Annotated in this window: 50 protein-coding genes and 1 pseudogene (2 of these 51 running past the window's edge); 20 read left to right on the forward strand and 31 right to left on the reverse strand. The window is 67.9% G+C overall.

Annotated elements, in window-relative coordinates; translation table 11 throughout:
* Positions 1-176 carry the 3' end of an ABC transporter permease gene (locus ACZYZ5_RS05640; protein WP_463899895.1) on the forward strand. 1,087 nt of this gene lie to the left of the window's left edge, so the window shows 176 of its 1,263 coding nt (coding positions 1,088-1,263); its start codon lies beyond the left edge, outside the window; the stop codon is at positions 174-176.
* 12 nt (positions 177-188) lie between these two features.
* Here ACZYZ5_RS05640 and ACZYZ5_RS05645 read toward each other — a convergent pair whose 3' ends face one another.
* From ACZYZ5_RS05645 to ACZYZ5_RS05655, 3 genes are read right to left on the reverse strand one after another with little or no spacing between them, the layout of a single operon-like run.
* Positions 189-1,211 (reverse strand): alpha/beta fold hydrolase, encoded by a 1,023-nt coding sequence (locus ACZYZ5_RS05645; RefSeq protein ID WP_463899896.1) that lies wholly within the window; start codon positions 1,209-1,211, stop codon positions 189-191.
* A gap of 20 nt (positions 1,212-1,231) precedes the next feature.
* Positions 1,232-2,038 (reverse strand): hypothetical protein, encoded by an 807-nt coding sequence (locus tag ACZYZ5_RS05650; RefSeq protein WP_463899897.1) that lies wholly within the window; start codon positions 2,036-2,038, stop codon positions 1,232-1,234.
* A 1-nt stretch (position 2,039) separates the two neighbouring features.
* Entirely contained in the window at positions 2,040-2,783 is a 744-nt protein-coding gene (locus tag ACZYZ5_RS05655) for a hypothetical protein (RefSeq protein ID WP_463899899.1), read from the reverse strand.
* Positions 2,784-2,971: 188 nt separating this feature from the next.
* On the opposite strand from ACZYZ5_RS05655, the gene ACZYZ5_RS05660 reads away from it, so the two are divergent.
* Complete coding sequence (locus ACZYZ5_RS05660) at positions 2,972-4,243, forward strand: mechanosensitive ion channel family protein (RefSeq protein WP_463899900.1); 1,272 nt, start codon at positions 2,972-2,974, stop codon at positions 4,241-4,243.
* Between the two features lie 126 nt (positions 4,244-4,369).
* Positions 4,370-6,154: a glycoside hydrolase family 13 protein gene (locus ACZYZ5_RS05665; RefSeq protein ID WP_463899901.1), complete on the forward strand. Its 1,785-nt coding sequence runs from the start codon at positions 4,370-4,372 to the stop codon at positions 6,152-6,154.
* A 267-nt stretch (positions 6,155-6,421) separates the two neighbouring features.
* On the opposite strand, the gene ACZYZ5_RS05670 is transcribed toward ACZYZ5_RS05665, so the two are convergent.
* Positions 6,422-7,216: an alpha/beta fold hydrolase gene (locus tag ACZYZ5_RS05670; protein ID WP_463899903.1), complete on the reverse strand. Its 795-nt coding sequence runs from the start codon at positions 7,214-7,216 to the stop codon at positions 6,422-6,424.
* Between the two features lie 191 nt (positions 7,217-7,407).
* Complete coding sequence (locus ACZYZ5_RS05675) at positions 7,408-8,376, reverse strand: pullulanase X25 domain-containing protein (RefSeq protein ID WP_463899905.1); 969 nt, start codon at positions 8,374-8,376, stop codon at positions 7,408-7,410.
* 264 nt (positions 8,377-8,640) lie between these two features.
* On the opposite strand from ACZYZ5_RS05675, the gene ACZYZ5_RS05680 reads away from it, so the two are divergent.
* Positions 8,641-9,474 (forward strand): CPBP family intramembrane glutamic endopeptidase, encoded by an 834-nt coding sequence (locus ACZYZ5_RS05680; protein WP_463899906.1) that lies wholly within the window; start codon positions 8,641-8,643, stop codon positions 9,472-9,474.
* Between the two features lie 8 nt (positions 9,475-9,482).
* The gene (locus ACZYZ5_RS05685) at positions 9,483-10,097 is read left to right on the forward strand and encodes a hypothetical protein (protein ID WP_463899908.1); all 615 of its coding nucleotides are present in this window, start codon (positions 9,483-9,485) and stop codon (positions 10,095-10,097) included.
* 20 nt (positions 10,098-10,117) lie between these two features.
* On the opposite strand, the gene ACZYZ5_RS05690 is transcribed toward ACZYZ5_RS05685, so the two are convergent.
* Entirely contained in the window at positions 10,118-11,851 is a 1,734-nt protein-coding gene (locus ACZYZ5_RS05690; protein ID WP_463899911.1) for a SulP family inorganic anion transporter, read from the reverse strand.
* A gap of 178 nt (positions 11,852-12,029) precedes the next feature.
* On the reverse strand, positions 12,030-13,121 hold the full coding sequence (locus tag ACZYZ5_RS05695; protein ID WP_463899913.1) for an adenosine deaminase: 1,092 nt from the start codon (positions 13,119-13,121) through the stop codon (positions 12,030-12,032).
* Positions 13,122-13,169: 48 nt separating this feature from the next.
* On the opposite strand from ACZYZ5_RS05695, the gene ACZYZ5_RS05700 reads away from it, so the two are divergent.
* The gene (locus tag ACZYZ5_RS05700; RefSeq protein ID WP_463899914.1) at positions 13,170-15,797 is read left to right on the forward strand and encodes an excinuclease ABC subunit UvrA; all 2,628 of its coding nucleotides are present in this window, start codon (positions 13,170-13,172) and stop codon (positions 15,795-15,797) included.
* A gap of 263 nt (positions 15,798-16,060) precedes the next feature.
* Positions 16,061-16,801: a transglycosylase family protein gene (locus ACZYZ5_RS05705; protein WP_463899917.1), complete on the forward strand. Its 741-nt coding sequence runs from the start codon at positions 16,061-16,063 to the stop codon at positions 16,799-16,801.
* A gap of 166 nt (positions 16,802-16,967) precedes the next feature.
* Here ACZYZ5_RS05705 and ACZYZ5_RS05710 read toward each other — a convergent pair whose 3' ends face one another.
* Positions 16,968-17,495: a hypothetical protein gene (locus ACZYZ5_RS05710; protein WP_463899918.1), complete on the reverse strand. Its 528-nt coding sequence runs from the start codon at positions 17,493-17,495 to the stop codon at positions 16,968-16,970.
* Between the two features lie 215 nt (positions 17,496-17,710).
* Between ACZYZ5_RS05710 and ACZYZ5_RS05715 the strand changes: the two genes are divergently transcribed.
* From ACZYZ5_RS05715 to ACZYZ5_RS05750, 8 genes and pseudogenes are all read left to right on the forward strand, one after another.
* A complete protein-coding gene (locus ACZYZ5_RS05715; protein ID WP_463899920.1) occupies positions 17,711-18,613 on the forward strand; it encodes an MSMEG_6728 family protein in 903 nt (300 codons plus the stop codon).
* 47 nt (positions 18,614-18,660) lie between these two features.
* Positions 18,661-19,575, forward strand: a complete 915-nt coding sequence (locus ACZYZ5_RS05720; protein ID WP_463899921.1) for an SDR family oxidoreductase — start codon at positions 18,661-18,663, stop codon at positions 19,573-19,575.
* A 42-nt stretch (positions 19,576-19,617) separates the two neighbouring features.
* Positions 19,618-20,007: a DUF1622 domain-containing protein gene (locus ACZYZ5_RS05725; RefSeq protein ID WP_463899924.1), complete on the forward strand. Its 390-nt coding sequence runs from the start codon at positions 19,618-19,620 to the stop codon at positions 20,005-20,007.
* 137 nt (positions 20,008-20,144) lie between these two features.
* Entirely contained in the window at positions 20,145-20,948 is an 804-nt protein-coding gene (locus ACZYZ5_RS05730; RefSeq protein WP_463899926.1) for a YqjF family protein, read from the forward strand.
* An 87-nt stretch (positions 20,949-21,035) separates the two neighbouring features.
* Positions 21,036-22,211: pseudogene (locus ACZYZ5_RS05735) on the forward strand (DUF222 domain-containing protein); the annotation flags it as partial.
* On the forward strand, positions 22,108-22,755 hold the full coding sequence (locus ACZYZ5_RS05740) for an HNH endonuclease (RefSeq protein WP_463900177.1): 648 nt from the start codon (positions 22,108-22,110) through the stop codon (positions 22,753-22,755). The pseudogene ACZYZ5_RS05735 and the gene ACZYZ5_RS05740, both read left to right, overlap by 104 nt.
* Before the next feature lie 118 nt (positions 22,756-22,873).
* Positions 22,874-24,094 (forward strand): alpha/beta hydrolase, encoded by a 1,221-nt coding sequence (locus ACZYZ5_RS05745; protein ID WP_463899927.1) that lies wholly within the window; start codon positions 22,874-22,876, stop codon positions 24,092-24,094.
* An 88-nt stretch (positions 24,095-24,182) separates the two neighbouring features.
* The gene (locus tag ACZYZ5_RS05750; RefSeq protein WP_463899928.1) at positions 24,183-24,581 is read left to right on the forward strand and encodes a VOC family protein; all 399 of its coding nucleotides are present in this window, start codon (positions 24,183-24,185) and stop codon (positions 24,579-24,581) included.
* 79 nt (positions 24,582-24,660) lie between these two features.
* Here ACZYZ5_RS05750 and ACZYZ5_RS05755 read toward each other — a convergent pair whose 3' ends face one another.
* From ACZYZ5_RS05755 to ACZYZ5_RS05775, 5 genes are all read right to left on the reverse strand, one after another.
* Complete coding sequence (locus ACZYZ5_RS05755; protein WP_463900179.1) at positions 24,661-26,454, reverse strand: gamma-glutamyltransferase family protein; 1,794 nt, start codon at positions 26,452-26,454, stop codon at positions 24,661-24,663.
* Between the two features lie 100 nt (positions 26,455-26,554).
* On the reverse strand, positions 26,555-26,686 hold the full coding sequence (locus ACZYZ5_RS05760) for an MFS transporter small subunit (protein WP_463899930.1): 132 nt from the start codon (positions 26,684-26,686) through the stop codon (positions 26,555-26,557).
* Between the two features lies 1 nt (position 26,687).
* Entirely contained in the window at positions 26,688-28,082 is a 1,395-nt protein-coding gene (locus tag ACZYZ5_RS05765) for an OFA family MFS transporter (protein ID WP_463900181.1), read from the reverse strand.
* A gap of 156 nt (positions 28,083-28,238) precedes the next feature.
* The gene (locus tag ACZYZ5_RS05770) at positions 28,239-30,752 is read right to left on the reverse strand and encodes a Tex-like N-terminal domain-containing protein (protein ID WP_463900183.1); all 2,514 of its coding nucleotides are present in this window, start codon (positions 30,750-30,752) and stop codon (positions 28,239-28,241) included.
* A gap of 152 nt (positions 30,753-30,904) precedes the next feature.
* A complete protein-coding gene (locus ACZYZ5_RS05775) occupies positions 30,905-31,510 on the reverse strand; it encodes an SOUL family heme-binding protein (protein ID WP_463899932.1) in 606 nt (201 codons plus the stop codon).
* Positions 31,511-31,700: 190 nt separating this feature from the next.
* Here ACZYZ5_RS05775 and ACZYZ5_RS05780 point away from each other — a divergent pair, with 190 nt between their 5' ends.
* Positions 31,701-35,300 (forward strand): TM0106 family RecB-like putative nuclease, encoded by a 3,600-nt coding sequence (locus tag ACZYZ5_RS05780; protein ID WP_463899933.1) that lies wholly within the window; start codon positions 31,701-31,703, stop codon positions 35,298-35,300.
* A 292-nt stretch (positions 35,301-35,592) separates the two neighbouring features.
* Here the strand turns inward: ACZYZ5_RS05780 and ACZYZ5_RS05785 are convergent, their stop codons facing one another.
* The 14 genes from ACZYZ5_RS05785 to ACZYZ5_RS05850 form a co-directional block, all read right to left on the reverse strand.
* On the reverse strand, positions 35,593-36,372 hold the full coding sequence (locus tag ACZYZ5_RS05785; RefSeq protein WP_463899934.1) for a triose-phosphate isomerase family protein: 780 nt from the start codon (positions 36,370-36,372) through the stop codon (positions 35,593-35,595).
* A gap of 47 nt (positions 36,373-36,419) precedes the next feature.
* On the reverse strand, positions 36,420-37,769 hold the full coding sequence (locus ACZYZ5_RS05790; protein WP_463899936.1) for an MFS transporter: 1,350 nt from the start codon (positions 37,767-37,769) through the stop codon (positions 36,420-36,422).
* 35 nt (positions 37,770-37,804) lie between these two features.
* Positions 37,805-37,930, reverse strand: a complete 126-nt coding sequence (locus ACZYZ5_RS05795; RefSeq protein WP_463899938.1) for a hypothetical protein — start codon at positions 37,928-37,930, stop codon at positions 37,805-37,807.
* A gap of 12 nt (positions 37,931-37,942) precedes the next feature.
* A complete protein-coding gene (locus ACZYZ5_RS05800) occupies positions 37,943-38,710 on the reverse strand; it encodes an SDR family NAD(P)-dependent oxidoreductase (protein WP_463899939.1) in 768 nt (255 codons plus the stop codon).
* A gap of 34 nt (positions 38,711-38,744) precedes the next feature.
* Positions 38,745-39,731: a 3-hydroxyacyl-CoA dehydrogenase family protein gene (locus tag ACZYZ5_RS05805; RefSeq protein WP_463899940.1), complete on the reverse strand. Its 987-nt coding sequence runs from the start codon at positions 39,729-39,731 to the stop codon at positions 38,745-38,747.
* A gap of 2 nt (positions 39,732-39,733) precedes the next feature.
* A complete protein-coding gene (locus ACZYZ5_RS05810) occupies positions 39,734-40,219 on the reverse strand; it encodes a ribose-5-phosphate isomerase (RefSeq protein ID WP_463899942.1) in 486 nt (161 codons plus the stop codon).
* A complete protein-coding gene (gene dhaL / locus ACZYZ5_RS05815) occupies positions 40,216-41,988 on the reverse strand; it encodes a dihydroxyacetone kinase subunit DhaL (RefSeq protein WP_463899943.1) in 1,773 nt (590 codons plus the stop codon). Before dhaL ends, ACZYZ5_RS05810 begins: the two co-directional genes overlap by 4 nt.
* A gap of 95 nt (positions 41,989-42,083) precedes the next feature.
* A complete protein-coding gene (locus ACZYZ5_RS05820; protein ID WP_463899945.1) occupies positions 42,084-43,088 on the reverse strand; it encodes a sugar phosphate isomerase/epimerase family protein in 1,005 nt (334 codons plus the stop codon).
* Between the two features lie 77 nt (positions 43,089-43,165).
* Entirely contained in the window at positions 43,166-44,263 is a 1,098-nt protein-coding gene (locus tag ACZYZ5_RS05825) for a 2-hydroxyacid dehydrogenase (protein ID WP_463899947.1), read from the reverse strand.
* Positions 44,264-44,271: 8 nt separating this feature from the next.
* Complete coding sequence (locus ACZYZ5_RS05830; protein ID WP_463899949.1) at positions 44,272-45,600, reverse strand: MFS transporter; 1,329 nt, start codon at positions 45,598-45,600, stop codon at positions 44,272-44,274.
* A 139-nt stretch (positions 45,601-45,739) separates the two neighbouring features.
* Entirely contained in the window at positions 45,740-46,450 is a 711-nt protein-coding gene (locus tag ACZYZ5_RS05835) for a GntR family transcriptional regulator (RefSeq protein ID WP_463899951.1), read from the reverse strand.
* 255 nt (positions 46,451-46,705) lie between these two features.
* Positions 46,706-47,779 carry an alkene reductase gene (locus tag ACZYZ5_RS05840; protein ID WP_463899953.1) on the reverse strand — a complete coding sequence of 358 codons (1,074 nt, stop codon included), beginning with the start codon at positions 47,777-47,779 and terminating at the stop codon, positions 46,706-46,708.
* A gap of 82 nt (positions 47,780-47,861) precedes the next feature.
* Positions 47,862-48,917, reverse strand: a complete 1,056-nt coding sequence (locus ACZYZ5_RS05845; protein WP_463899955.1) for a 2,3-butanediol dehydrogenase — start codon at positions 48,915-48,917, stop codon at positions 47,862-47,864.
* 133 nt (positions 48,918-49,050) lie between these two features.
* A complete protein-coding gene (locus ACZYZ5_RS05850) occupies positions 49,051-50,841 on the reverse strand; it encodes an NAD(P)-binding domain-containing protein (protein ID WP_463899957.1) in 1,791 nt (596 codons plus the stop codon).
* Between the two features lie 203 nt (positions 50,842-51,044).
* Between ACZYZ5_RS05850 and ACZYZ5_RS05855 the strand changes: the two genes are divergently transcribed.
* Entirely contained in the window at positions 51,045-52,382 is a 1,338-nt protein-coding gene (locus ACZYZ5_RS05855) for a GAF domain-containing protein (RefSeq protein ID WP_463899959.1), read from the forward strand.
* A gap of 50 nt (positions 52,383-52,432) precedes the next feature.
* Here the strand turns inward: ACZYZ5_RS05855 and ACZYZ5_RS05860 are convergent, their stop codons facing one another.
* A complete protein-coding gene (locus tag ACZYZ5_RS05860; RefSeq protein WP_463899962.1) occupies positions 52,433-53,179 on the reverse strand; it encodes a PKD domain-containing protein in 747 nt (248 codons plus the stop codon).
* Between the two features lie 195 nt (positions 53,180-53,374).
* Positions 53,375-54,037 (reverse strand): DUF6318 family protein, encoded by a 663-nt coding sequence (locus ACZYZ5_RS05865; protein WP_463899964.1) that lies wholly within the window; start codon positions 54,035-54,037, stop codon positions 53,375-53,377.
* A gap of 220 nt (positions 54,038-54,257) precedes the next feature.
* Here ACZYZ5_RS05865 and ACZYZ5_RS05870 point away from each other — a divergent pair, with 220 nt between their 5' ends.
* The 3 genes from ACZYZ5_RS05870 (at position 54,258) to ACZYZ5_RS05880 (ending at position 55,691) form a co-directional block, all read left to right on the forward strand.
* Positions 54,258-54,692, forward strand: a complete 435-nt coding sequence (locus tag ACZYZ5_RS05870) for a pyridoxamine 5'-phosphate oxidase family protein (protein ID WP_463899966.1) — start codon at positions 54,258-54,260, stop codon at positions 54,690-54,692.
* Between the two features lie 40 nt (positions 54,693-54,732).
* The gene (locus ACZYZ5_RS05875; protein ID WP_463899969.1) at positions 54,733-55,164 is read left to right on the forward strand and encodes a very short patch repair endonuclease; all 432 of its coding nucleotides are present in this window, start codon (positions 54,733-54,735) and stop codon (positions 55,162-55,164) included.
* A 212-nt stretch (positions 55,165-55,376) separates the two neighbouring features.
* Positions 55,377-55,691 (forward strand): hypothetical protein, encoded by a 315-nt coding sequence (locus ACZYZ5_RS05880; RefSeq protein ID WP_463899971.1) that lies wholly within the window; start codon positions 55,377-55,379, stop codon positions 55,689-55,691.
* Positions 55,692-55,708: 17 nt separating this feature from the next.
* Here ACZYZ5_RS05880 and ACZYZ5_RS05885 read toward each other — a convergent pair whose 3' ends face one another.
* Positions 55,709-56,980 carry a 5-methylcytosine restriction system specificity protein McrC gene (locus ACZYZ5_RS05885; RefSeq protein WP_463900184.1) on the reverse strand — a complete coding sequence of 424 codons (1,272 nt, stop codon included), beginning with the start codon at positions 56,978-56,980 and terminating at the stop codon, positions 55,709-55,711.
* On the reverse strand, positions 56,967-57,281 hold the 3' end of the coding sequence (locus ACZYZ5_RS05890; protein ID WP_463899974.1) for an McrB family protein. It continues 1,917 nt past the right edge of the window; only the last 315 of its 2,232 coding nucleotides appear in the window; its start codon lies off the right edge, out of view; the stop codon is at positions 56,967-56,969. The genes ACZYZ5_RS05885 and ACZYZ5_RS05890 overlap by 14 nt, the downstream gene beginning before the upstream one ends.

Below are 57,281 nucleotides of genomic sequence, written 5' to 3' on the forward strand. Positions count from 1 at the left end.
CCGGCCTTGTGATCGCCATCCTGTTCGCCGGCGCGGCGGTGATGCTCCGCCTCGCCGTGCGGCTCTTCCAGTACGGCTCGATCTCGTACACCTCGAAGGTGAACGTCCGGACCGCGCTGCGTGCCGGGTCGCGGCGCCCCGCCGCTGACAGGCCCCCGACGACGACGGCCCGCTGAGGCGGGCTCCGGCTACTGGGTGGCGAGGAAGGTCCTGATCTCCTCCGCCATCGCCTTGGACTGGGTCCAATGCAGGTAGTGGCCCCCGGCCAGCGGGACAATTTTGTGGCGTTGGACATTCTCCAGCGATTCAGCCTTGCCTGCTGCCTCCGGGGATCCGTCCTCAGCGACGAAAGCCAGCACGGGCAGACCGTCGGGATAGCTGAGTCCGCGCAGGTCCGCGGCGTTGTTCCCGATCCGGGCCGTCTCATCGGCAACAGCCGGGTTGCCAAAATTCCAGATCGTCATCAGGCGTATGCGTTCACGTTCCTCCGGTGTGTAGGCGTCGCCGTCCGGTTCACCAAGCACCGGGGCCACCACGAGGGCGGCGCGGACGACTCCGGTGACGGCGAGCAGGCGCAACACATTGACGCCTCCTGACTGCACCTCCACCGGCCCGCTCGTGGCCTTCGGCACCGTGACGTCGATCCCGATCACGGCCGAGACTTCCGCAGGGTAGCGGTTGGCGTAGTCCAGCATGTAGAAGCCTGCGATTGAGTGCCCGGCCAGGACGTAGGGCTGAGGGATGTTGAGCTTTCCCAGCACTTCGTGGAGTTCGGTGCTGATGTTCTTGTTGCTCCGTTCGCTGGCGCTCATGTCGCTGTAGCCGTAGCCGAATCCCTCCACGACGGTGACGTCGTAATCACTCAGCTCCCGGATCAGCGGCGCGAAGTCGAGCGCCGGTGCGGGCGTCCCCAGGCCGCTGAGGAGCACGATCGACTGGCCGGCCTGGCCGCTCCGATACACATTGACGGCTCCGCCGGCGATCTCAATCCGTTCGCCATAGGGGGTGATGCTGGCCCGTTCCTGCCGCTCCAGCAGCAGGTTGGCGCCGGTCGAGACCAGACCCAGCCCGACGGCGATCAGGGCCGCTATGGCGAGGATGCGCAGCCCTTTTCGGCGCCTCGTCCGGCGCCGGCCGGGAAGGGAATCGGCATCCTTGGCGGCAGCGGGCGTGGGCGGAGAAGCGTCCTTGCGACGAGGATTGATCCTCATGGCGCGCCTTTCAATGGCAGTTAACCCGCCGGCATTTCCCCGGGCCGCAGCGACGTAATCATTGTCCGGACGTCCCGGTACTCCGGGGTGGTTGAGTACAGCCTGGCCTTCTCCAGGTACGGCAGCGCCGGGTCCCCGGGCGTCACGTTGTGCTCCGGGTTGTACGTCCCGCCGAAGAAGGCGCCGCTCGGCGGCCACAGGAACAAGTGGAACATCGGGCACGCCATGACCCCGGGCTCTTCGGGGATCATGGTGATGCCGTAGGCAGCGATGGTGGACCGGGTGGCCACCGGATCAGTGTCCTCGCCCCGGGACTCGAACACGTACCGGGGCACACCGCCGTCCGCGCCGCCGCCCTCGGCGAGGGCGACCATCGGCTCGGAATCGTAGACCTCGTACGGGGTCTTGCCGACGCATTCCGCCCCGGTAACGATGTTGGTGCGCAGGCCGGCCATCGGCTTCCCCCCGGCGTTCAGCACGTCCACGAAGTCACCGGCGAGCGCCCCGCCCGGGTCCTTCACCGTCCAGCCCGCGGGGTAGTCGAACGACAGCCCCCCGTCCGACGTGGTGAAGGTCTGCCAGCCCGACGTCGGCCCCTCCGACGCCGGCGGCCCCGACGCCGGGGCGGACGGCGCCTCGGCGGACGGAGCCGGGCTGCTGCCCTGGGACTGGCTCGCCGACACGGCGGGACCCTCGGCCTCGACCGGAAACAGGCCGCAGGACGTCAGCAGCAGGACCAGTGCCAGGCTGGTGCACAGCGTGGCGGCAGCGGTGGTGCCTGCGGTGCTGCCGGGGACAAGGATGGGTGAAACCGCCGGCGTCTTCACGTCATTGCTTTCCGGCCGGCCGCAGCGACGTGATTGCCTGCTTGACGTACTTGTACTCGCCGGTGTCCATGTACACCTCGGGGGTATCCACGTGCGTGGGACTTCCCGGGGTGGTGTCGAACGGGTCGTAGACTCCGCCAAACATGGCGCCGCCGGGCGGCCAGGTGAAGAAGTGGAAGATCGGGCAGGCCGTGTCCCCGGTGGGCTCCGGCCCGGACGTGATGCCGTAGGCCAGGGTCAGGGATTCCGCCGGATCACTCGACGCGGGGTTGGTCCGCCCCTCGTAGATAAACCGCGGCGCCACCCCGTCCTGGGCCAGCGCCGGGACCGGCTCGGAGTCGTACATCATGAAGGGGAACTTCTCCGTGCACTCAGAGCCCGTGACCATGTTGGTCCGCAGGGTCGCCATCGTCTTGCCGTAGTCACTCACGAGCTCCAAAAAGACGCCACTCTCGGCGGGCTGGCCGGCCGGATCCTTGATGGTCCACGACTCCGGGTAGTCGAACGCGAGCGAGCCGTCCGACGTCGTGAATGTCTTCCAGCCCGCCGGCACCGTGACGGCGGGCGAGCTGGCCGTACCCGGCGTGGCACTGGCCGTGGCCGGCGTGGCACTTGCCGTGGCCGGGCTCGTCTCTGCCTGCGGGGAATCGGTGGCCGGGGCTGCGGCGGGTGACGCGCATCCTGCCAGGACGGCAGCGGCGCAGAAAGCGGACAAAGCTGTGGCGAGCGACGCGACGCGGCGCATGGCACCCTCCCCCTGGGAAAACAAAGTGGTTGGACAATTCTCTGGTCTTTCCGCGAGGAAGCAAGGGCCTTAGGACCCTTGGCGCCAGACCTTCACAGGAAATCGGTCCCTGGAGCCCGGCCGTGATGCTTCCCACGTTGCCCCCTGCAGATTTCAAATGCCCGCGGCAGCTTGCTAGAGCTTAAGTAATGCAAGACGTCCTCGATCCCGCCATGCCGTTTCTGGCCCCCATCCTCGCAGTGGCCGTCGCCGTGGCCGGCGGTCTCCTCGCTTCCTGGCTGGTCCGCCGGATTGTGCTCCGGCTCAACCGCAACCAGCCCGCGCTCCGCGAGACCTCCCGGGTGGCGCGCCTGCCGTTGCGGCTCGCGCTCTGCCTGATCGGCGTCCGGATCGCCGTGAACGTCACCACAGCGGACGCCGAATGGCGCCGCAACCTGGACCACGCGCTGCAGATCGCGCTCATCGGGTCGCTCGCGTGGCTGGCCATCGCGGTGTTCCTCATCATCGAGACCATGGTGCTCACCCGCTACCGGGTGGACGTCGCGGACAACCGCCGCGCCCGGCGGCTCCGCACCCAGGTCATCCTCGCCCGCCGGATCGGCGTCGCCCTGATCGTCATCGTGGCGCTGGGCATCGCGATGCTGACGTTCCCGGCCATCCAGGCCCTCGGCGCCGGGCTGCTGGCCTCCGCCGGCGTGATCTCGATCGTCGCCGGACTCGCGGCGCAGACCTCCCTGGTCAATGTCTTCGCCGGCATCCAGCTCGCCTTCACGGACGCGATCCGGGTGGACGACGTTGTGGTGGTGCAGAGGGAATGGGGCCGGATCGAGGAGATCACCCTGACCTACGTGGTGGTCCACATCTGGGACGACCGGCGGATGATCCTTCCCTCCACCTACTTCACCACCACCCCGTTCGAGAACTGGACCCGGCGGCAGTCCGAGGTCATGGGCACCGTGGAGTTCGACCTCGACTGGCGTGCCCCGGTCGAGGAAATGCGCGCCGAACTCAAGCGGGTCCTGGCCGGCACCGACCTCTGGGACGAACGCGTGGGCATCCTGCAGATCACCGACGCCACCGCCGGCTTCGTCCGGGTCCGCATCCTGGTCAGCGCCGCGGACAGCGCCACGCTCTTTGACCTGCGCTGCCTGATCCGCGAGGAGCTGGTGCTGTTCCTGCAGCAGGAACACCCGACGGCGCTCCCCCACGTCCGGCTCGAATCGCTCGGTGCCGCTTCGCTCGGGGCGGGCACCCCCGGTCCCTCCGCTGAGTCCGGCACTTCCGTGAAGCAGCCGGGAAAAGTTTCCGCCGCGGACGAGCCCGGCCGTCACCCGGCCGATCCGCACGACTCCCAGCTGTTCACCGGTTCCATCGAGGCCATCCAGCGCTCCCGCGCCTTCACGGGACCCGGGGAGGAAGTGTTCGAGGACCGGGACAAGAGCATCGCCTCGCAGAACTAAGGCGGCCCGGGACGGCGCCGTCCACATGGCACCGGCGGGCTCTTCCCTGCCCGCGGGAACTGTTCAATAATCAGACGTTGGTGAGTCAGCGTCGGTGCTGGCTGCCGGAGCAGCTGAGGAGTTCCCATGACGGTAGAACAGCCGACTGAAGAATCCGTGGCGGTTCCTGCCCGCGACTGGTTCCAGGGCGCCGTCGTCTATCAGATCTATCCGCGCAGCTTCGCCGACTCCAACGGGGACGGCATCGGGGACCTGCGGGGCATCATCAGCAAGCTGGACTACCTGCACCGGCTCGGCGTCGACGTCGTCTGGCTGTCCCCGATCTACACCTCCCCGCAGGACGACAACGGCTATGACATCAGCGACTACCGCAATGTGGACCCGATCTTCGGCACGCTCGAGGAACTGCGGGAACTCACGGACGGGCTGCACGCCCGGGGCATGAAGCTGGTCATGGACCTGGTGGTCAACCACACCTCGGACGAACACCCCTGGTTCGTGGAGTCCCGCTCCTCGAAGGACAATCCCAAGCGGGACTGGTACTGGTGGCGGCCGCCGCGGGAGACGTCCACGGACGGGTCCGCCGGCAGCGCGGGCGCGGCGCCGAACAACTGGGGCTCGGCGTTCTCCGGACCGGCCTGGGAGTTCGACCAGGCCACCGGCGAGTACTACCTCCACATCTTCTCCAGGAAGCAGCCGGACCTGGACTGGGAAAACCCGGAGGTCCGGGCGGCCGTCTACGAAATGATGAACTGGTGGCTGGACCGGGGTGTGGACGGCTTCCGGATGGACGTCATCAACTTCATCTCCAAGGACACCGCCCTGCCGGACGGGCCGATCGCCGCCGGAATGCTCTACGGCGACGGCACCCCGTTCTACATCGGCGGGCCCCGGATCCACGAATTCCTGCAAGAGATGCACCGGGCGGTCTTCGCCGGCCGCCCCGGCCCGCTGCTGACCGTCGGCGAGATGCCCGGCGTCACCGTGGACGAGGCCATCCTGTTCACCGACCCGGAGCGTGCCGAGGTGGACATGGTCTTCCAGTTCGAACATGTCGCCCTGGACCAGGAGGACGGCAACAAGTGGCGGCCCAAGAAACTCAGGCTCACGGACCTCAAGAAGACCCTGGGCCACTGGCAGACCGGCCTGGCGCAGCGTGGCTGGAACAGCCTCTACTGGGGCAACCACGACCAGGCCCGGGCGGTGTCGCGCTTCGGCGACGACGGCAAGTACCGCGAAGTCTCCGCCAAGATGCTCGCCGGCGTCCTGCACCTGCACCGCGGCACACCCTACGTCTACCAGGGCGAAGAACTCGGCATGACCAACATGACCTTCGGGGCGATCAGCGACTATCGGGACATCGAGGTCCTCAACCACCACCGCGAGGCCACCACGCACCTGGGCCACACCGACGCCGACGTCCTCGCCGCGTTGGCGCCCTTGAACCGCGACAACGCGCGCACCCCGGTCCAGTGGGACGCCTCGCGGCACGCCGGCTTCACCACCGGCTCCCCCTGGATTGCGGTGAATCCGAACGCCAACCACATCAACGCCGCCGCGCAGGTCGACGACCCGGACTCGGTGTACAGCTTCTACCGGGCGGTGATCGCGTTGCGGCACAGCGAGCCCGTGGTGTCGCACGGGGACTTCACCATGCTGCTCCCGCGGGACGAACACGTCTACGCCTTCGTCCGTTCACTGCCGGAGACCAAGCTGCTGGTGCTTGGCAACTTTTCCGGCCAGGACCAGGAGGTGGCGCTCGACGACGCCGGCGTTCCGGTCGTGTGGGACAGCGCGGAGCTGGTCCTGGGCAACTACCCCGCCGCCGCGGCAGTGCCCCGCCTGCATCTCCGGCCGTGGGAGCTGAAGGTCTTCCGCGCCGGGGCAGCACACATCATCCACCACGAGTGAGGGAGCCTGGCATGACCATTCCACCGCCGCACGAACCTGAGCCGTTTCCGCCGGAACCGGGGCCGACCACGCCCGAGCCTCAGCCCGGAGACCCGTTTCCGCCGGAGCCCGGCCCGGTCCCGCCGCCGGCGCCGATTCCGGAGCCGGGTCCCGCACCGACCCCCGGGCCGTTCCCCACGCCGGGGCCGCTGCCGATTCCCGACCCCGGCCCGTTCCCGCCACCACGGCCGGATCCGACGCGGTTCTAGGCAGGCCCTGCGGGCCGGCTCAACCGGCTATGCCTCTCAGGAAGGCCCGCACTTCGGTGTTGAAGGCGCCGGGCGCTTCCAGCTGAGCCACGTGCCCGACGTCGGGAATCACCGCAAGTTTTGAACCCGGAATCTGGCGGTGCAGTTCGTGCGCGACGTGCAGCGGGGACCGCTGGTCTTCAGCCCCGTAGATCAGGAGCGTGGGAATGCTGATGGTGGGCAGCACGGGCCGGTAGTCCGCGCGGCCGCTGGCGGAGAGCAGTGCCCGCAGCCCGGCCGGTCGCACGTCTGCCATGATCCTGCTGGCTTCGGCCACCACGGCGGGATCGGCCTTGCCGTTGAACAGTGTGGGCAGCCATTCGTCGATGAACTTCTCCGGCGGCTGATCGATCTCGGCCTCCACCTGGGCGTAGCGCCGCTCCACTTCCTCGGGCGGCAACGATCCCGCCCAGCCGGCGGAGGCGGAGGCCAGCACCAGGGACGCGGGCAGCCCAGGATCTCCGCGGTACAGCTCCAAGAGCACCATGGAACCCCAGGACAGCCCCAGGACGTGTGGCTTCGCGGGGACGGCCGCGCGCAGGAAGCCAGCGGTAATGGCCCCGAGCTCCGCGGCGGACAGATCCGGTGCGGGGTCGTCCGACTGGCCACACCCGGGAGCGTCCCAGGCGAACACCGTGAACTCGTCCGAGAGTCCCTCCAGCTGCGGGCGCCAGATCCGGCTGTCCTCCCCGACGCCGTGGAACAGGACCAGCGGCGGTCCCTGGCCGGCGCGCTGGTACGCGATCCGCAGCCCATCAACCTCGACGGTTTCCATAGTCCAATGCTAGGCCGGTCGGCGGTTGCCGGGCAGGGTCCGGACGGCGGCGGTTCCGGGCGCCCGACGACGGCCCGCAGCGGCGGTCGACGACGCGCAAAGCCGCCCGCGCTACGCAAAAAACCCTTCGACGCCTACATTCAGGCATCGAAGGGTTTTTGCGCCGCGGCAGGAAGACTGCGTGTCGCTGGCTACGGCAGGATGATGTCGCGGGTCCGGTGGTCGTAGTGGATGACCAGCTGGCCGCCGGAATGGTGCACCTCGTGGTTGGCGCCGTCGAAGGCACCAAATGCACCGAAATTCTCGTCCCAGGAGCGGTTGAGCGCGATCTTGAAGGTGTACGTGCCGGCCGGGAGATCGGCCGCGAGCTTCCAGAGCTGATCGACGAGATCCAGTTCCATTTGGGACTCGTCGTACTGCGGGGCCCAGTTGGCGGGGGCGCCGAGCAGGATGTTGAAGTCACCCGCGACGGCGACTGCCTCCGGCTGCTCGATGGTCTGCACGCTGGTGGCGAGTGCCGAGGCCGCGGGAGATGCCGCACTGGCTGCACTACCGACGGCGGCGGGGGCCGCAGCAGCCGGGGCCGCAGCAGCCTGGGTCGAGGCGGGTGCCTCAGCGGGCTGGTCGGCTGTCTTGCGCTTGCGGACCGCCTTGGCCACCGGGGCCACAGCCTCTTCCACCAGCTTGGCAGCCTTGCCGGCTACCTTTTCGGCCACCTTGGCGGCCTTCGGAGCGGCAGCCTTCGGAGCCGTCGTGGGAGCCGCCGCCCTCCGAACCGGCGTTCCGGCGGGGGGCGCCGACGGAAGCGGCGTGTCGGCGGGAACGGGAGTTCCGGCGTCGAGCGCTGCGGCGAACGCGTCGGGGTCCGCGAACGCGACGGTGGCGCGCTGGCCGTCCTCGGTGATGGTCCAGCCTGCACGGCCCTTGACGAGCCAGCCTGCCTTGACCAGCTTCGCGGTGGCGGTGGTCAGGGTCTTGTGGCCGCGGGGAATTCCGCCGCTGAGCAGCTCACGCTCGAATTCGTTGAGCGGAACGCGCGCGATTGCCTCGCCCAGCACCGCTCCCGCGTTCAGCTTCTCGCCCGTCCACACCCCCTCTGCCAGCACGTCCAGTACGGCCTTCAGTCGACGGGTGGTGTTTTCGGCAGTGTTCTCGCCCATGGGTCTCCTTTAGAAGCAATTGATCCACCTGCATTTTGCCAAGGATCGTCGAGTTTCCGCGAGTCGGATCGGTTAACTCTGTGTGTCGTGACCCACTATTACACCCCATGGCGGCGGACGCGAGGGGTCAGGGCAGGCGTACTCGCGGGTAGTATTTCCGGCGTGTGGGCTCCTGACCGCCTCCGTACGGACAAGACGCTGGCGTTGGGGACGCCCGCAGGCGCACACTGAGCTTGTATTACGTCCTGATTCCCGGGAGCCGTCATGCCCCGTTTCACGGTCTGGCTGCAGCGCCATCGTCTTTCGGCATTTGTCGTCCTGGCCTTCGCCATATCGTGGTCCTCGTGGCCGCTCTACGCCGCGGGACTGATCCCTCAGATGGAGTTCCTGTCCATTGGTCCGCTCGTGGCGGCAGTCATCGTCATTGCGTTGGCAGAAGGCGGGCCCGGCTTCAGGGTGTGGGGCCGGCGGCTGATCCGCTGGCAGGTGGGCTGGGTCTGGTACGCCGTGGCGCTTTTCCTCCCGGCGTTGATGGCACTTCTTACCGGCCTCACCAACATGGCGCTCGGCGCCGCGGCGCCTGGTCTGGCGGAAGTGACGTGGTCCGGCCTCCTGGCGGTCTTCGCCGTGCGCCTGGTCAATCCGCTGGACGGCCCGCTGGGTGAGGAGCCCGGCTTCCGGGGGTACGCCCTCCCGCTGCTCCAGGCACAGCGCACGCCGCTGCGGGCCGCTGCGGTCCTTGGTGTCATCGTGTCCCTGTGGCATCTGCCGCTGGTCCTCTTCGGGAGCCTCAGCTTGATCGGGCTGCCCTCGACCTTCGTGATCACCTTTCTCTATGTGTGGCTGTTCAACCGCAGCGGCGGCAGCGTGCTGCTGACTCTTCTCTTCCACAACAGTCAGGGCACGTTCACGGTGGGGTCCTTCGGATTCTCGGGCGCCGATGCCAGCCGCGCCGAGTTCATCTATTTTGTGGTGCTTGTCATCGCGGCCCTGGCCACAGTTCTCATCGACCGGAACGCCTGGCGTGCGGCTCCCGCGTCCGCCGTCGACGCCGGGCCCGGACATTCCGGCACCGCTGTCCCCCGCCCCGCGGCCTAGGAGGAATCGTGTCATCACCGCTCACCAACGCAGCCGGGCCCATCGCCTTGGTTGCCGGTCTCAGCTTTGCCGCCGTGGACTTGGCCCGCCTGCTCGCGGCCGACAGGAGCCTCGACCGGATTGCCATGATGCGCCAGATCCCGTTTATCGTCACCAACGCGCTCTACTTTGTTGCGTTTGTCGGGCTGGTCCTGGCGCTCGTGGCCGTCTATTTCAGGAGTGCGGAGGGCGCCGGTGGGCTGGGTGTCTTCGCCTTCTGCGCCGCCCTGGTCGGCACCATGGACATGGCAGGGAACATGTGGTTCGACGGATTCGCCGGGCCCTGGATCGCCGACACGGCGCCTCAGGCCATCCTGGCGGGAGGGTCAGGGATGCTGGCAGTCGGCGGGCTGTCCAGCTACGTCCTGTTCGCGTTGGGCTGGATCATCTTTGGCATCGCAGGCTGGCGGGCGGGCATGCTCCCGGCCTGGGCTGCTGCGGCGTTCGTTGTGGCCGGGTTCCTGGGCTACAACGCGGGCCTGCCGCCGTACGGGATTCCGATCGGCCTGGCCATGGCGGCGCTGGGCTGGTGGATCACCCGTTCCCCGCGCCCTCCGGCAGGGCAACAGGTGCCCCGCCCCTGACGAACTCGACGCCGACCCGGCTACTCCCCAGTACTCCATTGGGCGCCGGTCTCGGCCATGTAGGCTGCCACGGCGGCGTCGACGGTGCGGTAGAAGTGGCGCGGATCGATGGTGCGGGTCAGTTCGTAGCGTTCGATCTTCTCCCGGACTCCGTGCTTGAGCTCCGCGAACACCAGCGAGGTGCCCTGCGCATTCAGCTCCACGTCCAGTTCGAGCAGCACATCCGCGGCGGTCGTGTCGACGTCGGTAATGGGTTCGGCCGCGATGATGATCCACCGCGGTTTGGGTTCGGTGCGGGCCAGCCGCCGGATGTTCTCGCGGAACGGCCGGACGTTGGCGAAGAACAACGGCGCGTCGAAGCGGTAGATCACCAGCCCGGGCAGGTGCTGCGCGTCCGGGTGGAAATGCACATCGTGGAATCCCTCGACTCCCGGCACGCGTCCGATCACCGTCTCGTAGGGCCACCAGGCCCGGCGGAAGATGTTGAGGATGGACAGGCCCACGGCGATGCCGATGCCGGGCAGAACCCCCCACAACGTCACCCCGAGGAAGGCCGCGAGCGAGAGATTGAATTCGGTTTTGCGCTGGTGCCAGAGACGAATTGTGCCCGGGATGTCGGCGAGGGATATTGATGCGGTGATCACGATGGCCGCCAATGCCGGCTGGGGCAGGTTCCGGAACAGCCCCGGCAGCAGCACGAGCATGAGGAGAATCAGCACGGCACCGGTCAGGCCGGTGAGCTGGGTCTTCGAGCCGGATCGTTCCGCGACCGCGGTCCGGGACCCACTGGTGCTCACCGGGAAACCCTGGAACAGGCCGGCAGCGAGGTTCGCCGCCCCGATGCCGATCATTTCCTGGTTGCCACGGACCTCATCACCGGAGCGCGCGGCGAACGCCGACGCCGTCGAGATCGTGTCAGTCAACGACACCAGCGCAATCCCCAGCGCGCCGGCGAACATCAGGGCGATATCCGAGAACTCCACATAGGGGATGGTGAACGGCGGGAAGCCCTGCGGGAGTTCCCCGACGAGCGAGACGCCCCGGTCGGCGAGGCCGAAGAGCGTCGTCGCCCCGATCGCGAGCACCACCATGACGAGCACCGACGGGACCTTGGGCAGCCAGCGCTGCAGCGCCAGGATCAGCACAATTCCGGCAATACCGACGGCCGCCGCGGCCACCACCGTCTGGCCGGTGGCGACGCCCTGGACGAAGCCGGTGAGGTCTCCGATGAAGCCCTCGCTGTCCACCTTGAATCCGAAGAGCTTCGGGAGTTGGCCCACCAGGATGGTGATCGCGAGGCCGTTCATGTAGCCGATCATCGTGGGCTTGGAGATGAGGTCCGCGATGAAGCCGAGTTTCGCGACGGACGCGAGGACCATGATGACACCGACCATCAGCGCGAGCATGGACGCGAGGGCCACCGCTTTCTGCGGGTCCCCGTCGGATGCGACCAGCGGCAGGACGGTCGCCGCGATCATCGGGCCGAGCGAGGAGTCCGGCCCCAGCACCAGAATGCGGGACGGGCCGAACACCGCATAGGCGAACAGGCAGAGCACGGTGGTGTACAGCCCGGTGATCGGTGGCAACCCGGCCAGCTCCGCGTAGGCCATGCCCTGCGGAACGAGCAGCGTCGCCAGGACAATTCCGGCGACGATGTCCTTGCCGAACCAGCTCTTCTGGTACGTCGCGGCGACGTCGAGCCCTGGCATCACCTGGCGCAGCCAGCCGCTCCGCCGTTGTCCGGTCGTCGTCATAGGAGCACTCTGCCGGGCACTGGCGCCCGGTGCATCCTCCGCCGGGGGTGATCCGGGGCAGCGGACGCGCCGACGTCCGTGCGTGCGGTGCCAGGACCGCCGTCAGCTGCGTTGCCCTATCAGTTTTGGCCCCCATCCGCCGGTTTTGGCAACCAGGAGTGATAGGGCAACGGGAGGGTTAGTGCCCGGACGCGGCCAGTTCGGCCAGCAGTTCCGTCTTGCGTTCCTCGCTCGCGAACGACGAACGGATCGAGTTGGCCGCCATCCGCACACAGTCGAACTCGGACAGGCCAATCACCGATTTCAGCTGGGCAAAGTTGTCGTCCACGTACCCGCCGAAATACGCCGGGTCATCCGAATTCACGCTTACGTTCAGCCCCGCGGCGAGCATTGCCGGCAGCGGGTGCTCCTTCAGGGTGTCCACCGCGCGGAGCCGGACGTTGGACAGCGGGCACACGGTCAGCGGCTTGAGCTCGTTCACCAGCCGTTCCACCAGGTCCGGGTCCTCCATGCAGCGGATCCCGTGGTCGATCCGTTCGACGTCCAGGATGTCCAGCGCATCCATGATGTACGACGGCGGGCCCTCCTCGCCAGCGTGCGCGGTCCGGCGCAGCCCGGCGTCCTTGGCCCGGGCGAAGAGCCGTTCGAATTTTGCCGGCGGGTTGCCCACCTCGGCCGAGTCGAGGCCGATGCCCGCGATCGGTGCGTTCATGGCGAGCAGCTGCTCCAGCACCTCCAGGGCGGCGTCCTCGGAGAGGTCGCGCAGGAACGCGGCGATGAGCAGGGTGGAGATCCCGAACTCCTGCTCCGAATCGGCCAGCACGGATGCCACGCCGTTCACGCAGGTCTCCAGGGCCACCCCGCGGGAAAGGTGTGCCTGCGGATCCAGCATGATCTCGGCATGCCGGACGCCGGCGAGCGCAGCCCGGGCCAGGTACGCCCGGGTCATGTCCGCGAAGTCCTGCTCGGTCCGCAGCACCGCCATGTTGGCGTAGTAGAGGTCCAGGAACGACTGCAGGTCCGTGAACTCATAGCGCGAACGCAGCTCGTCCAGGTCCGCGTACGGCAGCTGGATGCCGTTGCGTTCCGCCAGGGCGAAGATCAGCCCGGGCTCGAGGGTTCCCTCGATGTGCAGATGGAGCTCAGCGACCGGCAGCGGACCGTGCACCTCCTCCGGAACCTCGGCGAAGGCGGGACTCTCGGGGGTGGGAGGTACGGGGCTGTCCGGTGCAGCGTCCCCGGTGGCAGCGACGCCGTCGTTAGTTTCCATTCGGTAAGGATATGCCCGCGGGCAGCAGACACCGATAGAGTCGATCGGATGCACAGTGCTCAGCATGCTTCCCATCCTTCCGGCCCGGCCCTTCCGGGGCTGGGCGCCGACCGTCCCATGGACGGCTTTGTCCGGGTGCGCGGTGCCCGGGAGAACAACCTGCGGAACGTGGACGTGGACGTGCCCCGCGACGCGATCGTCGCGTTCACCGGGGTGTCCGGCTCCGGCAAGTCCTCACTGGCCTTCGGGACCATCTACGCCGAGGCCCAGCGCCGCTACTTCGAGTCCGTGGCACCCTACGCCCGGCGGCTGATCCAGCAGGGCCACAACCCCAAGGTCGAAATGATCTCGGGGCTGCCGCCCGCCGTCGCCCTCCAACAGCGCCGCGGGACGCCCAGTTCCCGGTCCACGGTCGGCACGGTCACCACCCTCTCCAACTCGCTGCGGATGCTCTTCTCCCGCGCCGGCACGTACCCGGAAGGGGCCAGCCAGCTCGATTCGGACGCCTTCTCCCCCAACACCGCCGCGGGCGCGTGCCCGGAGTGCCATGGCCTCGGCATCGCGCACACCGTCACCGAGTCCTCGCTGGTCCCGGACACCGCACTGAGCATCCGCGACGGCGCGATCGCCGCCTGGCCCGGCGCCTGGCAGGGCAAGAACCTGCGCGACATCCTCACGCATCTGGGCTACGACGTCGATACCCCCTGGCGGAAGCTGCCCCGGAAGGACCGCGACTGGATCCTCTTCACCGAGGAACAACCCGTGGTGGAGGTGACGCCCCAGCGCGACCGGGTCGCGAAGCCCTACAAGGGCCGCTTCTGGAGCGCCAGGAGCTACGTGCTGCACACCCTCGCCGATTCCAAGAGCACCACGATGCGCGAGAAGGTGCTGCGCTTTATGGAAACCGGCCCCTGCCCGGTCTGCGGCGGCGCCGGCCTGACGCCGGCCGCCCTGGCCGTGACGTTCGCCGGCCGCACCATCGCCGAGCTCAACGCCTTACCCATGAGCGAGCTGGCCGGGATCATCCGCCCCACCACCGAACTCACGGAGGCCGGGACCGCCTCCCGCAAGCAGAGCTCCGGCGAATCCAATGAGGTGGCGGTCGCGATCACCCGGGACCTGCTGCAACGCGTCACGGTGCTGCTGGACCTCGGCCTGGGCTACCTCGCGCTGGGCCGGTCCACCCCGACGCTCTCCCCCGGCGAGATGCAGCGGCTGCGGATCGCCACCCAACTGCGTTCCGGCCTCTTCGGCGTGATTTACGTGCTCGACGAGCCTTCCGCCGGCCTGCACCCGGCCGACGCCGAGCCCCTCCTCGCGGTCCTGGACCAGCTCAAGTCTTCCGGCAACTCGGTGTTCGTGGTGGAACACAACATGGACATCGTCCGCCGCGCGGACTGGCTGGTCGACGTCGGCCCGCGCGCCGGCGAGGGCGGCGGCGAAGTGCTCTACAGCGGTCCGGTCGCCGGGCTCGCCGAGGTGGAGTCGTCCGTGACCCGGCCGTTCCTGTTCCCCAACGGGGCAGGGTCGGTCGACGGCACCGGGACAGCGGACGGGTCGAAAACAGCGGACGACGGCGGTTCCCCCGCCGCCGGCGCACGGCGGGAAGCAGCCCGCCGGGACGCTGCCGGCTGGCTGGAGCTGCGCGACATCACCCGCCACAACCTGCGCGCACTCGACGCCGACTTCCCGCTCGGGGTGCTGACCGCGGTCACCGGCGTCTCGGGCTCCGGCAAGTCGACGCTGGTCAGCCAGGTCCTCGCCGAAGTGGTCGGCGCCCGGCTGCATCCGGAGGCGGACGCCGCCGCAAAGGCCACCGAGGACCTCGAGTCCGCGGATACCGAGTCCGCCGGGACGCTCAGCGTCGGCCCGGTCTCCGGACTGGACCAGCTAGACCGCCTGGTCAAGGTGGACCAGAAGCCGATCGGCCGCACGCCGCGCTCCAACCTCGCCACGTACACGGGACTCTTCGACGCCGTCCGCAAGGAGTTCGCGGTCACCGAGGAGGCCCGGGCCCGCGGTTTCGGCGCCGGCCGCTTCTCCTTCAACGTCGCCGGCGGCCGTTGCGAGACGTGCCAGGGCGAGGGCTTCGTTGCCGTCGAACTGCTGTTCCTGCCCGGCAGCTACGGCCCCTGCCCGGAATGCCACGGCTCCCGCTACAATCCGGAAACCCTCGAGGTCACCTACCGCGGCAAGAACGTGGCAGAGGTCCTGGGCATGACAGTCAACGCCGCAGCGGAGTTCCTGGACGCTGTCCCCGCCGCCGCCCGCAGCCTGCAGACGCTCCGCGAGGTGGGACTGGGCTACCTCCGGCTCGGCCAGCCCGCCACCGAACTCTCCGGCGGCGAAGCCCAGCGCATCAAGCTCGCCACGGAACTGCAGCGCGCCCAGCGCGGGCACTCGCTCTACCTGCTGGACGAGCCCACCACCGGGCTGCACCCGGCCGACGTCGAACTCCTCATGGCGCAGCTGCACCGGCTGGTCGACGCCGGCAACACCGTGATCGTGGTGGAGCACGAGATGGACGTGGTGGCCGCCGCCGACTGGGTAATCGACCTTGGCCCGGCCGGTGGTGACGCCGGCGGCAAGATCATCGCGGTGGGGACGCCCGCCGTCGTTGCCCGGTCCAAAAAGAGCCGGACGGCGCCGTATCTGGCCGCGGTGCTCGGCGGCTGACGGCACGCCGGGTGCCGGGAGATCGCCCCGCCCGTATCCCCGCGCACCCCGAGGTCGCTGAAGTAACGGCTTGATAACGGCGGAACTCTGAATTACCCTAGTTGTCATGCCCGGACGCCGGGCATGAATGCCCGGTGCTGCCACCACCAGATACTGCCCGACCGGTAGACACCGCTACGACCTCTATTTGTCAGGGGCGGGCAGTAGTGCGATAACGTCCGGGGACGGACCGAGCACCGGTGGCCCTCAGGAGCATCACCCCCATGAAAAAGTCCTTTTACAGCACTGCCGCGCGCCGCGGCGCCACTCTTGCCGCCGTTTCGATCGCCGGCATTGCACTGTCCGCCTCGGCTGCGAACGCAGCTGTCCCCACCGCCACGTCCGGGTCCGTCTGGGATTCCCTGGCCCAGTGCGAAAGCAGCGGCAACTGGGGCATCAACACCGGTAACGGCTACGCGGGCGGGCTGCAGTTCAGCCCGAGCACCTGGGCGGCCTACGGCGGCACCGGGTCTGCGGCCAGCGCCAGCCGCGAGCAGCAGATCGCCGTCGCCGAACGCGTCCAGGCCGGCCAGGGCTGGGGAGCGTGGCCGTCCTGCGCCGCGAAACTGGGCCTGACCGGCGGTGCAGTCGCTCCGCAGAGCACGTCAGTGGCGCCCGCTTCCGTTCCTGCCCCGGCGGCCAAGGCGCCCGCTAAGGCCGCAGCACCCAAGGCTGCAGCACCCAAGGCTGTGGCACCCAAGGCTGTGGCACCTAAGGCCGCGGCTCCCAAGGCCGTTTCCCCGAAGGCCGCCGCTCCCAAGGCAGCCGCCCCGGCAGCGCGCCACGCGGCGGTAGTCCCCGTGAGCGGCAAGAGCTACACGATCCAGAGCGGCGACACCTTGAGCAAGATCGCCAAGAAGCTCAACATTGCCGGTGGCTGGCAGCTGCTGGCCGATGCCAACGCGGCCACCATCAGCGATCCTGATGTCGTGTTCCCGGGCCAGGTACTGCAGCTCCCCGCCTGACCTGAGCTCAGCCGGTTTTTGGCAGGCTCTAGCGGCAACGCTTAAACCCACGACGCCGGAGCGTTCCCCCAGGGGGACTCTCCGGCGTCGTCCTGTCTTCTTTTGTCCGTTCCGCGAGGGCCGCGGCTGCCAGAGGCGGCAACCAGCCCGACTCAGGCGGCCTGACTCAGGCGGCCTGCGGAATCTCGCGGACGATCCGCACTTTCCACGCGGTGTCGTCGCTGGTGTCCAGCAGGGCCACGGTGCCCATGGCGAGGTGGAGCGCCACCCGCTTGGCGGCGAGCAGTTCGAGGTAGAGGTTCTCGTTCATGCGGGCCGGAGCGTCGATGACATACTTCACGGCGTCGCGGACTTTTCGGTAGTTGTCGCTTTTTTCGCGGTTGAGGTGGAGTTCCAGCATCCGCTGCTGGCGGATCTTGGGCTCGTGGCGGTTCAGCCAGGACACCCCGGCGTGGACGGCCACCACCAGGGTCAGCGAGATGACGTAGATCTCCCAGCCGCTAGAGAGCAGGAACAGGGGAAGGTTGCCGATCGCCACGAACGCAATGAACAGCCGGAGCGCGAGCAGCCGCCGCATGGTAAGCGCCACAGAGGCCAGTGCTGTCCGGAAACCGTTCTGCTCCTTGCGGGCAGCCGCCGGATCGATGGTGAACTCCTCCAAGACCAGGATGCCGTGCGCATCGGGACTCAACAATTGTCCATACTTAGGCAGCGGGACAGGCGCAGGCGGCGCCGCAGATACAAGTACTGGATTCGTCGACATGGGCGCGTGTCTTCCGTGGGGCGGGGCTGTTTTGTGTTAGTTTACGCGCCGACAGTGTGGCTGTCAGTCCCATTCCAAAATGTGAACACGCTCACCCGCGACGGCCCGCAATTGGTGCATTGGCTTCTTGGCCTCAAACTGGAGAGATGCAGACTTTTCTCCCGTTCCCCGATTTCCAGCAGAGCGCCGCGGCTTTGGACCGCGCACGGCTCGGCAAGCAGCGCGTTGAAGCGCTGCAAACCCTGCGTGCGCTGGTGATTCCGGAATACGGCTGGCAGTCGCACCCGGCCATCCGGATGTGGATGGGGTACGTTCCCGCGCTGACCCTCTACGGCCTGACCGTGGTCGACGAGTGGACGGCCCGCGGCGGCGAAGACACCACCCGCGAGAAGATCATGGAATTCGCCCCGCAGGCCGCGCACCCCGACTACGCAGCGAAGATCCCCATGCCGCCGTGGCTCGGAGCCCCCGAACTGCACCTGAGCCACCGCTCCCGGCTGATCGCCAAGGACCCGAAGTTCTACACCGGGCTGTTCCCGGATACCGATCCTGACCTGGAATACGTCTGGCCCGAGCCCCGGCTTGAGCTGGTGCCGGAGGATCCTGCGGGCGACCGCATGTGGGTTCTCCGCCTGCCGCTCGATGATACCGAGCCGGAAAAGCTGGACACCGTCAGCCTGCCGCTCGTGGGCAAGGCGAAGGCCGCCGCCGCGGGCGACGACGAGTACCAGTTCGTCTACGCCGATTCCGGTGCCCGCCGCCCCCCGAAGCAGCGCAAGCTCCCGCCGAAGCAGCTCGTGAAGAAGCCCACCCGCAAGCGCCAGCAGCAGGAGGAAGCCTTCAACACGCTTCCCGGCAACTCGACCGTCGCCGTCCCGTTCGACGGCGGTGCGTCCTTCGCCGTGGGCAAGGTCCTGGGCCGTCCGATCACCGTGGAGGGCCGCTTCGCGCGCAACTTCAAGGTCGACGAGATCCTGAACCGCTCGGACTTCGACTACCCGGCGCTGCTGCAGGATCCGCGGGTCTTCTTCCCGATCCCGGCGCGCTAACCCGGATTCGGCGGCCGTGACCGCCGAAAACTGGCAGACTGGCCAGCATGACTGTACTTATGGCCGGTTGCGGCGATCTGGGCACGGAGGCGGGGCTGCGGTTCGCCGCAGCCGGCCACCGGGTGGTCGGCTGGCGGCGGTCGCCGGAGAAACTTCCGCTCGCCATCGAAGGTGCAGCGGCTGACCTAAGCGCCGGGAAGCTGCCGCCCCTCCCGGCGGAAACCACCGCCGTCGTCGTCGCGATTGCGGCGGACTCCCCCACCGAGGCTGCCTACCGCGCGGCGTATGTGGACGGGTTGTCGAACGTTCTGGACGCCGTGCTGGACTCCGGCGCCCCGGTCCGGCGGGTGCTGTTCGTCTCCTCCACCGCCGTTTACGGCGATGCCGGCGGGGACTGGATTGATGAAGGCACGACGCCGGCACCGGGCGGGTTCTCGGGCCGGATCATCCGTGAGGCGGAGGATCTCCTCGCCAGCCGGCTGAGCGGCACCGGAATCAGCCCGGTGGTGCTGCGGCTCGGCGGTATCTATGGTCCCGGGCGGACCCGGCTCATTGACCAGGTCCGCGGCGGGTCCGCGGTAATTCCGGCGGAGTCACGCTTTACCAACCGCATCCATCGCGACGACGCCGCGGCCGCGATTGTCCACCTGTGCACCATGGAGTCCGTCCCGGGACCGGTGTACCTGGGCGTGGACAACGAGCCGGCAGAGCTCGGCGACGTGCTGAGCTTCCTGGCCGCCGAGCTGGGACTTCCGCGGCCGCCGTCGGACACCGCTGACGGCGGCAGGCAGGGCGGCGGCTCACAGAGCGGCAACGCGCCCGGCGGCGGCGAGCCGTCGCGGGGCGGCAACAAACGCTGCAGCAATGCGCTGTTGCGGAGCACTGGATTCGAGTTCCGGTACCCGACCTTCCGCGAAGGCTACCGGGACATCCTCGCCGGAGTGGGCGTACGGTACGCCTAAGGCTTCCCCGTTCAAGCCGCCAGCATTCCAGTGAGGGAAACAATGGAACTTCCGGAGATGATCGAAGCCGCCGGCCGCTGCATGGACGTGGCCGGCGTGGCCGTCATGGTGATTGGCGCCGTTGTGTCCATCCCGTTGGCGCTCCGTGGGTTCCGGCCACGGGGCCGGCCTGCGGGCTCCGAACCGCTCTCCGTCTACCGCTCCTACCGGCAACTTCTGGGCCGCTCCATCCTGCTCGGGCTGGAGCTGCTCGTGGCGGCCGACATCATTCGAACCGTTGCCGTCGCACCCACCTATGAAAGTGTGGGTGTGCTCGCCATAATCGTGCTGATCCGGACCTTCCTGAGCTTCTCGCTCGAGCTTGAAATCACCGGCCGCTGGCCCTGGCAGAAGGAATCCGAAGGCTCCTCCGCCGCGTCACCTTCGGGCTGAATCGCTTCCGGCCGTCAGAGGCTGCAGTTAGGCTCGGGACATGACTGAATCCGCCGTCTCCCTTGCCCTGGCCGACGCGACCGGAAAACTCCTTGCCGGCGGGGCACTTCCGGACACCACGCGGCCCCTGAACTAGCATGCCCGCCTTACTGCGTCCCGATCCCTGGCCGGATGCCCCTGAACTTCCGACCCCGATCATCATGGATCAGCGGTGGACGGATGCGGTCTTTCTCCACTGGCGGATCCCTCATGCTGTTGCAGCGCCGTTCATGCCGGCGGGTGTGGTGCCGGACGAGTTCGACGGATCCGCCTGGGTGGGGCTGATCGGGTTCCGCATGCAAGGCGCCGGCGTGGGCCGCGGGCCCGGGATCCCCTATTTCGGGAGCTTCAACGAGATTAACGTGCGCCTCTACTCCCGGGAGCCCGACGGGACCCGGGGTGTGGTTTTCCTCAGCCTGGAAGCGACGCGGCTGGCGGTCGTGCTGGCTGCGCGGGCGGCCGGGATTCCTTATGTGTGGTCGCGGGCGGGGTTCCGCGGTGTGGGGGCTTTGGATCCTTTGGCCCGGCCGGCCGGGCAGACGGGACCGGTCGTCCCGGCGGGCGCGGTCGGACCCCGGGCCGGGTACTGGGTGCGGCGGTTTCGGGGCGGCGCCCGGAGCGACTTTGCGGTTGCCCCGGAGTTCGACGTCGAAGCCACCGATCCGCTGTCCCTGCACGTCACAGCCCGGTTCGGTCTGCATACCCGGTTCAGGGGCAGGACCCTGTATGTTCCCAACACGCACACTGCGTGGCCGCTGTACCGGGCGCAACTGACCCACGTCGAGGATCAGCTGGTCGCTTCGGCCGGTATCAACGTCGCGGGACCGCCCGAATCGGTGCTCTTCTCGCCCGGGGTTCGCACCCAGTTTGGCCGGCCACGGTTTCTGGATGAGGGGTCCTGAGTCTTCCTGAATCCTCCTGCGACGGGATTCTGACGCCGGGGTAACGGGTCGCAAAGAATGTCATAGCTCGGCGGTAGATTTTGTGTCATGGAAACCGTCAGGGATTTCATTGCTTTCGAGGACACGGACCGGGACGCTGAACACAGCACCGGCCGCGGTACCTCCCGGGCCGGACAGCCCGCTGTGGACGGTGTGGCTGAGGCCCTCGCCATACTCCGGGAGGCGGGTTCGACGGCGGTCGAGGACGCGGCGCTCCTTGGGTTCCAGGACGCCGCGGATTTCGCCGGCACCGTGGAGGAGCTCGCGCGGATCGCGGAGTATTATCAGCTCGTGGCGGCCGGGGCCGTGGACCGGACCCGGAAACAGGCCGCGGCCGCCGCCACGAAGGCGGCCACCTCGTGGACCACCGGCTGGCGCGAGAGCTCCGGCCCCGGCGCTTCCCCGGAGGCCGGGACGGGGATTGCCGGTCCGGACAGCGTGGCCGAGGCCGCGGCGGGAGCCGCGAACGCCCCGGCTGTTGCTGTGGACTCCCCTGCTGGCGCTGCCAACCCGGCTGTTGTCGTTGCTGTTGGTGCTGCCGGGGATGACGGGTACCGGAACACCACGGAGTTCCTGCGGGCGCGGCTGCGGATCAGCGCCGCCGAGGCCCGCCGCCGGCTCTGCCTCGCGGAGAGTCTGTTGCCGCGGCAGGGATTCACCGGCGAACCACTCCCGCCCGTGCACGGGGAACTCGGCTCCGCCGTCGCCGCCGGTGAGGTCGCCTCCCGGGCCGCGACCATCATCACCCTGGCCCTGGACCGTGTCCGGCACGTCTGCGACGCCGACGCCGCGGCCGGGATGGAACACGCCCTGACCCGCACCGCCGTCGAGAACGACCCGGACTTCCTGGCCCGGGTGGCCCGGAGCTGGACCGATGCGCTGGACCAGGACGGCGTCGAGCCCTCCGAGGAGCTCCTGCGCCAGCTCCAGGGCGCCTTCCTCCGCAAACCCCGCCACGGACTCCAGCACCTGGAGATCTTCGCGACCGCCGAACAGTTCGAACACCTCCTCACCGTCATGAACACCGCCACCAACCCCCGCACCACGGCCGCGGAGACAACGGGAACCGCGGCCGCCGGCGGGGCACCGGACAGCGGTGATGACGGCGGGGACGTCCCGCTTGACCTGCGCTCACGCCCGCAGAAACTCCTCGACGGCCTCACCGGCGCCTGCAAGGTCGCCCTCGCCGCCGGCACCCTGCCCGCCGCCGGAGGACTCCGGCCCCAGGTCATGGTCACCATCGACTACCGCGACCTGCTCGCCCGGCTCGGACACACCGACGGGGACCCGCAGGGCACCGCCGGCGGTCCGTTCCGCCCGGGAGCCGCGACGGAGCACACCGGAAACCTGCTCTTCACCGGCCCCGTCCACGGTCCGGAAGATCGCCTGCGACGCGGACATCATCCCCGTCCTCCTCGGCAGCGAAGGCCGGATCCTGGACATCGGCCGGGCCTCACGGGTCTTCCCGCCGCACATCCGCAAAGCCCTCACCGCCCGCGACCAGGGCTGCGCGTTCCCCGGCAGCACCATCCCCGCGCCCTGGTGCGAAGCACACCACATCGACTACTGGTCCCGCGGCGGAACGACCGGCACAGAGAACACGGCACTTCTCTGCTCCCACCACCACCACGTGATCCACAAAGAACACTGGACCATCCAGATCCGCACCGGCATCCCCTGGTTCATCCCGCCACCCCACCTCGACCCACGCCAAAAACCCCGACGCAACCACTACTTCCGCCCCGCAGACCTCGCCACCGCAGCCTGACCTGCGGCCGAAAAGGGTCGCAGGCGGGAAGCGAGCAGGCAGCGGGCGAAAAAGGTCAAGGGTGGCGTGCGGACATACCACGATCCAGATATCTCGATCATGGAGATAACATCGAACTGTGAAGGATGCCAGTCCGGACGACCCCGGCCACTCCAGTTTTGCCGCCCCGGAGGATGGCCCGGTGGAAGCCCCCGGGCACTCCAGTGTTGCCGCCCCGAAGGATGCCCCGGTGGAAGCCCCCGGGCATGGAGCCCGCGAGCTTGGAGCCCCATGCCCGGCGCTGACTACCGCGGACTCCAAATCCGCGCATCTCCCGTCCGTGGGGCCCGAATCCATGCGCCGCGGCTCGGCAGTCCTGGACTGGACCGGCGTCTTCGCTGCTTTGGCGCTGATTGTGGTCCCGCTCTGGATGTTGTTGGGCAACAGCGCCGTCCTCGGCGGCCACCCCGCGCTGCCCATCCTTCTCTCGGCCGCTGCCGCACTGGGCCTCCTCTGGATGTACAGACTGGTCCTACGCTCGCCTCTGCTCGAGCGCTGGAGCCGGGACAACCACCTGAACATGCCAAGACACCAACGGCCACAGCGCAAGGCCTCGGGCCGGCAGCTGATACGCGGCCTCGGGGTCCGGATTGTTGTTGTGGGCATCGTTGCGGCTCTGGCGTGGCTCAACCCGTTTACGTACCAACCCGGCGGTCCGGCCGGCCAGGGCCTGGGGTCATCCGGGACTACCAGGACGAGCATCACCGAAGACGCCGCCACCATTACCCTCGCCCCGCGAGGCAAGGCCAGGGCGGGCCTCGTCTTCTACCCGGGGGCGCGGGTTGATGCCCGCGCCTATCAAGACATCCTCCGCCCGCTCGCGAACGCCGGCTATCTGGTCGTCATCTTGAAGGTACAGCTGGGCATCTCCCTGCTGCACCCAGGCCAGGCACGCGGAGCCATGGATCGGCACCCTGAGGTCACCTCCTGGGCGGTCGGCGGCCACTCGCTGGGAGGAGTGAGCGCGTCCGCCTTCGCGACGTCGAACCCCGAGGTGTCCGGGCTTCTGCTGTTTGCCTCGTATCCCGCGGACAGCATGGCGGAGTCCGGTGACCTCGCGGTGCTGTCGATCTCCGGCTCGAACGACGGCCTCACCACTCCGGACAAGATCGCAGCGTCGAAGCCCCTGCTCCCCCCGACCGCCATCTACGCAACAGTGGAGGGCGGCGTGCACGCCTTCTTCGGAAACTACGGTGAGCAGCCCGGGGACGGCGAGCCGGGCATCTCCCGCGAACAGGCCCAGCAGGAGATCGCCGCGGCGTCGGTCCGCTTCATGGACCGGCTTGTGGCACCCCGCTGACATTAGTTGCCTCAGCCCCGGTTGCCGACAGCCGCACTCTGCCACGATGGAAGCATCCGTAGTCTCACTGTGAACGAGGAGGCAGAGCATGCTCAACCGTTTCTATGTCAATCCAATCCTGCCCGCCCAAGACGGGAACCGCGCCCGCAGGTTCTACCGTGACGTGCTCGGCCTCGACCTGCTTACCGGCCCAACGGATGACCCCATGGTGTTCGGGGCGGCAAACGGCTCGAGCATTGCGCTGAGCGAAATGCCGGACCGCGTTCCACCGCGCTACCCCGTGATCAGTTTCATGGTCACCGGCATCGAGGAGATCGTCGCAGGGCTGAAAGCCCGGGGCGCCACGTTCCAGCCTCCCGCACCCGCCAGCTTCGCCGGCGTCGTAGGCAAGGCCAGCGGGGACGTCATGGACTTCGGGCCGGCGAAATCCGCGTTCCTGGAAGACTCCGAAGGCAACCTGATCGCGCTCAACGAATTCACCGGCTGAGGTTCCAGAACGTCCGGCTCCCCCGGGCCGACACGTCGGGTGGCTCCGGGCGAGTCCCGCAGGCCCCACAACTCCTGCGCTAACGCCCCGCGGCGTAACCCTGCGCCCCGCGCGGATTGGCCGCGGCCTGCAGCACCCCGGTCTCGGGATCCCGCACGACGGCGGACAGCCGCCCGAGCGCCCAATCGCCGGTGCGGGTGACGATGTGCCCCCGCCGCTCAAGGCCTTCGATGACGTCCTCCCCTAGCCGGTCCTCGACGACGGCGCCGCCGGGCTCCCAGGTGCGCGGCCAGAACGACCCGGGCACCGACGTCGTATGGAAGGTAGGGGCGTCGATGGCCTGCTGCGGCGAGTATCCGCCGACGATGGTGCGCAACAGGTACGGCAATTGCCATTGGTCCTGCTGGTCACCGCCGGGCGAACCGAGCGCGGTGACGGCCTGGCCGTCCCGCAGCACAAGGGTCGGCGTCAGCGTGGTACGCGGCCGTTTGCCCGGCGTCAGGGTGGACGGTGTGCCCGGTTCCAGCCAGGTCATCTGCAGCCGGGTACCGAGGCAGAAGCCCAGCTCCGGAATGGCGGGAGAGGACTGCAGCCAGCCGCCGGAGGGGGTGGCCGAGACCATGTTGCCCCAGCGGTCCACGACGTCGATATGGCAGGTATCGCCGCGGGTCTCCCCGCTCGGCGCCACGGTGGGCTCCCCCACCCCGAGCCCGGCGGAACCCTCGGCCCCGAGCGCCGGTGGCGTGTAGTGGGTGCGCAGCGGCGGCACGTACGGCGCCCTCCCGGGTACCGAACCAGGCCGGAATTCGTGCGAGGCCCGCTCGCCGATCAGTTCCCGGCGGGAGGCACAATACTCCTCGGACAGGAGATACTCCAGCGGCACGTCCGTGTCGCCGTAGTACGCTTCGCGGTCCGCGAGCGCCAGCTTCTGGGCCTCCAGGATGGTGTGCGCCCCGAGCTCGGTGGATGGATCGAGATACTCGTCGTCGAACCCCTCGAGCAGGGCGAGGGTCTGCAGCAGCGCTGGGCCCTGGCCCCACGGGCCGGTCTTGGCAATGGTATGCCCGCGGAACTCGACGGTGGCGGCCGGCTCGTAGCCGGCCTCGAACCCCGCGAGATCCTGCAGCGTGAGGACACCCCGGTGGTCCGTGCCGGAGGAATGCCGGTGCGGGGTTTGGACGGAGTCCGCCATGGCCTTGGCCACGAAGCCCTCGCGCCATTCGCGGCGGGCGGCGTCGATCCTGCCCTCGCGGGACTGCCCAGCAGGACCGGCCGGAGAGACAACCGGAGACGCCGGCGGACCGGCCGTCCCGGCGAGGACGAGCCGCTGCAAGGTCCGGGCGTAGGCCGGGTTCCGGACCAGCTCCCCCTGGGCTGGGATCCGCCCGCCGGGCATCCAGAGCTCGGCCGAGGTGGGCCAGTGCGTCTGGAACAGCTCTGCCACGGCCGCGATGGTCGTCCCGACTCTGCCCAGCATGGGGTGCCCGTCGCGGGCATAGCCGATCGCGAAGTCCAGCACCTCGGCCAGTTCCCAGGTCCCGTGGTCGCGCAGCAGTAGGAGCCAGGCGTCGACGGCAGCGGGCACCGCGGCGGCCAGCGCCCCCGAGCCCGGCACCAGTTCCAGGCCCTCGGCGAGATAGTGCTCCACGGTAGCCCCGGCCGGGGCCGGGCCCTGGCCCATCAGGACGACCGGCGTGCCCGGCGCCTCGGCGGTGACGAAGACGCCGGTCATGTCCCCGCCGGGCCCGTTCAGGTGCGGCTCAACGACATGCAGCACGAACGCTCCCGCCGCCGCGGCGTCGAACGCGTTGCCGCCGCGTTCCAGCACGGCCTGGGCCGCCGCCGTCGCCAGCCAGTGCGTGGAGGCGCTCATCCCGAACGTGCCCTGCAGCGTGGGCCGGGTGGTGAACGTCTCCGGGCGCGTGAACGCCGCGGAAACGGCGTGTGCGGTTGCCACGGATCCTGCAGCGGTGTCAGCCAAACAGGGCCGCAACTCGTGTCAGGGTTTCGTACACGCCGTACCCCAGCGGCACGCCGACCAGCGCCCAGGCTACGACCAGTTTCCCGGTGGTGGACGGTTTCACCGATGTCTGGGCAGTGCTCATCTCAGGCCTCCATGGCGGGTTCTTCGGCCCGGACGCGGTCCGGGCGTGGTTCGTGGAACCGGGCATCGACCGGTTTGACCAGAAGGTTGGCCACAAAGCCGATGACCAGCAGCCCCACCATGGTCAGCAATGCGGGCTGGTAGGACGCGGCGGTCAGCTGACCCGGCTTGCCCTGGGCATCCAGGAAGGCGTTGACGATGAGCGGTCCGGCGATGCCGGCCGCGGACCACGCGGTGAGGAGCCTGCCGTGGATCGCCCCGACCTGGAACGTGCCGAAGAGATCGCGCAGGTAGGCCGGGACGGTTGCGAAGCCGCCACCGTAGAAGGAGATGATGACGAACGCGAGCGCCACGTAGAGGAAGGTGCTGGAGGAGCCGGCCAGTGCCAGCACTGTGTAGAGCACGGCGCCGACCCCGAGGTACATCATGTAGATGCGCTTGCGTCCGGTCACATCAGAGGTGGCGGACCAGGCGAAGCGGCCGGACATGTTGCCGATCGAGAGCAGCCCGACGAAGCCGGAGGCGACGGCGGCACTGACCAGGGACACGCCGTCGGACTGGCGGAAGAAGTCCTGGATCATCGGGGCGGCCTGCTCCAGGATGCCGATGCCGGCGGTGACGTTGCAGAAGAGGGCGATCCAGACGAGCCAGAACTGCTTGGTCTTGACGGCGTTCTTGGCGGAGACGTTGTCGGTGGTGACGAGCGTGGCGGCCTTGACCTTGGAGGGGTCGAAGCCGGCCGGCTTCCAACCCTCGGCCGGGACCTTGATGGTGAAGGCACCGAACAGCATGTAGGCGAGGTACACGACGGCGAGGGTCAGGAACAGCTTGCCGACGGAGTCGCCGCTGGCCACCCAGCCCTTGGCGCCGGAATTGGGGTCGTACATTCTCAGCAGCGCGGTGGAGACCGGGCTGGCGATCAGGGCACCGCCGCCGAAGCCCATGATGGCCATGCCGGTCGCGAGGCCCGGCCGGTCGGGGAACCACTTGATCAGGGTGGAGACCGGCGAGATGTAGCCGATGCCCAGGCCGATGCCGCCGATGAAGCCGTAGCCCAGGTAGACGAGCCAGAGCTGGCTGCTGAAAATGCCGAGCGAGCCGATCAGGAAGCCGCTGGCCCAGAACATCGCCGAGGTGAACATCGCCTTGCGCGGGCCGTTCTTATCCACCCACGTGCCCATGATGGCGGCGGAGAGGCCCAGCATCACGATGGCGATCGAGAAGATCACGCCGATCTCGGTCAGGCTGGCGCCGAAGTGCTTCACCAGCGCAGTTTTGTAGACACTCGTCGCGTACGCCTGGCCGATACACAGGTGCACGGCGAGCGCTGCGGGCGGCACCAGCCAGCGGTTGAATCCGGGTGGGGCGATCGTTCGTTCTCGGTCCAGCCAGCCCATAAGTGCTCCCATTACTTGTCGAAGACGTCGGTGTCCCAACGGCGTAGAGGCGAACGGCCCGAATTCGGCCGTTGCCTCCGGCAATCATGGTGCAAATCGAAAGCAAACGTACTATTTATGCGACGAGCGGTAGGAGATCCGCGACGAACGGTCGGCTTACTTGCCGAGTCCGGCCTTCCTCAGCGCTTCGGCCATCGCTGTGTTGGCCGGTGCCGGGACGGGCGCCGTTTTCTGCGGCGGCCTGGCGGGAGTCCGCCGGTCGGGCGCCGGTTTGCCCGACTGTTGACCGGTCGGCTTGCCGGACTGCTGGCCGGTCGGCTTGCCGGACTGCTGACCGGTCGGCTTGCCGGGGGGCTGCAGTGACGGCTGTCGGGCCGCCTGGCTCGACGGCGTCTGGCGCGACGGAGTCTGACGCGGGCGGTCCGCCCGGTCAGCCGCACGTCCCCCGGCACGGGATCCACCGGCGCCGGATCCGCCGGAAGCAGGTTCGTCGTCGAGCCGCAGCGTCAGCGAGATGCGCTTCCGCTCCGGATCGGCCTCCAGCACCTTGACCCGCACCACCTGGCCGGACTTCACCACTTCCCGCGGATCGGACACGAAACGGTTGGCCAGCGCGGAGACGTGCACCAGGCCGTCCTGGTGCACCCCGACGTCGACAAACGCGCCGAACGCAGCCACATTGGTTACCGTCCCCTCCAGCACCATCCCGGGCCTGAGGTCCGAAATCTTTTCGATGCCCTCCGAGAACGTCGCCGCGGCAAACGCCGGACGCGGGTCACGGCCGGGCTTCTCGAGTTCGGCGATGATGTCCTGCACCGTGGGCAGGCCGAAGGACCCGTCGACGAAGTCCTGCGGATTCAGGGCGGCGTAGCTCCCCGCGGCCGGGCCCGTCCCGCCGGCGGCTTTGATCCGGCGCGCCACCGGGTACGCCTCCGGGTGCACACTGGAGGCGTCCAGCGGCTCCGCTCCCCCGGTGATCCGCAGGAAGCCGGCGCACTGCTCGAACGCCTTGGCGCCGAGCCGGGGCACCTTCTTCAGCTCGCTGCGTTTATTGAACGGGCCGTGTTCATTCCGGTATGCCACGATGTTCTCGCTCAGCAGCGGCCCGACGCCGGCCACCCGGCTCAGCAGCGCCGGGGAGGCGGTGTTCACGTCCACGCCCACCGCGTTCACGCAGTCCTCGACGACGGCATCCAGGCTGCGGTCGAGCTTGGCGGCCGTGACGTCGTGCTGGTACTGCCCGACGCCGATCGACTTCGGCTCGATCTTCACGAGCTCAGCGAGCGGATCCTGCAGGCGCCGCGCGATGGACACGGCACCCCGCAGGGACACATCCATGCCGGGCAGCTCGGCGGAGGCCAGCGCCGACGCGGAATACACCGAGGCTCCCGCCTCGGAGACCACAATCTTCTGCGGTTTGGCTGTATCTGTCGAAGCGGCGGCGCGCGGCGCCGTGAGCTGCTTGAGCAGTTCCGCAGCGAGCTTGTCGGTCTCCCGCGACGCGGTGCCGTTGCCGATCGCCACAAGCTCCACGTGGTGCTTCCGCGCCAGGTCCACGAGCGTCCGCAGAGCCTCGTCCCACTTCCGGGCCGGGGCGTGCGGGTAGATCGTGTCCGTCGCCACCACCTTCCCGGTGCCGTCCACCACCGCGACCTTCACGCCGGTGCGCAGTCCCGGGTCCAGGCCCAGGGTGGCGCGGTTTCCGGCCGGCGCGGCGAGGAGCACGTCCCGGAGGTTGGCGGCGAACACCCGGACGGCCTCGTCCTCGGCGGCTGCGAACATCCGGCTCCGCAGGTCTGCGGTCAACCGGGCCAGCACCCGCGAGCGCCAGGCGAGCTGCGCGGTCTGCAGCAGCCACGCGTCGGCGGGCCGGCCGCGATCGGCGACACCGAGGAACCGGGCCACGGCGGCTTCGTAACGGCCGCGCGCGGCGGTGAGGGCGGCGTCGTCGTTCGGTTCAGCCTCGGCGAGATCCAGCTCCAGCACTCCGTCCTTCTCGCCGCGCAGCAGCGCCAGCACGCGGTGCGAGGGCATCCCGGACGGCTGCTGGGAGAACTCGAAATAGTCCTTGAACTTCTGTCCCTCGGCGTCTTTGCCCTTCTTTACGCGGGAGACCATCCGGCCCTGCGTCCAGAGCCGCTCCCGCAGCGTGGCGGCCAGGTCGGGGTCCTGGGCGACGCGCTCCACGAGGATGGAGCGGGCGCCGGCGAGCGCCGCGGCGGCGTCGACGATCGAATGTTCGGCGTTGAGATACCGGGCGGCTTCGCGTTCCGGATCCAGCTCCGGCCGCTTCAGCAGGGCGTCGGCGAGCGGCTCGAGCCCGGCTTCGCGGGCGATCTGCGCCTTGGTCCGCCGTTTGGTCTTGAACGGCAGGTAGATGTCCTCCAGCCGCGACTTCGTATCGGCGCCGACGACGGCGGCCTGCAGCTCCGGCGTCAGGGCACCCTGCGCGGCAATCGCCTCCAGAACGGTCCGGCGGCGGTCTTCTAGCTCACGGAGATAGCGCAGCCGCTCGTCCAGCTCACGGAGCTGGGTGTCGTCAAGCGCCCCGGTGGCTTCCTTGCGGTACCGGGCGATGAACGGCACCGTGGAGCCGGCGTCGAGCAGGTCCACGGCCGCCTTCACCTGCCAGGCCTGGACGCCGAGCTCGGCGGCGATCTGGGCGGCGATGCCGGACTCCTGGGTCTGCGGGGCCTGGGTGTGCGGGACCTGCGTTTGCGCGGCCGGGGGCCTGGCGGACGGAGTCCGGGGCTGCGGTGCGGAGGCTGAACTGGCGGGGCGCTGCGGGAGTTGGGTCACCCTGCCATTTTGCCTTACCGGGGTCAGGGGCCGGGCTCGCCCGACGGTGGATGAGGCTCCTGCACGTCCTGGACCACCTCGTTTCGCCGCAGGAACCACGGTTTGAACGGCGGATCAAAACGGGCGAACCGCGGCGGCCCCACGGCTGCCAGCCCGGCGAGCACCAGGGCCGCCTGGAGGCCATTGTTGCGCCGTTCAAAGGCAGCTTCCGACCCGCTGCCCGAGAACCGAAGGGCAGCCGTCAGGGACCCGGGGATGCTCCGGATTCTGACCTGGGGGTTGACCGGGACCGGGGCCGTCTCCGCCGTCAAGCCTGCGGGGAGGACAAAGGCGACCACAAAACCAGCGGTCTTATTGCTGCCCGGCAGCGGGCCGCTCTGGAGCACCGGGGCGGTCATCGCCAGCTTCTGGGACGGACCGGGCTCCTGGATCACCGGGGCCGTCATCGCCAGCTTCTGACGGGCGTTGTTGCTGCCGCTAATGTAGTTGAACAGGTGCCGGAAGGCAGCATTCCCGGCCCGGTCAAATGTCGTGTTGACCTCGATTTCGGCCACCACGTGCGCGGGATAGCGGCGCAGCTCGAAGTGCGCGAATTGCTGGACCAGCTCATAGGGTTGCTGTTCAGTCATGGTCCTCAGACGATACGCGGGGCCTCCGACAAGTACCACCCCGTTCCACCCGGCGTGGGCGCCGGATTGTCAGAGGGCTTTGATAGCTTGAATATCAGACGGACAGCTGCGCTGACGGCATGTGTGACGCGGCAGAACCGTCTGTACCAAAAGACCGTCTGTACCGCGCAACATCAACATCGGGGGCACAGTGTTTTTTCTTGAACCGGAAGTGCCGGGTTCCGCACAGGATCTGGTCTTCTCCGCAAGCGACCTCGTGATTGCGGCCAGCTGTGAGTACCAGCTGCTCCGGAAACTCGACGAGAAGCTGGGCCGCTCCCCCAAGGCTGTCTTCGACGAGGACGAGATGCTCCGGCACGCGGCCGTGTTGGGTGACCGCCACGAGCACAGGGTCCTCGACCGTTTCGTAGACGAGTTCGGCCACTGGGATCCGGCGACCGGACACGGCGTGTATGACGTCGTCCCGGCACCGACCATGGACCGCGCCACCCTGCTGGCCAAGCACCGGGAATCCCTCGACGCCCTGCGCTCCGGCGCCGACGTGGTGTTCCAGGCAGCCTTCTTTGACGGCCAGTTCCATGGCCGCTCCGATTTCCTGGTCCGCCAAGCCGACGGCAGCTACGCCGTGTTCGACACCAAACTGGCCCGCCACGCGAAGGTGACCGCGCTGCTCCAGCTAGCCGCCTACGGCGATCAGTTGCTCCAGGCCGGGATCACGCCTGCCGCGGCTGTGACCCTGGTCCTCGGCGCCACCGTCCCGCTCCCGGGCGGCGGCTTCGACTACGTCCGCAGCCACCACAAACTCTCGGACATCCTGCCCGTCTTCCGCGAACGGCGGGACCGCTTCCTGGCTTTGACCGCATCGCATCGGGAACAGCCCGGAACGGTCTTGTGGGGCGCGCCCGGGCTGAGCGCCTGTGGCCGCTGCGACTACTGCCGGGAGCAGGTCGTGGCCACCGACGATCTGCTGCTCGTGGCGCGGATGAATTCCGCGCGGCGCAAAGCACTCCACAACGATGGCATCCGTACCGTTCGGGCGTTCGCGGAAGCCGCTCTCGTCAACCCGAACGCCTCCCTGCTGCGGCTTCAGGCCCAGGCCCGGATGCAGACCGGCGTCGGCCCGGCGGATGGGGAAGTCCGCTACGTCAAGGACGGCGAAGAGCATGCCATTCGTTTTGGCGTGGTTTCGGAGAACACGCTGGCTGAGCTGCCCCCGCCGAGCGCGGGCGACATCTTCTTCGACTTCGAGGGCGACCCGCTGTGGCAGGAAAGCGCCACCGGAGTCTGGGGACTGGAGTACTTATTCGGCGTCTTTGAGGCGCCGACAGGGCCCGGCGTCCCCGGGGTGTTCCGGCCGTTCTGGGCGCATACCCGCGAGGCGGAGAAGCAGGCCTTCCTCGACTTCCTCGACTATGTGGAGAAGCGCCGGCAGGACTACCCGGACATGCACGTCTACCACTACGCCGCCTATGAGAAAACGGCGCTCCGGAAGCTCTCCGTGCTGCACGTGGCGGGCGAAGAGATCGTCGACCAGTGGCTGCGGGAGGGGCTCCTGGTGGACCTCTACCAGACGGTCCGCAACAGCATCCGGATCTCCGAGAATTCCTACAGCATCAAGAAGCTCGAACCGCTCTACATGGGGACGAATCTGCGCTCCGGGGACGTGAAGGACGCCGGCGCCTCGGTGGTGGCCTACGCCCACTATTGCGATGCGCGCGACGACGGCCGGGCTGAGGAAGCGGCCGGGATCCTCGCGGGGATCTCCGACTACAACGAATACGACTGCCTCTCCACGCTCGAGCTCCGGAACTGGCTCCTCGGGCTGGCTCGGGAGCGCGGGATCAAACCGGCCGGCGACGGCATCGCGTCCACCGCCACGGCCGTCGAGGCCGGCGCGGACACTGCGCCGGACGCTGATCTGGACCCGCTGGAAGTGGCGCTGGCGGGTGCCGGCGTCGGGCTGTCCCAAGACGACCGGAAGGCGGTTGCCATGCTGGCGGCGGCGGTCAGCTATCACCGCCGGGAGCGCAAGGCGTTCTGGTGGGCGCACTTCGACCGCTGCGAGAACGGGCCCGACACGCATCACCAGCAGGACCGCAACGTCTTCCTCGTCGAGGAGGCGGAAGTGCTGGAGGACTGGTGGAAGGACGGCGCCAAACTTCCGGAGCGGAGGGTGAAGCTGATCGGCACGGTCAGTCCGGGCTCGGACCTGCGCGAGGGCAGCACGTGGTTCCGGATGTATGAGCCGCCGCTGCCTGCCGGGCTGGTGGGCACCGGGATCAACGGGACCGGACGCAACGGGTGGTTTGGCACCGAGGTCCTGGAGCTGGGCCACGACGACGGCAAGGACACTGTGATCATCCGGGACAAGCTCCGCAAAAGCATCGACCCGTATTTCCAGGTCCCGGTCGCGCTGACTGAAGACCAGCCCATCCAGACCAAGAGCCTCGAGGACGCCCTGGCGGCCCTGGCCTCCGACGCCGCAGCGGGAGTGCGGTCCAACCCGCCAGTGTTCCCGCGCCACCCGGCCCTGGATCTCATCCGCCGGGTTCCGCCGAGGCTGGCCTCCGGGGCGGCGCTGCCCGCGCCGGGCGAGGGCCCGGACCGGTTCATCGACGCGATCACCGCGGCGGTGCTCGCCCTGGATCATTCCTATGTCGCCGTCCAGGGTCCGCCCGGGACCGGCAAGACCCATGTGGGATCGCATGTCATCGCCCGGCTGGTGGAGCGGGGGTGGAAAGTCGGGGTGGTCGGCCAGTCGCATGCGGTGGTGGAGAACCTACTCCAAACCGCCGTGGCCAAGGCCGGCGTCGATCCGGAGCGCGTGGCCAAGGACGTGAAACACGGAGAACGGCTCCCTTGGGAGCAGCGTTCGGCGAAGGATGTGGCGCGCCTGCTGGGCTCGCCGGGCGGGGCGCTCATCGGCGGGACGGCCTGGACCATGACGGGGGCCAATGTCCCGGCCGGATCGCTGGATCTGCTGGTGATCGACGAGGCCGGGCAGTTCTCGCTGGCCAATACCCTGGCCGTGGCGCAGGCCAGCAGCCGTCTGCTGCTGCTGGGTGATCCCCAGCAGTTGCCCCAGGTCAGCCAGGGCGCGCACCCCGAACCCGTGGACGAGTCAGCGCTGGGCTGGGTTTCCGCCGGTCATGCCACGCTTCCGCCGGACCTGGGCTATTTCTTGGCCGACTCGTGGCGGATGACTTCCGAGCTGTGCCGCGCCGTCTCCGAGCTCTCCTATGAGGGCAAACTGCGCTCCGCTCCGGCGGCGGACCTCCGGAGGCTGGAGGGAGTTCCCGCCGGGATCGAAACCGTGCTCGTCGAGCACAGCGGCAACGCCACGTTCTCGACAGAGGAGGCCGCCGAGGTGGTCCGCCAGGTGCGGCGCCACCTGGGGCTGAGCTGGCACTCGGAACAGGGCACCCGACCGCTAGACGTGGTGGACATCCTGGTGGTGGCCGCCTACAACGCCCAGGTCAACGTGATCCGCGAGGCGCTCGATGCCGTTTCCCTGGCCGGTGTCCGGGTGGGAACCGTCGACAAGTTCCAGGGCCAGGAAGCTGCCGTGGTAATCGTGTCCATGGCCTGTTCCGCGGTGACCGAAGCGCCGCGCGGCATGGAGTTCCTGCTCTCCCGCAACCGGATCAACGTGGCCGTGTCCCGCGGCCAGTGGCGCGCCGTCGTGGTCCGCGCACCCGAGCTGACGAACTACCTGCCCGCCCATCCCGAGGGCCTGGAGCAGCTGGGCGGCTTCATCGGGCTGTGCCAGCGGTCGGTGGCGGCCAGCTAGACGGGACATGCCCATTCTTCGCGCCCGAACCCGCGGGACATGCTCATTTTTAGACACGAACAGGGGACAGAATGGCATTCTGCCCACTGTTCGCCGCTGCGGCTGGACATGTTCGACGGGAACCGAGGCTGCGGCTGGACATGTTCAACGGGAACCGCGGCTACGGCTGGACATGTTCAGCGGCGCCGGTCCTAGCGGCGGGACGTAGTTCGGGCGGGTGGCGGAGTTGGCAGCGGCGTCCGTCGCGGGGCTGCCTTCGGCCGGCCGGCGTCCATCACCCAACCGGCGTGCCTCACTTCAACAGGAGTGCCTCATCCAGCACGGCGCCGAAGTTCGCGGGGTTGTGCGCGAACCGGCCAAGGAACAGACCGGAGACGCCGTCGAGCCTTGGCAGGAGCCCTGGCTTGGCCGAGCCGCCGTAGATAACCGGCAGACCCTCCAGTCCGGAGGCGGCGAGGTGGCCCCTGAGCCGCCGGACGACGTCGGACACGTAACCGGCGCCCGCGGGCTCCGCCGCGCCGATGGCCCAGACCGGTTCGTAGGCAATGACGAGCCCGGCCGCGAGCTCCCAGTCATCCTCGACGGCTGACCGGATCTGGCGGTACACAAATTCAGCGGCGGCAGCAGCCCCGCCCTTGTCCGGCTCGCCCACACAGAGCAACGGCGTGAGCCCGGCTTCAGCCGCGGCCCTCACTTTGCGGGCAATCATGGCATCGTCTTCGCCTAAATGCCGGCGGCGTTCCGCGTGCCCTATTTCAACGAGACTGACTCCAAGCTCGGCGAGCATGGACGGGGCGACTTCCCCGGTCCACGGCCCGTCCGCCCAGCCGCAGTTCTGCGCACCAAGCAGCAGCAGCGAACCGCGCAGAAGCTCGCCGGCCGCCGGCAGGAGCGGAAACGACGGAATCACGAACGGGACAACCCGCCCGTCCGCGAGGGCCGGGCGGGTGTCCACTTCGTGGCGCAGCTGCTCCAGCCACGCCAGGCTGTCCTGGTAGCCCAGGTACATCTTGGTGCTGACGCCCACCAGGATGCTGCCGCTGGTAATCTGGCTGGGGTTCAACTGCTGCATAGTTGGTGCTTTCTACTGGGACCACGTGAGCTGGTCTGGACAGACGGTTACTGTTCCAGCAGGTCGTCGGCCTTGTTCTTGAACCGCCTGGTCGCGAACATCATGGCCGCGGCCAGGAACGGGAGCACACCCAGGGCGTAGACGCCCATGGTTCCGGTGTCCGAGGCGGTTATCTGGTTCACCGAGGTCCGCAGGATCGGAGCCACAAAGCCGCCCAGGTTACCCAGCGAGTTGATGAGGCCGATGCCCGCCGCCGCGGCCGTGCCGGTGAGGAACGCCGTCGGGAAGGACCAGGCGATGGGACCGATGGAGAGGAAGCTGCAGACGGCCAGCGTGATGAAGACGATGCCCAGCACCGGAAGCTGGTTGGCGCCCGCCCACGCGGAGCCGAAGATGCACAGGCCGGTGGAGATGAACAGCCCGGTACCCCAATTGCGGCGGCGGATTACCGTGTTGGCGGCCCGCCCGATGAAGTAGCAGGCGAAGATGCCGAAGAACCAGGGGATGGCGGCCATCATGCCCACCGCAAAGCCGACCTTCTGTCCGGTCAACTGGGCCACCTGCTGCGGCAGGTAGAACGTCACGCCGTACACGGCGATCTGGAGGCAGAAGTAGATCACCGTGAAGTACCAGACCTTGCCGTTCTTCATGGCGGCGAGGACGCCGCGCGGACCGCTCTCCTCCTTGACGCTGTCCTCCAGCGCCATGACGTCAAGGAGTGCCTTCTTCTCGTCCTTCGTGAGGAATTTGGCGTCCTGCGGGCTGTTGATGAGGAAGAAGAACGCAGCAATACCGGCGACAACCGCCAGCATGCCTTCAACGAAGAACATGACCTGCCAGCCCTGGACGCCGGGCACCTGGTCGCCGATGTTGATGAGCCAGCCGGACAGCGGTGCGCCCATCATCTGCGAGAAGGGCTGCGCGAGGTAGAAAATGGCGAACATTTTGACGCGGACCTTGTTGGGGAACCAAGCGGCGAGGAACATGATGACGCCCGGGAACAGGCCGGCCTCGGTGACACCGAGCAGGAACCGCAGAATGATGAACGAGGTCTCGCCCTGGACGAACGCGAAGCAGGCGGACACGATGCCCCAGGTGATGGCGATCCGGGCGAGCCAGACCTTGGCGCCGAACTTCGTCAGCAACAGGTTGCTGGGGATTTCGAAGAGCGCGTAGCCGATGAAGAAGATCCCGGCACCCAGTGCGTAGGCGCCGGCGGTGATTCCCTTGTCCACGCCCAGGGCGGCTTCGGCGAAGCCCACGTTGGTGCGGTCCAGGAACGCGACCACGTAGAGAATGACCAACATGGGCATAAGCCGGCGGGATGCCTTGGAGATCGCCGATTTCAGTACCGGCGTTTCCAGAAGGTCCCGGGTGGACGTTGTTACTACGGACATCGAAACTCCTCGTTGAGTAGATCAGATGGGCTTTTCTAGCGTGAAAAGGCGATGATCATGATTCCGGCCAGGCAGGCGAGGATTCCGACGGCGAGGTAGAGCTTCCGTCCCCTGCTCCAGGACGCGAACCCTGAGGTCGGGGTGTTGTTGTGTGGTGCCACGGTACTTCTTCCCTAGTGCATGTAGAGTCCGCCATCCACATTCAGCGTCTGGCCGGAGATGTAGCCGGCGTCCTCGCTGATGAGGAAGGCGATGGCGGCCGCGATGTCCCGGGTGGAGCCGACGCGGTTGACCACGAGGTCTTTGGTCAGTTCGTCCTTGCGTTCCTCGCTGAGGGTGCCGCCCATGATGTCGGTGTCGATGGGGCCCGGAGAGATCGCGTTGACCGTGATGTCGTATTCGCCGAGTTCGCGGGCGGTGGAGCGGGTCAGCCCGATCACACCGGCCTTGGCCACGGAGTACGGCGTCTTGGAGAAGGTGCCGCCGCCGCGCTGCGCGGAGACGGAGGAGATGTTGACGATGCGGCCGATCCGGTTCTTGACCATGGACTCGGCGACCCGGCGCGTGGCGTAGTGGACGCCGTTGAGGTTGATGTTGAGGACCCGGTCCCATTCGGCCGCGTCGAGTTCCAGGTACGGGACCGGGGAGCTGACGCCGGCCACGTTGGCCAGGGCGACGATCTGCGGCAGTTCGGCCTCGATCGCGTCGATGGCGGCGCGGACGGATGCTTCGTCGCCGACATTGGCGCCGGCACCGAACGCCTTGACTCCGTGCTCCGCGGCCAGTTCCTTGGCCGCCGCCTTGCACCGGGCGTCGTCGAGATCGATGATGCCGACATTCCAGCCCTCTGCCGCCAGGTAGTTGGCGGTCGCGCGGCCGATGCCGCGCTCGGAGACGGCGCCGGTGATGATGGCGGTGCGTGCTGCGGGGAAAGTGCTCATGGGAGTGCTCCTGAAGGTGTGAAAGTGAAGGGGCTCAGTTGATGGGGGCGGGGCCGAGCTCATCGATGAGCTTCTGCATGGCCACGTACGCCTTGTTCCGGTAGGCGATGAGTTCCGGGGTGCGCTCGGCGGGGACGTTGAGGAAGCCCGCCCCGGTTTTGGTGCCCAGCTTGCCGGCCTCCACCAGGTCGGTGAGGATTTTCGGCGTCGCGAAGCGCTCCGGGAATTCCGTCTGCAGCGACTTGTAGCAGAAGTTGTAGACGTCCAGTCCCGCCATGTCGGCGATGGCGAACGGTCCGAAGAACGGCAGCCGGAAGCCGAAGGTGGTGCGGACCAGGGTGTCGATGTCCTCCGCGGTCGCGATTTCCTGCTCCACCAGCTGGGCGGCCTCGTGGAACAGGGCGTACTGGAGGCGGTTGAGCACGAAGCCGGTGACGTCCTTGACGACGGCGGTCTGCTTGCCCGCCGCGTGCACGAGGTCGCGGACGGTACCGATGGTGGCCGGCGAGGTGCCGGCGTGGGGGATGATTTCCACGCCGGGGATGAACGGGGAGGGGTTGGAGAAGTGCACGCCCAGGAAGCGGCCCGGGTTGGCGACGGGTTCGGACAGCTCCGCGATGGAGATGGTGGAGGTGTTGGACCCGATGATGGCGTCCGGGCGGGCGGCGGCGCTGATGCGGGCGAGGGTCTGGTGCTTGATGGCGATGACTTCGGGGACGGCTTCCTCGATGAAGTCGGCGTCGGCCACGGCTTCCTCGATGTCCTTGGCGGCCCAGAGGTTCGCCTTCAGGATGGCGGTGGAGCCTTCGGGGAAGAGACCGGCGGCGACGAACTCGTCGGATTCGGTCAGCAGCCGCTCGTAGTTCTTCTGCGCCACTTCGGCGGACACATCGGCCAGCGCCACCCGGGCACCGCCGAGGGCCAGGACCTGCGCGATCCCGCCGCCCATGTAGCCGGAACCGACGACGGCGATCTTGCGGGCGGCGTTAATGGCGGCCGCGGTGTTCGTTGATTCGGTCATGGTCAGACTGCCTTCGTGTAGTCGGGCTCGTAGGAGCAGATGGCGTCCACCTTGGCGGCGGAGGACGAGGTTTCGTCGAAGCGGTGGCCCAGCCACTGGGTGACGAGGTTCTTGGCGAGTTCCAGGCCGATGACGCGCTGGCCCAGCGTGAGGACCTGGGCGTTGTTGCTGAGCACGGATCGTTCCACCGAGTAGCTGTCGTGCGCGGTGACGGCACGGATGCCGGGGACCTTGTTGGCCGCGATGGCCACGCCCAGGCCCGTGCCGCAGATCAGCAGCGCCCGGTCGGCTTCGCCCTCGGCCACCTTGCGTGCGGCGTCAACGGCGATGTGGGGGTAGGCGGTGGAATCGTTGGCGCCGACTCCGATGTCCTGCACGGAGGCGACGCGCGGGTCAGCCTCGAGGAGTGCCTTGAGCGCGTTCTTGTATTCGACGCCGGCTTCGTCGTTGCCGACGACGATGCGCCAGCCTGTTGTTGTTGTGCTCATGCTTTTGCTCCTTGCTTCGCCGGCTCGGATTGAGCGAGCCTGGCGTCGGTGTGTGCGGTTTCGAGGTGAGTGGAGATCCGGGCCGCGATCAGCGCGAAGGACACCGCGCCGGGGTCGGGGTGTCCGAGGCTCTTTTCGGCCAGCGGACGGGCGCGGCCCTTGAGCGGGCGGAGATCGGCGGTCCGGTCCGCGGCTGTCTGCGCGGCGGCAGCGGCGGCGGCGAGCGACGCGGGCACCGAGGCGCCGCCGTCGAGCGCGCCGAGGAAGGCATCGCGGAACGGCAGGAGCGCGTCGACCATGGTCTTGTCCCCGGGTTCGGCTTTGCCGAGTTCGGTGATGGCGTCGACGAAGGCGGTGACGGCCGCGGCGGCGTCCGCACCGGAGTAGCTCTCCCGGTTGCCCAGGGCGAGGCCGGCCGCGATGACCGCCGAGCCCCAGAGCGCGCCGGAGGTGCCGCCGGCGCGCTCGCTCCAGGCCTCCCCCGCTGCGGTCAGGATGCGCGACGGCGAGGCGCCGCCGTCGTTCGCCGCAGCCTGCTCGGCCGCGGTGACTGCCGCGTCGACACCGCGGCGCATGCCGATACCGTGGTCCCCATCGCCGGCGATCGCGTCCAGGCGGCCGAGTTCTTCCTCATGCTCAATGATCACGTGCTGCGTCTGGCCGAGCACGTCGGCCGCCAACCGGCCGAGAGTCGCCGCTGCTGCGGTGGTGTGTTCGGGTTCTTCGGTCTCGGCGGCTTCCGGGCCGGCGAGTTCGCGGCGGGCGCGCGGTGCGAGGTTTCCCTTGCGGAACGCGGGGGTGTCGGCCGGGGCGGCCCAGTACTGCTCGAGTTCCTCGTCCAGCCAGAGCAGGGTCAGGGAGAGCCCGGACATGTCCAGGCTGGTCACGAGTTCCCCGCATTCGGGCTCCACCACGGTCAGCCCCGCGGCGTCGAGCAGCTTCTCGATTTTCCCGAAGAGCAGGAACAGTTCGTCGTACTTGACGGTGCCGAGGCCGTTGACGATCGCCACCACGCGGGTGCCGGCGTCGTGCGGCTTGTCGGCGAGCAGTTTCGTGACGAGCAGCTCGGCCAGTTCAGAGGCGGTCGGCATCGGGTGCTCGGAGATCCCCGGTTCGCCGTGGATGCCCAGGCCCAGCGACATCTGCCCCGCGGGGACCGTAAACAGCGGCGCGTCCGCTCCCGGCAGGGTGCAGCCGCCGAACGCCACCCCGAGCGAGCGGGTGCGGTAGTTCGTCCGGAGGGCCAGCCGTTCGACGTCGTCCAGGTCCAGTCCGGCTTCGGCGGCGGCGCCGGCGATCTTGAAGACCGTCAGGTCCCCGGCGATCCCGCGGCGCTTCCCGATCTGGTCCAGCGGGGCGCTGGCGATGTCGTCCGTGACGAGCACGGTGCGGGTCTGGATGCCTTCGGCGTTGAGGCGGAGCTGGGCCTGGCCGAAGTGCAGGACGTCGCCGGCGTAATTCCCGTAACTCAGCAGCACGCCGCCGCCGGCGTTGGCGGCCTTGGCCACCCGGTACACCTGCCCGGCGGCGGGGGAGGCGAACATGTTCCCGCACGCCGATCCGGCCGCGAGGCCGGGTCCCACGAGTCCGGCGAAGGCCGGATAGTGGCCGGAGCCGCCGCCGACAACGAGGGCGACCTGCCCGGCCGGTACCTCGGTGGAGCGGACCACACCGCCGTCCACGCGGGCAACGTAGCCGCGATTGGCTGCCACGAAGCCGTCTAACGCGTCATCCGCAAAGTCAGCGGGGTTGTCGAAGATCTGGGTCATGGTTTCCTCATTGAATCCGTGTTGGAGAAGTAGGAACGGGAATCCCCCTGTGGTGCGGCCGCCCCCCAATTGGCTTGACGGCCGCACCAAGCCGGTCAGACGCTGGCGAGTGCCGTACCGGCGGGCTGCTGCCGGCCCTGGGCCACCTGGCTCTGCCCGAGCGTGTAGCCGTCGGTCTTGGGCAGGACCTGGCGGCGGAGGTAGTCCTGGTTGCTGGCCGTAACGCTGAGGCCGTCGCCGCCGTAGTGCTCGGTGCAGAGGATGCCCTGGAAGCCCACGGAAAGTGCCACCTTGAACGCCTCGCGGTAGTTGATCAGGCCGCTCTCCATCGGGGCCGGCATCGCGACGTAGGTGTCGCGGGCCACGTCCTCGTCGCGGATGTAGTTCTTCATGTGCCAGTAGTTGGAGTACGGCAGGGTCTTGGCGACCATCTCGCGCCAGTCCTCGATCGGGCGGTGCAGCCGGATGAGGTTGCCGATGTCGGGGTTGAGGCCGACGTTGGCCAGGCCGATGTCCTGGACCAGCTGCACGGACTGGTCCGCGGTGCCCAGGTAGGTGTCCTCGTACATTTCCAGGGAGAGCAGGACGCCGACCTCGGCCGCGTGCTGGCCGAGTTCCCGCAGGCGGCTCACGGCCTTGCCCCAGGTTTCCTTGTCGCCCACCGGGTCCTTGTAGCCTTCGACGGTCCAGAACCAGAGCTGCTTCTGCTGCTCGGCGGTGATGGCCTGGTGCAGCCCGAAGGAGACAACCTCGCAGCCCAGCTCGGCGGCGGCGTCGATGGTGCGGTGGCTGTAGGCAAGGTTCGCCTCCCAGTTGCCTTCCTCGATCACGCTGCGGCGGATCGCGGAGATGACGGGGATGCCGATGCCCACGTAGTCCGCGGTCTGCTTGAACTCGGTGAGGCGGGCGGAGCTCAGGTCACCGGGGCGGACCCAGCTGTCCGTGAGGTCCGCGTTGGTGAAGCCTGCGTCCTTGACCTCGGTGAGGACCTCGGCCCAGGCGGAGGCCTCGGCGTCGTTCACGTGGGTGCCCTGCGCATCGGTTCCCGGGAACTGCAGCAGGGCCGCGGTGATGGGCCAGTTTTCGGCTGTATAAGCCATGGGTTCACTCCTTCGTGGAATCCTGTTTCCTATAGGATTTACTATTTGAGGCAATGTTGTCAAGGTCACATGCCGGATTAGGCCTGCTTCGCCGCGAAGGCGGCGGTGGCAAAGACGTCCGGATTCAGGACGTTGGCGGGGCGCTCCCCCGCTGCCACCGCCAGGATCGAGGCGATGGCGCTGGCCGCCACGTCCCGGGTGAAATCCTCGGTCCAGCACAGCGAGTGCGGCGAGAGCACCACGTTGTCCAAGGTCAGCAGCTCGTCATCGGGAAGCAGTGGTTCGGGCTCAAAGACATCCAGCCCGGCTCCGGCGATCCGGCCGTCCCGCAGGGCGTCCCGGAGGGCATCCGTGTCCACGAGCTTTCCGCGTCCGATATTGATCAGGTAGGCGCTTGTCTTCATCCGGGCCAACGCCGCGGCGTCGATCAGCTTTTCGGTCGCCGGTGTGAGCGCGGCGCAGAGCACAACGTAGTCGGAGGCCTCCAGCAGCTCGTCCAGGCCCAGCAACTCGACCCCGAGTTCCGCGGCCTCCGCGTCGCGGCCGCGGCGGTTGTTGCCCACCACCTTCACGCCGATCGGGGCCAGCAGGCGGGCGAGCTCGGCGCCCACACTGCCGAAGCCCACGATGCCGACCGTCTGCCCCACCAGCGGCGCGCCCCGGTAGTGCTCGCGCCGAGCCCAGTCAGAGGTCCGCGTCAGCCGGTCTTTGGCCAGGAGCTTGTGGGAGAGCGCCAGGAGCAGCGTCAGCCCCGCCAGGGCCAGCGGCCGTCGGATGGCGTCCGGGGTGTTGGTGACGACGACGCCGGCGCGGGTGCAGGCGTCCAGGTCGATGGTTTCGTACCCTGCCCCGAACCGGGCGATTAGCCGCAGGTCGGGGGCATGGTCCACGGTGCGCGCGTCGAAGGCGATGTGCCCCAGCGACAGGACGGCCTGGACACCGGCGAGATCCGCCAGCGGAACCGGGTCGGTGTAGCTGGGCAGGACGCCCCAGTTGATGCCGTTCTTGCTGAGCCGCTGCAGTCCCAGGTCTCCATGGATGGAGCTGCCGTCGGGCCGGGCGGCGTCGGCGGTGACCGCCACGGTGAAGGGCGGGCGGGCAGCGCCCGCCGCCGGGGCAGCCGCCGTGGTGGTGGCGGCCGCCGTCGTCGTCAGTTCATTCGTTGCTGTGCTCATGCGTCGGTTCAGCTTTCTGTCTGCGCTACTGCGGTCTTGTCCCGGATGGGTTCGCGGACCAGCACGGTGTAGGCCACGGCGGCGAGGGCGGCGATGATGCCGCCGATGATGAACGACGGCGCGTAGGAGCCTGTTGCGTCGGCGATCACGCCGGTCAGGAGCGGGGCGAAGGCGCCGCCGAAGTAGCCGCCGAAGTTCTGGATGGCGCCGACGGAGGCCACCTGGGAGTTGTCCACGATGTCACCGGGCATGGCCCAGGCGGCTGCCTGCATGGTGGCGACGAAGCCCAGCGCCACGGTCATCACGGCGAGGGCGAGCGGGAGGGAGTCTACGAACGGGATGAGGCAGATCAGGATGCCGGCGATGACGGCGGCAACCGACATCACGTGGCGCTTGGCCAGCAGCGGGTCGCGGCCTGCCTTCTTGGCGTAGCGTGTCATAACCCAGCCGCCGGTGATGCCCAGGATAGCCGCACCCAAGTACGGGACGGCAGCCAGCCAGCCGGAGTTTGCGATGCTGACGCCGCGCTCTTCCTGCAGGTAGAGCGGAAGGAAGACGATGAAGATGTTCCAGATCCAGATGACGCAGAAGAAGCCTGCCATCATTCCCCAGATCTGGCGGTGCTTGAAGAGGCCCAACCAGGAGACCTTCTTGGCACTCAAGACCTGCGTGGCGCGCTGGCTTTCGATGTAGTCCAGTTCCTGCGTGCTGATGCGCTTGTGCTCTTCCGGAGCGCGGTAGTACATGAAGAAGGCCAGCGCCAGCACCAGGCCCGCGACGCCGAGGAAGATGAAGATGGCCTGCCAGCCGAACGTCAGCATGATGGCCGTCAGGACAGGCGGTGCAATCGCCGGTCCCCACTTGGAACCGCTGTCCCAGATGGCGGTGGCCTGTCCGCGCTCGGTGCGGGGGAACCAGTCGGCAGTGAGTTTGGCGGATGCCGGTCCGTTCGGGGCTTCGGTGACGCCGAGCAGGAAGCGGAAGGTGACAAAGTGCCACATCTTGCCCCCCACGGCCATTAGCGCGGTGGCAATGCTCCAGCCGGCAATAGCGAGGAAGTACATGCGGCGGGCACCGAGTTTGTCCACGAGCCAGCCGGCGGGCAACTGGCAAAAGGCGTACGTCCAGGAAAACACCGTTCCCAGCAGGCCGATGTCCGTCCTGGTCATGCCGAACTCTTTGATCAATTGCGGAGCGGCGATGGAGATCGCACTGCGGTCCATATAGTTGATGATGCCGGCAGCCAATGCCCAACCCAGGATCCACCACCTCAGATTCTTGATGGTGCGGCGTGTTGCTGATTCCTTGGGCCCAACGGCCAAAGTTTCTGTTTGCACTGTTCACTCCCTCGTGATTCCCCATGCCGGCACTGTAGCCGTCACAATCGAAGATCCTATAGGGTATTCGATCTCTTTGTGAAGGGGGTCACAAGAACGTTATAGAGTCGGTGGCACAGTGCCGCAAATCAAGGAAAAGCTAGACCACCGGTGCGTCGGCGATGGCCCGGCCGCGGACCTTCGTCACATGGTCGGCCATGGCGTCGGCCGCTTTCTCCGGATCGCCGGACGAGAACGCGTCCAGCACTGACTGATGCTCGGCGATAGCATGCTCGGCGTCGGTGATGCCCACTCCCCCAAAAAGCCGGAAGCGTTGGACCTGCCCGCCGAGGGCAGCGTAGGCGGCGACCATAAACTGATTGCCGGTAAATTCTGCGATCAGCCGGTGGAACCGCTCGTCAGCCTCGAGGTAGTCGCGATATTCGGCAAATGACGGACCTCTCGGCGCCTTCTTCAGATCGGCGACTGCCTGCCCCAGCTCAGCAAGGTGCGCCGGGGTGAGCCGGGCGCACGCGAGCCGCGCGTTTACCGGTTCGATTGCGAGTCGCGCTTCCATGAGCTCCGCGAAATCCTCTTGCGTGAAGACGGGGGCAACCCGGTAGCCCTTGAGTGCCACCCGGCGCACCATACCGGTGTGCTCCAGGCGTGCAAGCGCTTCCCTGACCGGCGTTGGCGACACGTCGAGTTCCCTGGCGGTCCCGTCGATGCTCACAACGGCCCCGGGCTCTAGCCGGCCGTCCATCAGCGACGCCAGAAGTTCCTCATAAACGTGGTCAGCAAGGACCTGGCGGCTGACGGGACGGCCTGCGGGGCGGGCCTCAGACCCGTGGCCGGATAAGGCTGGTTGCATACTCAGATCCTATAGGGCTGGGCACCGCCTCCCAGACGCCTCCCCACACGGAACATGCCCATTCCCAGCGCCAGCGCCCGAGGGACATGTCCCCTCTTCACCCCTCATCGCCGCGGGACATGCCCATCGCTAAGCACCAACAGTGGGCAGAATGGCATTCTGCCCCCTGCTCGTGGCCACGGGGGGACATGTCCACTGGGGACCGTGGCCGCGGCGGGACATGTCCAGCGGCGGCGAGGGTGCCGCCGGCCGGTGCTAGTTCTGGTACGCCGGGTAGTCCGTGTAGCCCTTGGCGTCGTCGGTGTAGAAGGTGGACGGGTCCGCCTCGTTGACCGGAAGTCCCTCACGCCAGCGGCGGACCAGGTCCGGGTTGGCGATGGCCGGGCGTCCGACGACGACGGCGTCAGCGTAGCCGTCCGCGACCAGCGCCTTGGCTTCCTCGCGGGTGGTGATGACGCCGAAGCCCGAGTTCAGCAGGAAGGCTCCGCCGAAACGGGTGCGCAGATCCTGGACCAGCCCGCTCGTGGTCGGATCCTTGTGCAGCACACTCAGGTAGGCGAGCTTCAGGGGCGCCAAGGCATCCACCAGAATCTTGTAGGTCTCGTTGACATCCGCCGCGTCAAGTTCGGTGGCGCCCTGGACGTTGTGCTCGGGTGAGATGCGGATGCCGACCCGGTCCGCGCCAATCGCGTCCACCACGGCCCGGGTCACTTCAATGACGAAGCGCGCCCGGTTCGCAGGCGAACCGCCGTAGACGTCGTCGCGCTGGTTGGCGGACGGTGCCAGGAATTCGTGCAGCAGGTACCCGTTGGCAGCGTGCAGCTCGACGCCGTCGAACCCGGCACCAATCGCATTGCGGGCCCCCGTCACGAACTCCTGGACAATGCCCGGCAGCTCCTCGGCGGTCAGGGCGTGCGGAACGGGGAACGGCTTCTTCCCCTCGTAGGTGCGGGTCTCGCCGTCAATCGCGATGGCGCTGGGCGCCACCACCTGGTGACCGCCGTTCGTGTCTTCGTGAGTGACGCGGCCGGCGTGCATGACCTGGGCGAAGATCCGGCCGCCCTCGGCGTGCACGGCAGCCGTGACATCGGCCCAGCCCTTGAGCTGTTCCTCGGTGACCAGGCCCGGCTGGCCCGGGAATCCCCGGCCGGCGGGGCTGGGATACGTGCCCTCACTGACGATCAGGCCGAGGGATGCCCGCTGCCGGTAGTGCTCGACCACCAGCGGGCCGGGAATGCCCTCCCTGCCGGAGCGGACGCGGGTCAGCGGCGCCATCACAAGTCGGTTGGGCAGTTCCAGCTCGCCGAGAGTCATCGGGGAAAACAGCATGCGCAGTTCCTTTCACCAGGGATTGGGTTCACTGGCTGCAACTGCGTGGCGTCTGCAACTATTCCGGGTGAGACCCGGATCACTAGGGGTGGACGATGATCTTGACCGCGGTGTCGTTGTGGTGAATCAGCGTGTCGAAGCCCTTGTCCACGAGGTCATCCAGGGCGATCCGTCCCGTGATGAAGGGCTTCAGGTCGACCTTTCCCTCCTGGACGAGCTTGATCGCGGCCTCGTGATCACCGCAGTAGGCGATGGTGCCGCGGAGGTCGATTTCCTTCAGGACGACCTTCTGCATGTCCACGGTGGCCGGATGTCCCCAGATCGAGACGTTGACCACGACGCCGGCCGGTTTGACGACGTCGAGCATGGTGTCCAGCACGGCATTCACGCCGGCACATTCAAAGGCTGCATCGGCCCCCGCACCGGCGGTCAGTTCCAGCACCCGCGCCTTGACGTCATCGGAGCTCGGGTCCAGCACATGGTCCGCGACTCCCGAGGAAACGGCTTTGTCCTTCCGGGCCGCTGACAGCTCGGTGACGATCGTGGTGACGCCGAGGCCCTTGAGGACCGCCGCGGTCAGCAGGCCAATGGGGCCTGCACCGCCAACGACGGCGACGTCCCCGGCTTTGACGTCACTCCGGCCGACGGCGTGATAGGCGACCGCGAGGGGTTCGATGAGGGCGGCTTCGTCCAGCGGGATGTCGCCGACGGGGTGGACCCATCGGGTGTCGACGACGATCTTCTCGCTCAGGCCTCCGCCGCCGCCGGCCAGGCCGATGAAGCCCAGTTTGGTGCACAGGTTGTAGTGGCCGCTGAGGCACGGGCCGCATTCATTGCAGACGATATAGGGTTCCACCACGACGCTGTCCCCGATGGCGAGCCCGGTCACCCCCTCCCCCAGTTCCTCGACGGTGCCGGAGAATTCGTGCCCCAGGGTGACCGGGGCCTCCTCGGAGGAAAGCGCATGGGGATGGCCCGGCGGCGGCGTGAAGATCGGCCCTTCCAGGAACTCGTGGAGGTCAGTCCCGCAGATCCCGCACCAGGCGACGGCGATCTTCACCGCTCCGGGACGCAGCCCCGGCTCCGGAACGTCTTCGATCCGGAGGTCCTCACGGGCGTGGAATCGTGCTGCTTTCATGGTGTTTCCTTCGCATTACGGGCCGTGGATGCACCTGGTCAGGCGCATCCACGGCATGTCGTTGGATTATCACAACGGAGGCCGTCACCCCCAGTGTGGTTCGCGGGGCCGTGATTGTCACGGCCCGTCCGGGTCAGCGCGTGTGGTGCGTCGCCTGGCGTTCAAAGACCGGCGTCGGCAGCCCTTCCATCCTGGCCTTGAGCTGCAGCGCCAGATAATTGGAGTAGTGGCGGCTTTGGTGCAGGTTGCCGCCGTGGATCCATAGGTTGTCCACGTTGGTGGGCTTCCACATGTTGCGCAGTTCGCCTTCCCACGGCCCCGGATCCTTGGGAGTATCGGAGCCGAAGCCCCAGCACTTCCCGACGGCGTCTGCGACCTCGGGTGAGACCAGATCGGCCAGCCAGCCGTTCATTGACCCGTAGCCGGTGGCGTAGATGATGGCGTCTGCCTCCAGCTCCGCCCCGTTGGCCATCACGACGGCGTTCCCGGTGATCTTGCCGACCTCGCCGTTGGCGAGCTTGACCCGGCCGTCGATAATCAGCTGCGAGGCGCCGACGTCGATGTAGTAGCCGGAGCCGCGCCGCAGGTACTTGAGGAACAGGCCGGAGCCGTCCACGCCGAAGTCCAGGTCGAAGCCGGCGGCCTCCAGCTGGGAGTAGAACTCGGCGTCCCGCTCGGCCATCTCCGCGTAGACCGGGATCTGGGCTTCGGGCAGGATCCGGTACGGCAGCGAGGCGAACAGCAGATCAGCCTTCTCCGTGGTGACCCCGTTGGCGAGCGCCTGCTCGGAGTACAGGCCGCCGAGGGCCAGGTCCATGAGGGATTCGCTGCGGGCGATGTGTGTGGAGGACCGCTGGACCATGGTGACGTCCGCGCCGTGTTCCCAGAGATCCGCGCAGATATCGTGCGCCGAGTTGTTGGAGCCGATGACCACGGCCTTCTTCCCGGACCAGTCCCCGCCGCCCGGGTGCTTGGACGAGTGGTACTGCTCGCCCAGGAAGGATTCGGCGCCGTCGAAGGCGGGAACGCTGGGATACCCCGAGACGCCCAGGGCGAAGACGAGCTGCTTGGGGCGCAAGGTGACCGGTTCGCCGTCGCGCACTACCTCCACGACCCACTCCTGCGAGGACTCGTCGAAGCGTGCGTTGGTGCACTCGGTCTTGGACCAGTAGTTCAGTTCCATGATCCGCGTGTAGTTTTCCAGCCAGTCGCCGATCTTGTCCTTGGCCGCGAAAACCGGCCAGTCATCCGGGAACTTGATGTAGGGCAGGTGGTCGTACCAGACCGGGTCGTGGAGGTGCAGGGACTTGTAGCGGTTGCGCCAGGAGTCGCCCGGGCGGTCGTTCTTCTCGATGATGATGGTGGGCACACCGAGCCGGCGCAGCCGTGCCCCCAGCCCGATCCCGCCCTGGCCGCCGCCGATGATGACGGTGTACGGCTGGTCCTCGTAGCCGAGCCGGGCTTCCTGCTCTTCCTTCAGCTCCAGCCACGACTTGCGGCCCTTGGTGATCTCGTGGGCGACCCCTTTCTCCCGGTTGGGTCCCTTCTTCTCCTCGAAGCCTTTGAGCTCCTGCATGGTGGTGAGCAGGGTCCAGCACTTGCCGTCCCGGAGCCGCAGATGGGCGTAGCCCCGGGCCTGGACTGTTTCGAAATTCACCCACGCCTCGGCGTTGGCAGCGTCCCCGGTGGCGTCCTCGGCCAGGGTCCAGTTGCAGGGCTGCACGTCGTCCAGGGTCGCATCCAGCATCCGCCGGATATCCTCCTTGCCCTCAAGGGTTTTGAGGTTCCAGGTGAAGGAGACGAAGTCGCGCCAGTACGAATCGTCGTCGAATAGCTCAAGCGCGGCGTCCGTGTTGTGGCTGCGCAGCGCCTCATCGAACCGCGCCAGCCACGCCCCGACCACGCCGTTTGGAGTCTCAGGCATGTTTCCTCTTTCCGTTGCTATCTGTGGGCCGGTCCCGTTGCATGACGCTCCGTCCATGCCGTGACCCGCATCACAAGTAAAGTCCGCAGGGGGTTACAATCGGGTTACACAGAGCTCTCAAGCTCCTGGCCCGCGCTTCTGCCGGCTTGGAGGGCGGTAGCTGGCCGGGTGCGACGATTCGAGGGCGAGTTGGAACAATGAGCATGCGGCATGGAAGTCGCTCCATCACGCAGCTCTCGGACCTGAGGCTCTCTGCGCCGGCGGAGTACGCACGCGCCCTACGGAAGGCGCACGAGACCGCGGATTCCGGCACTCCGAACCAGCATTTGTCGCCGTCCCTCGTCAAGTCCTGGCAGCGTTCCCTCGCGCTGGGCATCAATCCGGACCAGCACCGTCCGATCCACCGGCATGAAGTTTCCGAGGCGCGTTCGCTCAGTGCCGGCCACCGGCTGGCGGCCGTGATGCCTGCGCTGACCCAATTGCTGGCCGATGACACCGTAACCGGGCGCCACCTGCTGATCGTGACCGATCATGAGGGCGAAGTGCTGTGGCGCGTCGGCAGCAAACAGGCGTTGAAACTCGCGGACTCCCTGGAGTTCGTGGAGGGGGCCGACTGGTCCGAATCGGGCGTGGGCACCAACGCCATCAGCGAAGCCCTGGTGACGGGCGGCGCCGCCCAACTCTTCTCTGCCGAACACCTCGTGCGGACGCATCACGACTGGGCCTGCACGGCCTCCCCGATCCGCGACCCTTTGACGGGGGAAGTCATCGGCGTCCTAGACGTTTCCGGGCCGTTCGAATCCGTCACGCCGGACAGCCTCCGGCTGGTGCGCTGCGGCGTGCGGCTGGCCGAGGAGCTGCTGAAATCCGCCAGCCCGCCCGTGCCTGCCGGCGCCAGGACCGGACAGTCTGCCGGGTCTGCTGCTGCGGGGCGCTCCGAGGCCGGGGTCCGGTCGCAGCTGACGCTGCGGCTGCTGGGGGACGCGCCGTCCGCGGCGCTCGACGGCGGCGCCCCTCGCCCGCTGACACTGCGCCGCGCCGAGATCCTGGCCCTGTTGGCCTCCCGGACCCAGGGCTGGAGCGCCGATGAACTGGCCTACGAGATCCACGGCGACGCGGGCACCGCTGCGGCGATCCGGACCGAGATGCACCGGATACGCAGCATCCTGGGCAATGTCATCGAAGCGAACCCCTACCGGTTCTCGTCGGCCGTCAGGGTGGTTACGGACGCCTCACAGGTGGCTGGCCATTTGCGGGACGGCCGGGTCGCCGAGGCCTTCGCGGCGTACCGGGCCAAAGTCCTCAACCGTTCGACCAATCTCGCGATCGGGTTCATGCGCGACGAACTCAATGAAGCGGTCGGCGCCTCCGTCCGGGCCAGCGGTGACGCCGCGTTGATGCTCCAGTGGTGCACCAGCGACATGGGCGCCTGGGACACTGCGGCCGCAGCATCTGCGGCCACCCTGCTGGGGGCCCAGGATCCACGCTGTCAGCTGGTGAGCGCCCGGATGGAACGGCTCGACCGGGAGCTGCGGGCCTAGCTCCCCTGTCAGCGGTGTCGTTGCATCTGGCCGACAGCCGGGGCTGAACGCTAGGGGGCCGGAGGTACGACGCCGGGGCAGCCTTGTCCCTGCGGGTTGCGGAGGCAGTCGTCAGCGTAGTTCCGGGTGATGGAGCGCCAGACGCTCACGGTCTGCGACGGCGAACTGAATTGCCCTTGCCCCGGGATGGGCAGCGGCGGGCCGCCATTGACCGAGTATGTGCCCTGGAAATGGGTCGTCAGCACCACCGGGAAATCGCCCGTCTGGGTATAGACGTGGCTGGTGGCGGTCTTTTCGCCCCAGCGGTCCTGCGGGAGGGGTCCGCCGGCCGCCGTCTGCGGCCCCAGCGAGGTTCCGTCGCCGTAACTCCAGGTGTACTGGACGGGTTTGGCGACGACGTGCACGTCCTGGGCCAAGATAGTGATGTCGAATCGCTGTTCGACGGCGGCTGCGAAGAAATTGGTTTCGGCTCCCCGCAGTGTGTGCGGACTGGGCTGGGCCGTCACAGAACCTGCGGCGATCGGCAGCCGTTGGAACTCCGTTTGAATCATGGCGGCGATCCGGGGCAGCAAATCCTCAGGTCGGGGGTCGAAGAGACACGTGGGCCCGGAATGAAAGCTCCACGTTGGATTCGGCACGCCCGCCGGGGCTTTCAGCCACACGACCGGAATTCCGTCCTCGCCGCCGGGGCCGTTCTTGCAGTCCACGAGGACAGCAAGGCAATCCGTGTCGAAGTCGCCGCCACCCAGGTGGCACTGCAGTTCGTACTTGTACTGGTAGGGGTCGGCTTGCGGCACGCCCGGTTGAAGCGCAACAAACTTCCCCGTCGTTGGATCCAGCCTCCAGCCTCCGACATTGACGCTGTCCGGTTTCCAATCACTGAATATTTCGGGCGGCTCCGCTTGAGCGGTCGAGGGGACAATAGACACCACTATCGCCACCGCAACGACGCAGGCGCTCAGCGTGCGACGCGCGCTGTCGAATCGCATGACCTAGCCGACGATCCTGCCGACATTTGCGACGGTCCATATTCCGTCGCTGAAAGTTAAGAACAACAGATTTCCAGTATCGTCCGGCTGAGGATCGCTGCGGGCAACACTTGCGTCCTGCCTCATATACGTGAGTGGAGTTTGCTGCGCTTGAACGACTACCTGGTACGTGGCATCCACGTCGCGAACGAATTCACTGCTGACGGATGGAGCCGTAATCTTCCCGCCTATCAGCCAGCGCCCTTCTGTGTGCCACGCCCGAATAACGCTTTTAGCCTTTTCGCATGGCTCGCAACTCAGCGATGTTACTGCTTCAAACTGAGCCAGCTCCCCCGTTTCATATCCGTAGCTGAGCAAATCGAACCAGTGCTTCGCGAAGGCAATTGCGCCTTCCTTCGTCTCCGCCTTCGCAGCTTCCGGCAGCACGGGGACTGGCACGTTCTGGGCCCTGCCCGTGGCATCGGCGGGTTTGTAGCTGGCCGTTGGCGTGGGGGTGGGGGTGGCCGTCTGTGTCGGCGACGCCGCCGGGCTTGAGGACCCAGGTGCGGCCGCTGCGCCTGGCGTTGTCCCCCCGCCGGTGCAGGCTGTGACTGGCAGCAGGCTTAGGGCAACCGCGGCGGCAAAAATGCGTCGGCGGCGGTCGAAAATTGAAGTGCGAGATGTCATGGTCAGCTACTCCCCCGATAGAAATCAAGACGCCTGAGCCCAATCAATGCCTTAAGGGTAACTGACATCACGTTTGGAGCATCGTGGTTATCCACAGGGGCCCGGGATCGCCCCGAGCCGGCGCTCCGAATAGACCCGCGGCCCCGGCTCCGGCCGACACACACCGACTTTCCCGCCTCTGCCTCTGGCGTTTTTCTACACCGCCCAGAACAATGAACCCATGATGTTCGAACATGCAGACGAAAACCCCATCCTCGTGCTTGATGACGATCAGAGCTGGAAGCTGATTGAGGGCACCAAACACGGCAGGCTCGTGGTCATCGTTGGCAGCGAACCCGATATCTTTCCGGTGAACTACGCCGTGAGCGGCCGGAAGCTCTACCTCCGGACGGCCCCCGGCAACAAACTCGCTGAGCTGACCATCAACTCGAAAGTGCTGTTCGAAACCGACGGCATTCTCTCCGACGAGGCCTGGTCGGTTGTCCTGCGCGGCACGGCACGGGTCCTCGACCAGTCCGCCGAAATCGCAGCGGCAGAGGACCTGGGGCTCAAGCCGTGGGTGCCTACTCTGAAGGACTTCTACGTCGAGATCCAGCCCACCTCGGTCAGCGGGCGCCATTTCCAGTTCGGCGAGCACCCCGAGCGTGAGATCTAACAGCCCCTAGGCGGCGGCACCCGCCGCCTAGACTTAATTCATGGCGGACAAGCTGACCCCCGAGCGGCGCAGCTGGAACATGTCCCGCATCCGCGGGAAGAACACCAAGCCTGAGCTGCTGGTCCGCAAGTTGCTCCACGCCAAGGGCTACCGCTACCGGCTGCACGGCACCGCCCGCGGCGGACGGCTCCCCGGCAACCCGGACCTCGTCTTCGCCGGCCGCCACAAAGTCATTTTCGTCAACGGCTGCTTCTGGCATTTTCATGACTGCCGGGCCGGGCAGCACGCGCCCAAGGCCAACGCCGAGTTCTGGGAAACCAAGCGCACCCGGACGCGGACCCGCGACGCCGAGCAACGCCGTCAGCTGGAGCACTCGGGCTGGGAAGTTCTCACCGTCTGGGAGTGCGAGCTCAAGGATGCTTCTGCGCTGGAGCAGCAACTCGATGACTTCCTGCAGGGAAGGTCTGCTTAGTCCGGCCGCCTTCCGGCTCCCTGACGTCGCTCCCTGGCGCCCCTCGTGAAGGTGCTCGTTGACGTGCTCCCGGACGCCGCTCTCAGCGCCAACAAAAAATATCTCCCCGCTCCGAGACAGACTGGTCTGCCTGGGGTAATATCCAAATCTGGGGACAAGGACTCTATTGGGTCCGCTTTTACTCGTACTTCTACTCCACGGGAGAGCTCCAGATGCCGCATTTGCTGAGGTCCACCACGTCGCCTGCAAATCGGCCGTCAAAATCATCTCCGCAATCACGGCCCCCGGAGCACCGGCGGGCCCCCACGACCGGCCGGGCCCACCAGGCCGACCAGATCAGTCCGGATTTAGAACCCCTGCGCCGGCAGGTTTGGTCGATCATTGACGCGATCCTCTCCGACACCAAGCCCGAAGAGGCACAGGTCCGCGAGAGGCTCCGCCAGCACGTCGCCAACAACCCCGGCCAGCCGGAGAAGGCTCTCTTGAGCCACCTGCTGTCCGTCTCCGCGGAACAGGCCGCCGGCTAGCAAATACACGCCGGACGTCAGCGGCTGATGGTTGCCTGGCGCACCACTTCGCCCCACGACTGCTGCGCGAGATCCGCCACGGAGGCCAGGATTTCCGACGGCGGCCTCGACAGGTCCAGCGGGAACTCCACCACGTCGATGTCCGTGTTGAGGATCCGGCGCAGTTTGATCTCCCCCGCGCCCGGATACACCAGCCAAGCCGTCGGCACCCGCAACGACGTGCAGTACGCCAGCATCCGGTAATGGTCCCCCGACAGTGACGCCCCGGCGTCGGCCGCGGCCTGATACCTGGCGTCGTAGACCATCACCGGCCGCCCGCCCAGCAGGTGCACTGCGCCCGGCTGCACCACGATCCGGTCCGAGTCGCGCACGGCTTCATTGAGCAGGGCGTTGTACCGCAGCCTCATCTCCCCCGGGTACGCCGCCATGGCCTCCCGGAGCGCCGTCCCGACGAAGTCCTCGAACACCACCGACATGTCCACCACAAACGACGCCGACTGCTGGGCGCCGTCGCCGGCCTCCGCGGAGGCGTGGCGCAGGACCACCTCGGCGAGCCGCAGCGCGCCCTGGTACCGGGTGTTCATCCGGCTGGCCCGCCACACCGGCAGGGGCGCGCCGGACTGCAGCCGGGTCACGGCCGCGAGCTTGCCCTTGAGCTGGCGGAGCCGGCTGAGCACCTCCGGCCGCACGCCGGGGACCTGGGACATCCGCTCCAGCGCCGCCCGCAGGATGCGGTTCTCTGCGATGTCCTCGGTGAATTCGTCGTAGGAAACCTCCAGCGGCACGAGCATGCCGGGCCGGCGCGAGATCTGGTCCGAAATACGAATGCGACCCTTGACCGTCCGCAGCGCTTCGTCGACCGTCAGGTAGCCCTGCAGCACGCCGCGGCTGAGTGCCCGGTCCGCGAGCTGCGCCAGCGACTCGGCCAGCGCGCTCCACAGATCCGCTTCCTCGACCGCGGCGACGGAGTCCTCCCGGAAGCCCTGGTCCCCGGCGTAGCCCAGCAGGAACAGGAGCCGGTCCAGGCTGAGCCGTTCCTTGGGCCGCACTTCGAGCTGCACCGTCGGGGTGCGCACCGAGCCGACCTTCCCCACGGGCTCGATCCGGTACAAGCCCATGCCCATCGGCGAGGCGTTCGCCAGGCCGCTGCCATTGATAAAAGCCGCGCTGGCAGGGTCGAGCCGCTCGACCACGCCGCGGGCAAGCTCGTCGAGGACGACCCGGCGGACCGGCTGTGACCCCGGCGCCCCGGTCCGGCCGGCCGGCGTCGGCTGGCTAGACGCGCGCAAGGCGGTCAAGCAGCTGGTCCAGTCCGAACCGCTCCTCCAGCTGCGCGCGGTTCAGCTGGCCGTGGTAGTGCTCCTCCAGCAGCGGCATCAGCTCGTACTTCCAGATCCGGCGCAGGCCCTTGGGCGTCTGCGCGGACGGCTTCATGAAGTAGGAGGGGCCGATCATCAGGTCCCGGTCCCATTCATCGATGGCGTCGTTGAGCGCGTCCATCAGCAGGGCCGGCGTCGTGTCCAGGTCCCGGGCCTGCAGGAACCGCAGCAGGGACCCCTGCACGGGCTCGGTCTTGGGGTGGAGCTCGAT

The sequence above is a fragment of the Pseudarthrobacter ribosi genome (assembly GCF_055412865.1).

Coding starts and splice junctions, on each gene's coding strand:
- ACZYZ5_RS05645 (WP_463899896.1), bottom strand. CDS start 1,211: ATGAGGATCAATCCTCGTCGCAAGGACGCTTCTCCGCCCACGCCCGCT.
- ACZYZ5_RS05655 (WP_463899899.1), bottom strand. CDS start 2,783: ATGCGCCGCGTCGCGTCGCTCGCCACAGCTTTGTCCGCTTTCTGCGCC.
- ACZYZ5_RS05660 (WP_463899900.1), top strand. CDS start 2,972: ATGCAAGACGTCCTCGATCCCGCCATGCCGTTTCTGGCCCCCATCCTC.
- ACZYZ5_RS05665 (WP_463899901.1), top strand. CDS start 4,370: ATGACGGTAGAACAGCCGACTGAAGAATCCGTGGCGGTTCCTGCCCGC.
- ACZYZ5_RS05670 (WP_463899903.1), bottom strand. CDS start 7,216: ATGGAAACCGTCGAGGTTGATGGGCTGCGGATCGCGTACCAGCGCGCC.
- ACZYZ5_RS05675 (WP_463899905.1), bottom strand. CDS start 8,376: ATGGGCGAGAACACTGCCGAAAACACCACCCGTCGACTGAAGGCCGTA.
- ACZYZ5_RS05680 (WP_463899906.1), top strand. CDS start 8,641: ATGCCCCGTTTCACGGTCTGGCTGCAGCGCCATCGTCTTTCGGCATTT.
- ACZYZ5_RS05690 (WP_463899911.1), bottom strand. CDS start 11,851: ATGACGACGACCGGACAACGGCGGAGCGGCTGGCTGCGCCAGGTGATG.
- ACZYZ5_RS05695 (WP_463899913.1), bottom strand. CDS start 13,121: ATGGAAACTAACGACGGCGTCGCTGCCACCGGGGACGCTGCACCGGAC.
- ACZYZ5_RS05700 (WP_463899914.1), top strand. CDS start 13,170: ATGCACAGTGCTCAGCATGCTTCCCATCCTTCCGGCCCGGCCCTTCCG.
- ACZYZ5_RS05705 (WP_463899917.1), top strand. CDS start 16,061: ATGAAAAAGTCCTTTTACAGCACTGCCGCGCGCCGCGGCGCCACTCTT.
- ACZYZ5_RS05715 (WP_463899920.1), top strand. CDS start 17,711: ATGCAGACTTTTCTCCCGTTCCCCGATTTCCAGCAGAGCGCCGCGGCT.
- ACZYZ5_RS05720 (WP_463899921.1), top strand. CDS start 18,661: ATGACTGTACTTATGGCCGGTTGCGGCGATCTGGGCACGGAGGCGGGG.
- ACZYZ5_RS05725 (WP_463899924.1), top strand. CDS start 19,618: ATGGAACTTCCGGAGATGATCGAAGCCGCCGGCCGCTGCATGGACGTG.
- ACZYZ5_RS05730 (WP_463899926.1), top strand. CDS start 20,145: ATGCCCGCCTTACTGCGTCCCGATCCCTGGCCGGATGCCCCTGAACTT.
- ACZYZ5_RS05750 (WP_463899928.1), top strand. CDS start 24,183: ATGCTCAACCGTTTCTATGTCAATCCAATCCTGCCCGCCCAAGACGGG.
- ACZYZ5_RS05755 (WP_463900179.1), bottom strand. CDS start 26,454: ATGAGCGCCTCCACGCACTGGCTGGCGACGGCGGCGGCCCAGGCCGTG.
- ACZYZ5_RS05760 (WP_463899930.1), bottom strand. CDS start 26,686: ATGAGCACTGCCCAGACATCGGTGAAACCGTCCACCACCGGGAAACTG.
- ACZYZ5_RS05765 (WP_463900181.1), bottom strand. CDS start 28,082: ATGGGCTGGCTGGACCGAGAACGAACGATCGCCCCACCCGGATTCAAC.
- ACZYZ5_RS05775 (WP_463899932.1), bottom strand. CDS start 31,510: ATGACTGAACAGCAACCCTATGAGCTGGTCCAGCAATTCGCGCACTTC.
- ACZYZ5_RS05785 (WP_463899934.1), bottom strand. CDS start 36,372: ATGCAGCAGTTGAACCCCAGCCAGATTACCAGCGGCAGCATCCTGGTG.
- ACZYZ5_RS05790 (WP_463899936.1), bottom strand. CDS start 37,769: ATGTCCGTAGTAACAACGTCCACCCGGGACCTTCTGGAAACGCCGGTA.
- ACZYZ5_RS05800 (WP_463899939.1), bottom strand. CDS start 38,710: ATGAGCACTTTCCCCGCAGCACGCACCGCCATCATCACCGGCGCCGTC.
- ACZYZ5_RS05805 (WP_463899940.1), bottom strand. CDS start 39,731: ATGACCGAATCAACGAACACCGCGGCCGCCATTAACGCCGCCCGCAAG.
- ACZYZ5_RS05810 (WP_463899942.1), bottom strand. CDS start 40,219: ATGAGCACAACAACAACAGGCTGGCGCATCGTCGTCGGCAACGACGAA.
- dhaL (WP_463899943.1), bottom strand. CDS start 41,988: ATGACCCAGATCTTCGACAACCCCGCTGACTTTGCGGATGACGCGTTA.
- ACZYZ5_RS05820 (WP_463899945.1), bottom strand. CDS start 43,088: ATGGCTTATACAGCCGAAAACTGGCCCATCACCGCGGCCCTGCTGCAG.
- ACZYZ5_RS05825 (WP_463899947.1), bottom strand. CDS start 44,263: ATGAGCACAGCAACGAATGAACTGACGACGACGGCGGCCGCCACCACC.
- ACZYZ5_RS05835 (WP_463899951.1), bottom strand. CDS start 46,450: ATGCAACCAGCCTTATCCGGCCACGGGTCTGAGGCCCGCCCCGCAGGC.
- ACZYZ5_RS05840 (WP_463899953.1), bottom strand. CDS start 47,779: ATGCTGTTTTCCCCGATGACTCTCGGCGAGCTGGAACTGCCCAACCGA.
- ACZYZ5_RS05845 (WP_463899955.1), bottom strand. CDS start 48,917: ATGAAAGCAGCACGATTCCACGCCCGTGAGGACCTCCGGATCGAAGAC.
- ACZYZ5_RS05850 (WP_463899957.1), bottom strand. CDS start 50,841: ATGCCTGAGACTCCAAACGGCGTGGTCGGGGCGTGGCTGGCGCGGTTC.
- ACZYZ5_RS05855 (WP_463899959.1), top strand. CDS start 51,045: ATGCGGCATGGAAGTCGCTCCATCACGCAGCTCTCGGACCTGAGGCTC.
- ACZYZ5_RS05865 (WP_463899964.1), bottom strand. CDS start 54,037: ATGACATCTCGCACTTCAATTTTCGACCGCCGCCGACGCATTTTTGCC.
- ACZYZ5_RS05870 (WP_463899966.1), top strand. CDS start 54,258: ATGATGTTCGAACATGCAGACGAAAACCCCATCCTCGTGCTTGATGAC.
- ACZYZ5_RS05875 (WP_463899969.1), top strand. CDS start 54,733: ATGGCGGACAAGCTGACCCCCGAGCGGCGCAGCTGGAACATGTCCCGC.
- ACZYZ5_RS05880 (WP_463899971.1), top strand. CDS start 55,377: ATGCCGCATTTGCTGAGGTCCACCACGTCGCCTGCAAATCGGCCGTCA.